This window comes from Streptomyces sp. NPDC048002 (assembly GCF_040653275.1).
GTDB lineage: Bacteria > Actinomycetota > Actinomycetes > Streptomycetales > Streptomycetaceae > Streptomyces.
In genome coordinates, this window is the sequence record NZ_JBEZNL010000025.1 from 56,586 (window position 1) to 112,900 (window position 56,315).

The 56,315-nt window shown below is 70.9% G+C and carries 55 protein-coding genes and 1 tRNA gene (2 of these 56 cut by a window edge); 21 read left to right on the top strand and 35 right to left on the bottom strand.

Annotated elements, in window-relative coordinates; all coding sequences use genetic code 11:
• The 6 genes from scy to AB0E07_RS26675 all read left to right on the top strand — a co-directional run.
• Positions 1–298, top strand: the 3' portion of a protein-coding gene (scy, locus tag AB0E07_RS26650; RefSeq protein ID WP_362257167.1) for a polarized growth protein Scy. The gene continues 3,551 nt to the left of window position 1, outside the view; 298 of the gene's 3,849 nt are visible here — the last part of the coding sequence; its start codon lies off the left edge, out of view; its stop codon occupies positions 296–298.
• 183 nt (positions 299–481) lie between these two features.
• Positions 482–1,417 (top strand): cellulose-binding protein, encoded by a 936-nt coding sequence (locus tag AB0E07_RS26655; protein WP_362257170.1) that lies wholly within the window; start codon positions 482–484, stop codon positions 1,415–1,417.
• Positions 1,418–1,502: 85 nt separating this feature from the next.
• Positions 1,503–2,462 (top strand): ABC transporter ATP-binding protein, encoded by a 960-nt coding sequence (locus tag AB0E07_RS26660; protein WP_362257173.1) that lies wholly within the window; start codon positions 1,503–1,505, stop codon positions 2,460–2,462.
• 3 nt (positions 2,463–2,465) lie between these two features.
• The gene (locus AB0E07_RS26665; RefSeq protein WP_362257177.1) at positions 2,466–3,236 is read left to right on the top strand and encodes an ABC transporter permease; all 771 of its coding nucleotides are present in this window, start codon (positions 2,466–2,468) and stop codon (positions 3,234–3,236) included.
• 111 nt (positions 3,237–3,347) lie between these two features.
• Positions 3,348–4,586: an ABC transporter ATP-binding protein gene (locus tag AB0E07_RS26670; RefSeq protein ID WP_362257180.1), complete on the top strand. Its 1,239-nt coding sequence runs from the start codon at positions 3,348–3,350 to the stop codon at positions 4,584–4,586.
• Positions 4,583–5,455 carry an ABC transporter permease gene (locus AB0E07_RS26675; protein WP_362257183.1) on the top strand — a complete coding sequence of 291 codons (873 nt, stop codon included), beginning with the start codon at positions 4,583–4,585 and terminating at the stop codon, positions 5,453–5,455. Before AB0E07_RS26670 ends, AB0E07_RS26675 begins: the two co-directional genes overlap by 4 nt.
• 3 nt (positions 5,456–5,458) lie before the next feature.
• On the opposite strand, the gene AB0E07_RS26680 is transcribed toward AB0E07_RS26675, so the two are convergent.
• Positions 5,459–5,800: an ATP/GTP-binding protein gene (locus AB0E07_RS26680; RefSeq protein ID WP_362257186.1), complete on the bottom strand. Its 342-nt coding sequence runs from the start codon at positions 5,798–5,800 to the stop codon at positions 5,459–5,461.
• A gap of 223 nt (positions 5,801–6,023) precedes the next feature.
• On the opposite strand from AB0E07_RS26680, the gene AB0E07_RS26685 reads away from it, so the two are divergent.
• Positions 6,024–7,052: an LLM class flavin-dependent oxidoreductase gene (locus AB0E07_RS26685; protein ID WP_362257189.1), complete on the top strand. Its 1,029-nt coding sequence runs from the start codon at positions 6,024–6,026 to the stop codon at positions 7,050–7,052.
• Between the two features lie 86 nt (positions 7,053–7,138).
• Here AB0E07_RS26685 and AB0E07_RS26690 read toward each other — a convergent pair whose 3' ends face one another.
• Positions 7,139–7,531, bottom strand: coding sequence for an SCO5389 family protein (locus AB0E07_RS26690; protein ID WP_362257191.1), 393 nt, complete (start codon positions 7,529–7,531; stop codon positions 7,139–7,141).
• Positions 7,532–7,830: 299 nt separating this feature from the next.
• On the opposite strand from AB0E07_RS26690, the gene nucS reads away from it, so the two are divergent.
• On the top strand, positions 7,831–8,502 hold the full coding sequence (gene nucS / locus AB0E07_RS26695) for an endonuclease NucS (protein WP_362257194.1): 672 nt from the start codon (positions 7,831–7,833) through the stop codon (positions 8,500–8,502).
• An 82-nt stretch (positions 8,503–8,584) separates the two neighbouring features.
• Here the strand turns inward: nucS and AB0E07_RS26700 are convergent, their stop codons facing one another.
• The 3 genes from AB0E07_RS26700 to AB0E07_RS26710 form a co-directional block, all read right to left on the bottom strand.
• On the bottom strand, positions 8,585–11,122 hold the full coding sequence (locus AB0E07_RS26700; RefSeq protein WP_362257197.1) for an ATP-binding protein: 2,538 nt from the start codon (positions 11,120–11,122) through the stop codon (positions 8,585–8,587).
• Positions 11,123–11,376: 254 nt separating this feature from the next.
• Positions 11,377–11,700, bottom strand: coding sequence for an STAS domain-containing protein (locus tag AB0E07_RS26705; protein WP_030672301.1), 324 nt, complete (start codon positions 11,698–11,700; stop codon positions 11,377–11,379).
• Between the two features lie 161 nt (positions 11,701–11,861).
• Complete coding sequence (locus AB0E07_RS26710) at positions 11,862–12,710, bottom strand: 3-hydroxyacyl-CoA dehydrogenase family protein (RefSeq protein WP_362257201.1); 849 nt, start codon at positions 12,708–12,710, stop codon at positions 11,862–11,864.
• A 286-nt stretch (positions 12,711–12,996) separates the two neighbouring features.
• On the opposite strand from AB0E07_RS26710, the gene AB0E07_RS26715 reads away from it, so the two are divergent.
• The gene (locus AB0E07_RS26715; RefSeq protein ID WP_362257203.1) at positions 12,997–13,569 is read left to right on the top strand and encodes a cob(I)yrinic acid a,c-diamide adenosyltransferase; all 573 of its coding nucleotides are present in this window, start codon (positions 12,997–12,999) and stop codon (positions 13,567–13,569) included.
• Here the strand turns inward: AB0E07_RS26715 and AB0E07_RS26720 are convergent.
• Positions 13,486–14,157, bottom strand: coding sequence for a hypothetical protein (locus AB0E07_RS26720; protein ID WP_362257206.1), 672 nt, complete (start codon positions 14,155–14,157; stop codon positions 13,486–13,488). The genes AB0E07_RS26715 and AB0E07_RS26720 overlap by 84 nt on opposite strands.
• A 150-nt stretch (positions 14,158–14,307) precedes the next feature.
• Between AB0E07_RS26720 and AB0E07_RS26725 the strand changes: the two genes are divergently transcribed.
• The 3 genes from AB0E07_RS26725 to AB0E07_RS26735 all read left to right on the top strand — a co-directional run bounded on the left by AB0E07_RS26725 (position 14,308) and on the right by AB0E07_RS26735 (position 18,090).
• Positions 14,308–15,501 (top strand): histidine kinase, encoded by a 1,194-nt coding sequence (locus tag AB0E07_RS26725; protein ID WP_362257209.1) that lies wholly within the window; start codon positions 14,308–14,310, stop codon positions 15,499–15,501.
• Positions 15,498–16,139, top strand: a complete 642-nt coding sequence (locus AB0E07_RS26730) for a response regulator transcription factor (protein ID WP_362257212.1) — start codon at positions 15,498–15,500, stop codon at positions 16,137–16,139. Before AB0E07_RS26725 ends, AB0E07_RS26730 begins: the two co-directional genes overlap by 4 nt.
• Positions 16,140–16,266: 127 nt before the next feature.
• The gene (locus AB0E07_RS26735; protein WP_362257215.1) at positions 16,267–18,090 is read left to right on the top strand and encodes a glycoside hydrolase family 18 chitinase; all 1,824 of its coding nucleotides are present in this window, start codon (positions 16,267–16,269) and stop codon (positions 18,088–18,090) included.
• Positions 18,091–18,102: 12 nt separating this feature from the next.
• Here the strand turns inward: AB0E07_RS26735 and AB0E07_RS26740 are convergent, their stop codons facing one another.
• The 26 genes from AB0E07_RS26740 to AB0E07_RS26865 all read right to left on the bottom strand — a co-directional run bounded on the left by AB0E07_RS26740 (position 18,103) and on the right by AB0E07_RS26865 (position 46,039).
• Entirely contained in the window at positions 18,103–18,549 is a 447-nt protein-coding gene (locus tag AB0E07_RS26740) for a DUF2550 domain-containing protein (protein ID WP_362257218.1), read from the bottom strand.
• Between the two features lie 181 nt (positions 18,550–18,730).
• Positions 18,731–19,105, bottom strand: coding sequence for a F0F1 ATP synthase subunit epsilon (locus AB0E07_RS26745; protein WP_362257221.1), 375 nt, complete (start codon positions 19,103–19,105; stop codon positions 18,731–18,733).
• Between the two features lie 134 nt (positions 19,106–19,239).
• Positions 19,240–20,676, bottom strand: a complete 1,437-nt coding sequence (atpD, locus tag AB0E07_RS26750; RefSeq protein WP_362257223.1) for a F0F1 ATP synthase subunit beta — start codon at positions 20,674–20,676, stop codon at positions 19,240–19,242.
• Positions 20,676–21,617 carry a F0F1 ATP synthase subunit gamma gene (locus tag AB0E07_RS26755; protein ID WP_362257225.1) on the bottom strand — a complete coding sequence of 314 codons (942 nt, stop codon included), beginning with the start codon at positions 21,615–21,617 and terminating at the stop codon, positions 20,676–20,678. The genes atpD and AB0E07_RS26755 overlap by 1 nt, the downstream gene beginning before the upstream one ends.
• A 21-nt stretch (positions 21,618–21,638) precedes the next feature.
• Entirely contained in the window at positions 21,639–23,228 is a 1,590-nt protein-coding gene (atpA, locus tag AB0E07_RS26760; RefSeq protein ID WP_362257228.1) for a F0F1 ATP synthase subunit alpha, read from the bottom strand.
• Positions 23,229–23,350: 122 nt separating this feature from the next.
• Entirely contained in the window at positions 23,351–24,166 is an 816-nt protein-coding gene (locus AB0E07_RS26765; protein WP_362257231.1) for a F0F1 ATP synthase subunit delta, read from the bottom strand.
• The gene (locus AB0E07_RS26770; protein ID WP_351923067.1) at positions 24,163–24,711 is read right to left on the bottom strand and encodes a F0F1 ATP synthase subunit B; all 549 of its coding nucleotides are present in this window, start codon (positions 24,709–24,711) and stop codon (positions 24,163–24,165) included. Before AB0E07_RS26770 ends, AB0E07_RS26765 begins: the two co-directional genes overlap by 4 nt.
• A gap of 40 nt (positions 24,712–24,751) precedes the next feature.
• The gene (locus AB0E07_RS26775; protein WP_285510094.1) at positions 24,752–24,988 is read right to left on the bottom strand and encodes a F0F1 ATP synthase subunit C; all 237 of its coding nucleotides are present in this window, start codon (positions 24,986–24,988) and stop codon (positions 24,752–24,754) included.
• A gap of 75 nt (positions 24,989–25,063) precedes the next feature.
• Complete coding sequence (gene atpB / locus AB0E07_RS26780) at positions 25,064–25,834, bottom strand: F0F1 ATP synthase subunit A (RefSeq protein WP_362257351.1); 771 nt, start codon at positions 25,832–25,834, stop codon at positions 25,064–25,066.
• A 273-nt stretch (positions 25,835–26,107) separates the two neighbouring features.
• Positions 26,108–26,545 carry a hypothetical protein gene (locus tag AB0E07_RS26785; RefSeq protein ID WP_362257236.1) on the bottom strand — a complete coding sequence of 146 codons (438 nt, stop codon included), beginning with the start codon at positions 26,543–26,545 and terminating at the stop codon, positions 26,108–26,110.
• Between the two features lie 300 nt (positions 26,546–26,845).
• Complete coding sequence (locus AB0E07_RS26790; protein WP_362257239.1) at positions 26,846–28,195, bottom strand: MraY family glycosyltransferase; 1,350 nt, start codon at positions 28,193–28,195, stop codon at positions 26,846–26,848.
• 129 nt (positions 28,196–28,324) lie between these two features.
• A complete protein-coding gene (gene glyA / locus AB0E07_RS26795) occupies positions 28,325–29,566 on the bottom strand; it encodes a serine hydroxymethyltransferase (protein ID WP_362257242.1) in 1,242 nt (413 codons plus the stop codon).
• Between the two features lie 65 nt (positions 29,567–29,631).
• Complete coding sequence (locus tag AB0E07_RS26800; RefSeq protein ID WP_362257245.1) at positions 29,632–30,312, bottom strand: protein-tyrosine-phosphatase; 681 nt, start codon at positions 30,310–30,312, stop codon at positions 29,632–29,634.
• Entirely contained in the window at positions 30,309–30,956 is a 648-nt protein-coding gene (locus tag AB0E07_RS26805; protein WP_362257248.1) for an L-threonylcarbamoyladenylate synthase, read from the bottom strand. The genes AB0E07_RS26800 and AB0E07_RS26805 overlap by 4 nt, the downstream gene beginning before the upstream one ends.
• Positions 30,957–31,008: 52 nt before the next feature.
• Positions 31,009–31,854 carry a peptide chain release factor N(5)-glutamine methyltransferase gene (prmC, locus tag AB0E07_RS26810; RefSeq protein ID WP_362257251.1) on the bottom strand — a complete coding sequence of 282 codons (846 nt, stop codon included), beginning with the start codon at positions 31,852–31,854 and terminating at the stop codon, positions 31,009–31,011.
• A gap of 31 nt (positions 31,855–31,885) precedes the next feature.
• Positions 31,886–32,962: a peptide chain release factor 1 gene (gene prfA / locus AB0E07_RS26815; protein WP_362257254.1), complete on the bottom strand. Its 1,077-nt coding sequence runs from the start codon at positions 32,960–32,962 to the stop codon at positions 31,886–31,888.
• Between the two features lie 109 nt (positions 32,963–33,071).
• Complete coding sequence (gene rpmE, locus AB0E07_RS26820) at positions 33,072–33,293, bottom strand: 50S ribosomal protein L31 (RefSeq protein ID WP_362257257.1); 222 nt, start codon at positions 33,291–33,293, stop codon at positions 33,072–33,074.
• 159 nt (positions 33,294–33,452) lie between these two features.
• Positions 33,453–34,589 (bottom strand): LCP family protein, encoded by a 1,137-nt coding sequence (locus AB0E07_RS26825; RefSeq protein ID WP_362257260.1) that lies wholly within the window; start codon positions 34,587–34,589, stop codon positions 33,453–33,455.
• Between the two features lie 205 nt (positions 34,590–34,794).
• Positions 34,795–36,555 (bottom strand): trypsin-like serine protease, encoded by a 1,761-nt coding sequence (locus AB0E07_RS26830; protein ID WP_362257354.1) that lies wholly within the window; start codon positions 36,553–36,555, stop codon positions 34,795–34,797.
• A gap of 190 nt (positions 36,556–36,745) precedes the next feature.
• A complete protein-coding gene (gene rho, locus AB0E07_RS26835; RefSeq protein ID WP_362257263.1) occupies positions 36,746–38,758 on the bottom strand; it encodes a transcription termination factor Rho in 2,013 nt (670 codons plus the stop codon).
• A 408-nt stretch (positions 38,759–39,166) separates the two neighbouring features.
• Complete coding sequence (thrB, locus tag AB0E07_RS26840) at positions 39,167–40,096, bottom strand: homoserine kinase (protein WP_362257357.1); 930 nt, start codon at positions 40,094–40,096, stop codon at positions 39,167–39,169.
• 228 nt (positions 40,097–40,324) lie between these two features.
• Complete coding sequence (gene thrC / locus AB0E07_RS26845) at positions 40,325–41,383, bottom strand: threonine synthase (protein ID WP_362257265.1); 1,059 nt, start codon at positions 41,381–41,383, stop codon at positions 40,325–40,327.
• 6 nt (positions 41,384–41,389) lie between these two features.
• Positions 41,390–42,682, bottom strand: coding sequence for a homoserine dehydrogenase (locus tag AB0E07_RS26850; RefSeq protein WP_362257268.1), 1,293 nt, complete (start codon positions 42,680–42,682; stop codon positions 41,390–41,392).
• A gap of 158 nt (positions 42,683–42,840) precedes the next feature.
• Positions 42,841–44,232 carry a diaminopimelate decarboxylase gene (gene lysA / locus AB0E07_RS26855; protein WP_362257271.1) on the bottom strand — a complete coding sequence of 464 codons (1,392 nt, stop codon included), beginning with the start codon at positions 44,230–44,232 and terminating at the stop codon, positions 42,841–42,843.
• Positions 44,233–44,248: 16 nt separating this feature from the next.
• Positions 44,249–45,379, bottom strand: a complete 1,131-nt coding sequence (gene nrtL, locus AB0E07_RS26860) for an ArgS-related anticodon-binding protein NrtL (RefSeq protein ID WP_362257274.1) — start codon at positions 45,377–45,379, stop codon at positions 44,249–44,251.
• Between the two features lie 180 nt (positions 45,380–45,559).
• Positions 45,560–46,039 (bottom strand): response regulator, encoded by a 480-nt coding sequence (locus AB0E07_RS26865; RefSeq protein ID WP_362257277.1) that lies wholly within the window; start codon positions 46,037–46,039, stop codon positions 45,560–45,562.
• A gap of 103 nt (positions 46,040–46,142) precedes the next feature.
• Here AB0E07_RS26865 and AB0E07_RS26870 point away from each other — a divergent pair.
• Positions 46,143–46,214, top strand: a tRNA-Arg gene (locus AB0E07_RS26870).
• An 85-nt stretch (positions 46,215–46,299) separates the two neighbouring features.
• Here AB0E07_RS26870 and AB0E07_RS26875 read toward each other — a convergent pair.
• Positions 46,300–47,532, bottom strand: a complete 1,233-nt coding sequence (locus AB0E07_RS26875) for an MFS transporter (protein WP_362257280.1) — start codon at positions 47,530–47,532, stop codon at positions 46,300–46,302.
• A gap of 120 nt (positions 47,533–47,652) precedes the next feature.
• On the opposite strand from AB0E07_RS26875, the gene AB0E07_RS26880 reads away from it, so the two are divergent.
• The gene (locus AB0E07_RS26880; protein WP_362257282.1) at positions 47,653–48,594 is read left to right on the top strand and encodes a LysR family transcriptional regulator; all 942 of its coding nucleotides are present in this window, start codon (positions 47,653–47,655) and stop codon (positions 48,592–48,594) included.
• 45 nt (positions 48,595–48,639) lie between these two features.
• Here AB0E07_RS26880 and AB0E07_RS26885 read toward each other — a convergent pair whose 3' ends face one another.
• Positions 48,640–49,683 (bottom strand): Ku protein, encoded by a 1,044-nt coding sequence (locus AB0E07_RS26885; protein ID WP_362257285.1) that lies wholly within the window; start codon positions 49,681–49,683, stop codon positions 48,640–48,642.
• Positions 49,684–49,745: 62 nt separating this feature from the next.
• On the opposite strand from AB0E07_RS26885, the gene ligD reads away from it, so the two are divergent.
• Positions 49,746–50,633, top strand: a complete 888-nt coding sequence (ligD, locus tag AB0E07_RS26890; RefSeq protein ID WP_362257288.1) for a non-homologous end-joining DNA ligase — start codon at positions 49,746–49,748, stop codon at positions 50,631–50,633.
• Positions 50,634–50,681: 48 nt separating this feature from the next.
• Here the strand turns inward: ligD and AB0E07_RS26895 are convergent, their stop codons facing one another.
• Complete coding sequence (locus tag AB0E07_RS26895; protein WP_362257292.1) at positions 50,682–51,485, bottom strand: nuclease-related domain-containing protein; 804 nt, start codon at positions 51,483–51,485, stop codon at positions 50,682–50,684.
• 177 nt (positions 51,486–51,662) lie between these two features.
• On the opposite strand from AB0E07_RS26895, the gene AB0E07_RS26900 reads away from it, so the two are divergent.
• The 6 genes from AB0E07_RS26900 to AB0E07_RS26925 all read left to right on the top strand — a co-directional run.
• Entirely contained in the window at positions 51,663–52,094 is a 432-nt protein-coding gene (locus AB0E07_RS26900; RefSeq protein ID WP_362257359.1) for a dual specificity protein phosphatase family protein, read from the top strand.
• 89 nt (positions 52,095–52,183) lie between these two features.
• Entirely contained in the window at positions 52,184–52,945 is a 762-nt protein-coding gene (locus tag AB0E07_RS26905) for a hypothetical protein (protein ID WP_362257295.1), read from the top strand.
• The gene (locus AB0E07_RS26910; protein WP_362257298.1) at positions 52,942–54,216 is read left to right on the top strand and encodes an ATP-binding protein; all 1,275 of its coding nucleotides are present in this window, start codon (positions 52,942–52,944) and stop codon (positions 54,214–54,216) included. Before AB0E07_RS26905 ends, AB0E07_RS26910 begins: the two co-directional genes overlap by 4 nt.
• Before the next feature lie 42 nt (positions 54,217–54,258).
• A complete protein-coding gene (locus AB0E07_RS26915) occupies positions 54,259–54,810 on the top strand; it encodes an SH3 domain-containing protein (RefSeq protein ID WP_362257301.1) in 552 nt (183 codons plus the stop codon).
• A 43-nt stretch (positions 54,811–54,853) separates the two neighbouring features.
• Positions 54,854–56,215: an FtsW/RodA/SpoVE family cell cycle protein gene (locus tag AB0E07_RS26920; RefSeq protein ID WP_362257304.1), complete on the top strand. Its 1,362-nt coding sequence runs from the start codon at positions 54,854–54,856 to the stop codon at positions 56,213–56,215.
• On the top strand, positions 56,212–56,315 hold the beginning of the coding sequence (locus tag AB0E07_RS26925) for a penicillin-binding transpeptidase domain-containing protein (protein WP_362257307.1). It continues 1,354 nt past the right edge of the window; the window shows 104 of its 1,458 coding nt (coding positions 1–104); it begins with the start codon at positions 56,212–56,214; its stop codon lies beyond the right edge, outside the window. Before AB0E07_RS26920 ends, AB0E07_RS26925 begins: the two co-directional genes overlap by 4 nt.

The window sequence follows — 56,315 nt, forward strand, 5'->3', positions numbered from 1 at the left end:
GAAGGCCGAGGGGCTGCTCAAGGAAGCCGAGCTGAAGAAGTCCACGCTGGTCAAGGAGGCCGAGGAGCTGCGGGCCGAGGCGATCCGCGAGGCGCGGGCGACGGTGGAGGAGGGCAAGCGCGAGCTGGAGGTGCTGGTCCGGCGGCGCGAGGACATCAACGCCGAGATCTCCCGGGTCCAGGACGTTCTGGAGGCGCTGGAGTCCTTCGAGGCCCCGGCGGGCGGCAAGGACGGCGGCGTCAAGGCAGGCGCCACGGTCGGCGCCCCTCGATCGGGTGGCAAGACCTCGGAGAGCTAGACGGGCGGAGCGATTCCGGTGCCTTCTGGGCCCTTTGCCCGACTTTTTGGCAAGCGTTCCGACACTCAGCCACCCAAAAGGGGTGTCATTCTCCAGATCAAACACGTATCCGCTCGATGACACACCGCTTCGGCCCCTAGGATTCCACCTATCACCTCACCGGTCTCTTTCGACAGGAACCCCATGAGCGACACTTCCCCCTACGGCTTCGAGCTTGTGCGGCGTGGGTACGACCGCGCTCAGGTGGACGAACGGATCTCCAAGCTCGTCTCCGACCGTGACAGCGCTCTCGCCCGCATCACCGCTCTGGAAAAGCGCATCGAGGAGCTCCACCTCGAGACGCAGAACGCCCAGGCCCAGGTCACCGACGCCGAGCCGTCGTACGCCGGTCTCGGCGCGCGCGTCGAGAAGATCCTCCGCCTCGCCGAGGAAGAGGCCAAGGATCTGCGCGAGGAGGCCCGCCGCGCCGCCGAGCAGCACCGCGAGCTCGCCGAGTCGGCGGCCCAGCAGGTGCGCAACGACGCGGAGTCGTTCGCCTCCGAGCGCAAGGCCAAGGCGGAGGACGAGGGCGTCCGGATCGTCGAGAAGGCCAAGAGCGACGCCTCCCAGCTGCGCTCCGAGGCGCAGAAGGACGCGCAGTCCAAGCGCGAGGAGGCGGACGCCCTCTTCGAGGAGACCCGCGCCAAGGCCGCCCAGGCCGCCGCGGACTTCGAGACCAACCTGGCCAAGCGCCGCGAGCAGTCCGAGCGCGACCTGGCCTCGCGTCAGCAGAAGGCCGAGAAGCGTCTCGCGGAGATCGAGCACCGCGCCGAGCAGCTCCGCCTGGAGGCCGAGAAGCTGCGCACGGACGCCGAGCGCCGCGCCCGCCAGACCGTCGAGACCGCGCAGCGTCAGGCCGAGGACATCGTCGCCGACGCCAACGCCAAGGCCGACCGCATCCGTTCGGAATCCGAGCGCGAGCTCGCGGCCCTCACCAACCGCCGCGACTCGATCAACGCCCAGCTCACGAACGTGCGCGAGATGCTGGCGACCCTCACCGGTGCCGCGGTGGCCGCCGCCGGCGCCCCGGCCGAGGACGAGCCGATCTCCCGCGGGGTTCCGGCGCAGCAGTCCCGGTAACACCCCGGCGTACAGCCGCTGAACACCCGCGAAGCCCTCTGCCACTCCGGTGGCAGAGGGCTTTGTGCCGTTTTAGCGTGGCCGCATGATCGAGCTAGAGGGGCTGACCAAGCGGTACGGCGAGAAGGTGGCGGTCAACAATCTCACCTTCACCGTCAGGCCCGGCATCGTCACCGGGTTCCTCGGCCCCAACGGCGCCGGCAAGTCCACCACCATGCGCATGATGCTGGGCCTGGACCGGCCGACGGCGGGCGACGTCCGGATCGACGGCCAACACTACGACCGTCTGAAGGACCCGCTGAAGTACATCGGCGCCCTGCTCGACGCCAAGGCCATGCACGGCGGGCGCAGCGCCTTCAACCATCTGCTCTGCCTCGCGCAGAGCAACGGCATCCCGCGCTCGCGCGTGCACGAGGTCCTGGACACCGTCGGCCTGACCGCGGTGGCGCGGAAGAAGGCCAAGGGCTTCTCGCTCGGCATGGGCCAGCGCCTCGGCATCGCGGGCGCGCTGCTCGGCGATCCCCGGATCCTGATGTTCGACGAGCCGGTCAACGGGCTCGACCCCGAGGGCATCCACTGGATCCGCAACCTGATGAAATCGCTGGCCGAACAGGGCCGGACGGTGTTCGTGTCGAGCCATCTGATGAGCGAGATGGCGCTGACCGCCGACCATCTCGTCGTCATCGGCCAGGGGCGGCTGCTCGCCGACACCTCCATGGCCGACTTCATCGCGCAGAACTCGCGGACCTACATCCGGGTCCGCTCCCCGCACCGGGACCGGCTGCTGGAGGTGCTGCGCCGGGCCGGGATGACGGTGGTGGAGACGGGCAGCGGGACGCTGGAGGTGGACGGCGGGCAGTCGGAGCGGATCGGGGAACTGGCGGCGCAGTACCGGATCGTGCTGCATGAGCTGAGCCCGCAGCAGGCGTCCCTGGAGGAGGCGTTCATGCAGCTGACCGCGGAGTCGGTGGAGTACCACGCGCACACCCAGGCGCCTCCCGAGGAGCGGCGGGCGTGGGGCGACGGCTGGCGGAAGGAGGGCTGAGGGGTGGCGACGACCCAGGTCATCCGTTCGGAGTGGACCAAGATCCGGTCCGTGGCGTCCACGGTGTGGACCCTGTCCCTCGCGGTGGTCGTCACCGTCGCGCTGGGCATGCTGATCTCGCTGCTGTCGAAGAACGAGTTCGACAACATGGACCGCGACGACCGGCTCTCCTTCGACCCGACCTTCATCAGCTTCGCCGGGATGAGCCTCGGCCAGCTCGCGATGATCGTGTTCGGGGTGCTGGTGGTCTCCAACGAGTACAGCACCGGCATGATCCGCACCTCGCTGGCCGCGGTGCCGCAGCGCGGCTCCTTCCTGTTCAGCAAGATCGCGGTGGCCACCGGCCTGGCCCTGGCGGTCGGCCTCGTCACCAGCTTCGTCACCTTCTTCCTGGGCCAGTCGATGCTCGGCGAGCACCAGGCCCACATCGGGGACGACGGCGTGCTGCGGGCGGTCATCGGGGGCGGCCTGTACATGACGCTGATCACGATGTTCTCCATGGGCGTCGCGGCGATGCTGCGGTCGCCGATGCTGTCGCTGGGCATCCTGATGCCGTTCTTCTTCCTGGTCTCCAACATCCTCGGCAACGTCCCCGCCACCGAGAAGATCGGCCGGTATCTGCCCGACCAGGCCGGCAGCAAGATCATGCAGGTGGTCACCCCGGTCGACGACGACACCCCCTACGGCCCCTGGGGCGGGCTGTTCATCATGGTGCTGTGGGTGATCGCCGCGCTCGCGGGCGGATACGTCCTGCTGAAGCGACGCGACGCCTGAGAGCTTCCGTTTTTGCGCGGTCTTGAACGGAACCGTCAGCGCCCGGATATCCTCCTAACCCTTACGGGGGCGTGTGCCCCGCTGTCCTGAACCTTGCGATGGGTGCGGAGCATGATCGAGGCAGTCGGCCTGACGAAGCGCTACGGCGACAAGACCGCTGTGTACAACCTTTCCTTCCAGGTGCGGCCCGGTGCCGTCACCGGCTTCCTCGGGCCCAACGGCTCCGGCAAGTCGACGACGATGCGGATGATCCTCGGCCTGGACAACCCTTCCTCCGGGCAGGTGACGATCGGCGGCTACCCGTACCGGAAGCTGCCCAACGCCCCCCGCCAGGTCGGCGCGCTGCTGGACGCCAAGGCGGTGCACGGCGGCCGGACGGCCCGCAACCACCTGCTCAGCCTGGCCCAGCTGTCGGGCATCCCGGCCCGCCGGGTCGACGAGGTGCTCGGGGTCGTCGGCCTCCAGGACGTGGCGCGCAGGCGCTCCAAGGGGTTCTCGCTCGGTATGGGCCAGCGCCTGGGCATCGCCGCGGCGCTGCTCGGCGACCCGCAGGTGCTTCTCTTCGACGAGCCGGTCAACGGCCTCGACCCCGAGGGCATCCTCTGGGTGCGCAACCTGATGAAGTCGCTCGCCGCCGAGGGCCGTACGGTCTTCGTCTCCTCCCACCTGATGAGCGAGATGGCACTGACCGCCGACCATCTGATCGTCATCGGCCGCGGCCAGCTGCTCGCCGACATGAGCGTGCAGAACTTCATCGCCGCGAACTCCGCCGGTTTCGCCCGGGTGCGGACCCCCGACACCGAGCCGCAGCTGCGCGAGAAGCTGTCCTCGGCGCTGGCCGAGGCGGGCGGCCATGTGCTGTCCGAGCAGGACGGCGCGCTGCGGGTGACCGGGCTGGCCCTGCCCCGGATCAGCGACATCGCGCACGAGACGGACGTACGGCTGTGGGAGCTGTCGCCGCACCAGGCCTCGCTGGAGGAGGCGTACATGCGGATGACGCAGGGCGCCGTCGACTACCGCTCCACGGCCGACCAGAAGGCCGGGCTCCAGCAGCCGGTGCCGGTGGGCGCGCAGCCGCCGATGCCCGTACCGGGCCAGGGTCAGCCGGGCTGGTACGCCCCGCCGCCGCCCCAGCAGGGCGGCCAGCCGTTCGCGATGCCCCAGGGCGCGCCCGCACAGCCGCAGCAGCAGCCGCAGGGCCCCTACGGCGGCCCGCCCGCGCCCGCCGCGGCCCCGAACCCGTACGCGCAGCCCGCGCCCGCCCAGGCGCCGGCCCAGGACCCCGCGCCGCCCCAGGCGCCCGCCCCTGCTCCCGCTGTCGACACGACCAAGCCCGAGGACGCCCGATGAGCACCCCGCAGCCCCCGATGCCGCAGACCGCCGCACCGAACTGGCAGGCGGCGCCCGGCGCCTCGTACCCCGGCTACACCTCGCCGATCCCGGTGAAGCGCACGCACGTCGGTCACGCCCTCGCCTCGGAGTGGACGAAGATCCGGTCGGTCCGCTCCACGATGTGGACGCTCGGCGTCTTCGTCGTCCTGGTGGTCGGCATCGGTCTGGCCACCGCCGCGCTGGTGGCCGCCAACACCACCGAGGGCGACCTGGCGGGCGAGAACCCGCTGTCGTTCGGCTTCTTCGGCCTGCTGCTCGGCATCATGTGCGTCATGACGCTGGGCGTGCTGACCACCGCCTCGGAGTACGGCACCGGCATGATCCGCACCACGATGACCGCCTGCCCCTCGCGCGGCCGGGTGCTCGCGGCCAAGGGCATCGTGTTCTTCGCGGTCGCCTTCACGGTCACGTTCGTCTCGTCCGGGCTGGTCGCGCTGATGGACGTCTCGATGCTGGGCGACGCCCGGGAGCCGTCCGGCTCGGAGTGGCTGAAGGGCACCCTGGGCGTCTCGCTCTACATCGCGCTGCTCGGCCTGCTGTCGCTGGTCGTCGGCTCGATCATCCGGCACTCCGCCGGCGCCATCACGATCATGATCGGCCTGCTGCTGGCGCCGCTGGTGATCGCCCTGTTCATGTTCTCGGAGTCCCTGGAGGACCTGCGCCAGGCCCTGTTCGAGTACTCCATCCCGAACCAGCTCAGCGTCTTCTACGCGCAGTCCCTCACCGAGACGGGCCCGTCCGGCTGGGACCCGCTGTGGATCATGCTCGGGGTGACGGCGGCCGCGTTCGCCGGCGCGTTCGCGCTGCTGGAGAAGCGCGACGTGTGACCCTCAGAACTTCGGCGCGTTGCGGGACCGCTGCACCCGGGTGGTGCGGCGGTCCTTCGCGTTCCAGCACGACTTGTGCCAGTGCCGCCGGTCGTCGACCCCCGAGTGCGCGGGCCAGGCCACCACGTGCGGGACGCCGTCGGGGATCTGCTGGTCGCAGCCGGGGCAGCGGTAGGACTTGCCCTGCGCGCTGGCGCCCGCCACATGCCGTACGTTCCACTCCTCGCCCTGCCAGTCCTCCGAGGACTGCCAGCCGCCGTAGCGTCCGGGGCGGTCGTCCTCGGAGCCCTGGCCGGACGAGGACGACGCACCGCCGGCCTTGGGTCGGTTGCGACGCGGGGACACGGGACACCTCACGGGGCTATACAGGAAGCAGGGGCCGTGTCCAGCCTACGCGGCACGGACAGGGGTACGCGTAGGCCACCAATCCCCACAAGTCCCCTACCGCGGAGCCGCATTCTGCAGACAATCCGCAAATCCCTCCGACAGGCCGTGTCCTCGGCACGTGTCAGACGGTTATGCCGGGTGGGGGAGCTCCGCGTCGGAGCCAAGGAAGCAGGAAAAAGCAATGCGCGTTGGAAGTTTCGTGTTGGCCGCCCAGTTCCCGGGACAGGGCCAGGGGGAGGCGCTGCACCGCGCGGTCCGCTCGGCCGAGGTCGCCGAGGAGGCGGGCCTGGACTCGGTCTGGCTGGCCGAGCACCACTTCGTGCCCTACGGAACCTGCCCGTCGGCGATCACCCTGGCGGCGCTGCTGCTGGGCCGCACGCGCCGGATCCGGGTCGGCACCGCGGTCAGTGTGCTGCCCACCGCCCACCCGGTCGCCCTCGGCGAACAGGCCGCGCTGCTGCACCTGACGAGCGGCGGGCGCTTCTCGCTGGGCGTCGGGCGCGGCGGCCCCTGGGTCGACCTGGAGGTCTTCGGCCCGGGCCTCGCGGCCTACGAGAGCGGGTTCCCGGAATCACTCGATCTGCTGGTGCGCTGGCTGCGCGAGCCGTCGGTGGCGGCCTCCGGGGAGCGCTTCTCGTTTCGCGAAGTGCCCGTCGTACCCAGGCCGTCGGAGGCGCTCTCGGGCGCGCCGGGGCCCGAGGTGGTGGTCGCCTGCACGTCGCCCGGAAGCGTCCGGCTGGCGGCCGAGCGCGGCCTGCCCATGCTGCTCGGCATGCACGTGGGCGACGAGGAGAAGGCGGCGATGGTCGCCCTGTGGCGGGAGCACGCGCGCGCCGCCGGCCGGACCCCGGACGAGATCCGCGCGGCGGGCCATGTCTCGGCCGGTGTCTGCCAGATCGCCGACCGGCGCACGGACGCGGCGGAGACCCTGCTGAAGGCGATGCCGGGTTGGCTGAAGCAGGGCCTGGAGGCCCATGTGACGGTCGACGGGCGGCACCGGGCGATGCGGGACCCGGTGGCGTACACCGAACTCCTCTGCGGGCTGCACCCGGTGGGCACCCCGCGGCTGTGCGCCGACCGGCTGGCGGCGACCGCCGAACGCACCGGCATCTCCCGGTTCGCCCTGCTGGTCGAGGGCTCCGGCGACCTCGCCGCCACCGAGGAGAACGTACGGCGGCTGGGCGCCGAGGTGCTCCCGCAACTCGGCTGAACCGGCCCACCCCGCCGGACGCTTGCCGCCCCGGTACTGAATGCACCTCCCGCGTACGGAGCGGCAAGCAAGGGCTCACACGCGGTTCAGCAGTCCCGGAACTCCGGGGACTGGTTCAGCAGCTGGTTGCGCACCGAGGTGAAGCGGGCGAGCGTCTCGTCGACCGAGGAGTCGGGCGGGAACACCGCCACCCGGTGGCAGTTCTGGAAGGCCAGCCGCACACCGAAGTGCCGTTGCAGCGCGCCGCGAATCGCGTCACTGGCCAGCGCACGCAGCAGCTGACCACGCGCCTGCTCGTCCGGCGGGGGCGTCTGGTTGTCGGCGAACTCTCCGCCGTCGACCTTCAGCTGAGCCACCAGGGAGCTGATCATCTCCCATGCGTAGGGCAGGGAGGTCCGGACGCAGTCGACGAAGGCGGCTTCGTCGACCTCGCCTCGCTCGGCCTGTTCCAGTAGGGCCGGTGAGACGTCGAGCGACATGGGTTCTCCTCTCGCACCCCCGAACAACAGGGGTTGCCGGACAGGGACGGGAGTTCACGACTCGAACACTCTGTGTGCACGCGCCGCGACCTCCCGTTTACTACGGTAGGCAACAGACCGTGACGGCACCAGAAGAATGCGTACATGGACAAGTCCCGGTGGGCACACAATCGGCCACAACCGAACAGGGCCCTTCCGGAATAAAGGGGGCGGCCCCCGGCGGCCCCGGCCGGGCCCGGCGACGGGAGTCCGGTGGGCGAATCGCGTGCACCCCGGCCCGTCGAGTAGCGTTGCCGACCATGCGTCTCGTCATCGCCCGATGCTCCGTGGACTACGCGGGCCGGCTCACCGCCCACCTTCCGTCCGCTCCCCGCCTGATCCTGGTCAAGGCGGACGGCAGTGTGTCCATCCACGCGGACGACCGGGCCTACAAGCCCCTGAACTGGATGTCCCCGCCGTGCTCGTTGAAGGAGGGCACCGGTGACGAGGACGGCGTCTGGACGGTCACCAACAAGGCGGGCGAGAAGCTCATCATCACGATGGAGGAGGTCCTCCACGACTCGTCGCACGAACTCGGCGTCGACCCCGGCCTGATCAAGGACGGCGTGGAAGCGCACCTCCAGGAACTCCTCGCCGACCGCATCGAAACGCTGGGCGAGGGCTACACGTTGATCCGGCGCGAGTACATGACGGCGATCGGCCCGGTGGACATCCTGTGCCGGGACGCCGAGGGCGGCACGGTCGCGGTGGAGATCAAGCGGCGCGGCGAGATCGACGGCGTGGAGCAGCTGACCCGCTATCTGGAACTGCTCAACCGCGACCCCCATCTGGCGCCGGTCCGGGGTGTCTTCGCGGCCCAGGAGATCAAGCCGCAGGCGCGGGTCCTGGCGACGGACCGGGGCATCGGCTGCCAGGTCCTCGACTACGACGCCCTGCGGGGCATCGAGGACGACAAGCTGCGGCTGTTCTGACCGCCGCCGCCACGCGGACGGCATGCGCGAGGGCCGGGTCCTGGGAGAGGACCCGGCCCTCGTGCGTGCGGGCGGTGGAGGCTCAGATCACGTCGGCCGACGTACTGGGGCTCTCGGGGGCGCTCGCGGAACTGCTGCTCGCGGGGGCGCTGGAGGAGACGGGGCCGCTGGCGGAGTCGGAGGTCTCCGGAGACGTCTCCGTCTCCGACGGCGGGTCTGTGGGCGTCTCCGTGTCCGAGGGCGGGTCCGTGGGCGTCTCGGTGTCCGACGGCGGGTCCGTGGGCGTCTGAGACGTCGGCGGCCGCGTCGACGTGCTCGGCTTCGCCGACGAACTCGGCGGCTTGGTCGGGGACTTCGTCGGGCCGCCGGTCGGGCCGTCGGTGCCGCTCGGGTCGTCCGAGGGCTCGGCCGTGTCGGTCGGGGTCGGGTCGTCCGACGTACCGAGGGTGCCGTCCGGGCCGGGGTCCGTGGGGCGGCTGGTCGCCGTACCCGTGTCGCCGGAGCCCTCGCCGTCGTCCGCCCGGTCCGCGCCGAGGCTGTCGTCGCCCAGGCCCTGACTGGCCGACGGGTTGACGCCGACCTGCCCGGAGGGGTTGTCGGCCTCGCCGTCGGAGGTGGCCCCGAGGGTCACCACCGTGCCGAGCACCGCGACCAGCAGCGCGCCCGCGCCGGCCGCCACGAGGTTCCGCTTGGCGAGGCCCTTCAGACCGCCGCGCGCCGCGCGTGACGCGCCGGGGGCCGGGGTGCGGTGGATGACGAGGGCGGGGTCGCCCTCGGGCTGCTGGAGCGTCGGGAACGCGACGGGGGTCCCGCCGGGCGGCGACTGGGACTCCTCGTGGCGCGCGTCGGGCACCTCCTCCCCCGCCGTGGCGCCGAGCCCGGCCAGGAGGCCGACGCCCGGGGTGTCCCCGGTGCGGTCGGCGACCAGCGCCAGCGCGCGGCGGCCCGCGGTGGTGCCCCGCTTGTCGGCGAGGGCGCCGCGCAGCCCGATGGCGGCCTCCAGCTCCGACCGGGCCCGGTCGAACTGTCCCGCGCAGAGCGCGAGGATGCCCAACTCGTGGCGGAAGTAGGCCTGTTCACCCACGTCCCCGGCGAGCCGGGCCGCCTCGGCGCCGGAGCGCAGGGCGCGCTCCCAGGCGCTCCAGTGCAGCCCGGCGGCGAGCGCCGGCGCCGCGGTCCGGGCGAGCAGGACGGCCGGGGACTCCTCGTCCTCGGCGGGCTCGGTGGTGGACGGCACCAGCACGGCCAGCGCGGCGAGCAGGGCGTCCGCCTGCTCGCACACCCGCTCCGGGGTGACCGAGGGGTGCCCGGCCCACCAGGCGTAGTGGCGGCCCGCGGTGAGCGCTTCGGCCGCGATGCCGTCGGTGTACCCGGTGGCCTCCAGCTGGGTGCGTACACCCGCCGCGAGGCGGTAGCGGGTTCCGGCCGGGGAGACCAGTCCGCAGGCGGCCAGTTCGCCGAGGGCGGCGTCCGCGTGGGTGTCGCCGACGAGGGCCGGCAGATGGGCCTGGTGCGGCACCTCACCGCCGAGGGCGACGGCGAAGCGCAGGGTGGCGCGGGCGGAGGCGCTGAGCCGGGAGGCGAGCAGCGGGGCCGGCGCGGCCGCCTCGCCGAGGGCCGGCAGCGGCACCTCCTCGGCGTCCTCCACGTCGAAGGGCTCGTCGGTGGGCAGCTCGTCCTCGAAGACGCCGTACTCGTCGACGGCGCCCGCGCCGGCGCGCACCTGGTCGCGCTGGCGCAGCAGGGCGCCCGCCTGGACGAAGCGCAGGGGCAGGCCCTCGGACTCGAACCAGAGGTCGCCGGCCCAGTTGGCCTCGTCCTCGCTGAGCGCGCGGCCGACGGCCCGCTCCAGCAGGTCCAGGCCCGCGGCGCGCTCCAGGCCGGTGAGGAAGACCTCCTCCAGGGCGGCGTCGGCGGACGGCGCGGGCACGTCGGGTGTGGCGGCGATCAGGAACGCGCACTCGGGGGTGGCGTCGAGCAGTTCGTCGAGGGCGGCGCCGCCGAACTCGATGTCGTCCAGGACGACGACCGCGCCGATCTCACTGACGCAGGCGAGCAGTTCGTCCCGGTCGGGGCGGTGCAGGGGCGCGTCGTAGACGGCGTGGAGGAGGTCGTGGAGCAGGTCGGTGGCCGTGCGGTGGGAACCGTTCAGCCGGACGACGCCGTCGGGGGCGAGGTCGGCGCAGTCGTCCGCGACGACGTCCAGGAGCCGGGTGCGGCCCGATCCCGCGGGGCCGGTCAGGCGGACCGAGCGGCCGCGGGCGAGCAGCCGTACCAGCCGTTCGCGCTCCTCCTGGCGGGCCAGCAGCGGCAGTTCCGGCTGGGCGGGCCCGGGCGGCACCGGCGGCCTCGCGGCGCGGTCGGCCTCGGCGCGGGCGTCCGGGGTGAGCTTGGCGGGCCGGGTCGGGCGTTCGCCGGGCGGGCAGGGTTCGATCTCGCTGCCGTCGACCGGGTTGACCGTGAGCAGGTGGTCGCCCGAGACCAGCTGGACGGTGCGGGCCACCGCGGGCGTGTGCTGTCCGAAGTCGGGCGTGAGGGGGTCCCTGGGCGGGCGCTGACGCGGCGCGTCGGCGCCGTCGTCATGGCCGTGCTCCTCGGTTCCCCGGTTGTTCGGGTCCATAGGTTCAAGCCCCCCAAAAGCGTCGTGTGCTGCAAGCCCCTCCCGGCCGTTGTGCACACCGCGCTGTCGCTTCTGGTCCGGGCCCGCTCGAAGGGTTGTCAGGCGGCGGGCACCGAACCCTAAACCTTCGCACAGTATCTACGACAGGCCGGGGTACCGCGCGGTCCGAGACGTCACAGGTTCGTGAGGATTGCGCGCGACGTGCGGTTCGCAACCGGAACGTCCGGCCCCTCCGCCCCTCCCGTGCCGGGTCGTCACACGCGCGGCAGCGACTCCACGCCGATACCGCCTTCGATGGCGAGGATCCGGTGCAGCCGGGTGGCCACCAGCAGCCGCTGCATCTGCGGCGGCACGCCGCGCAGCACCAGGCGTCTGCCGCAACGGCCGGCCCTCCGGTGCGCGCCCATGATCACTCCCAGGCCGGTGGCGTCCCAGGAGTCCAGCTCGGACAGGTCCAGCACCAGATCGCCGACTCCGTCGTCGACGGCCGAGTGCAGGACCGTACGGGCGTCCGCCGCGCTGCGGACGTCGAGGCGGCCCCCGACGACCAGCTCGGCGTGGTCGCCCCTGATGTACATAGCGCTCCCCTAAGCGTGCGTCTCGTGCTCCGCGATGTGTGTCCGGTGATGCAACCTCTGACGGCCGGAAGCGGTCAGAGGTTGCCGTCTGTAAGCGAACCGATACCGAATTCACCCCGGAGAGTGAAACTCCTGGGGCCTGTGCGGTTCGGGTGCTCCGTTCAGTGCTTGTAGAAGCCCTGCCCGCTCTTGCGGCCGATGTCACCGGCATCAACCATCCGGCGCATCAGCTCCGGCGGGGCGAACTTCTCGTCCTGGGACTCGGTGTAGATGTTGCTGGTGGCGTGCAGCAGGATGTCGACGCCGGTGAGGTCCGCCGTCGCCAGCGGGCCCATGGCGTGGCCGAAGCCCAGCTTGCAGGCGAGGTCGATGTCCTCGGCCGTGGCCACGCCCGACTCGTAGAGCTTGGCGGCCTCGACCACCAGGGCGGAGATCAGCCGGGTGGTGACGAAGCCCGCCACGTCCCGGTTGACCACGATGCAGGTCTTGCCGACCGACTCGGCGAACTCCCGCGTGGTGGCGAGGGTTTCGTCGCTGGTCTTGTAGCCGCGCACCAGCTCGCACAGCTGCATCATCGGCACCGGCGAGAAGAAGTGGGCGCCGACGACCCGCTCCGGGCGCTCGGTGACGGCCGCGATCTTGGTGATCGGGATGGCCGAGGTGTTGGAGGCGAGCACGGTGTCGTCCCGCACGATCTTGTCGAGCGCGCGGAAGATCTCGTGCTTGACCTCCAGCTTCTCGAAGACGGCCTCGACGACGATGTCGGCGTCGGCGACGGCGTCCAGGTCCGTGGTGGCGGTGATCCGGCCGAGGGCGGAGTCGGCGTCGTGCGCCTCCATCCTCCCCTTGGCGACGAACTTGTCGTACGAGGCCTTGATGCCGTCGGTGCCCCGGGTGAGGGCCTCGTCGGTGACATCGCGCAGGACGACGTCCCAGCCCGCCTGAGCGGAGACCTGGGCGATCCCGGAACCCATCAAGCCGGCGCCGATGACGGCAAGCTTCCGTGCCACTGTGCGACTCCCCAATACACGCTGTTTACGGTGGGAACGCCCTCGCGCGAGCGAGCTCCAGCACGGGGGCCTCTCCGGCGGACCCTAGCGTTCGTGAGGCGCTGTGTGACCGGTTAGTAACGCGAGTCACGTCTCATCTGACGGACATCACACCGGCGTGGGTCACTGCGCGCCCCGGACGGCCTAGTTGAGCGCCTACCCGCTCATCGGATCCGCCATGCGGCGGGGTCCGCGTCTGTGGGCACGGCCACGTTCCGGACCACCGCCGCCTCACTACGCTGGCGACATGGTCAATCTGACGCGCATCTACACCAGGACCGGCGACAAGGGCACCACCGCGCTGGGCGACATGAGCCGGGTCGCCAAGACCGATCTGCGGATCTCGGCCTATGCCGACACCAATGAGGCAAATGCCGTGATCGGTACGGCGGTCGCGCTGGGCGGGCTGGACGAGGAGGTCGTCAAGGTCCTCACCCGGGTCCAGAACGACCTGTTCGACGTGGGCGCGGACCTGTCGACGCCGGTCGTGGAGAACCCCGAGTACCCGCCGCTCAGGGTCGAGCAGTTCTACATCGACAGGCTGGAGGCGGACTGCGACCGCTTCAACGAGCGGCTGGAGAAGCTGCGGTCGTTCATCCTGCCGGGCGGCACCGCGGGCGCGGCCCTGCTGCACCAGGCGTGCACGGTGGTGCGGCGGGCCGAGCGGTCGACGTGGGCCGCGATGGAGGTGCACGGCGAGGTGATGAACCCGCTCACCGCGACCTACCTCAACCGGCTATCGGACCTGCTGTTCATCCTGGCCCGCACGGCCAACGGCGCGGCCGGCGACGTGCTCTGGGTCCCGGGCGGGGAGCGCTGAGCCGGGCGCCTTCCCGTAGGCGGGCTCCTGGGCCGAGACGGGCTCCTTCGCCGAGGCGGGCTCCTTCTTGGGCCAGATCGCGTAGGTGAGGGCGATCAGGCCGTGGATGCCGGCCGCCCGCCAGGCGACGTGCATCCAGCTCGTCAGGGAACCGGTGCGGTCGGGGTCGTCGACATACCACAGGGCGATCAGCAGCAGCGCGCTCGCGACCGCGGCGGCGGTGACGCTGCCCAGCCAGACCCTGCCCTCGTGGCGGGCGCGGGCCATGCCGTAGCGGGGCGGGCCGACGGGCGGCGGGGCGCCGCCGAAGCGGTGGGCGGCGTGCCCGTCGAGCCACTTCACCGTGCGGTGGCCGTGGCCGACGGTGTAGCCGATGTACAGCGCGGCCAGACCGTGCTTCCAGCTCGGGTCGGCGCCGTTCTTGAGGTCGACGGCGGTGGCGACCAGGAGCACCACCTCCAGCAGCGGTTCGCACAGCAGCAGCGCCAGTCCGGTGCGCGGCATCCGCAGCAGGTAGCGGAAGGACAGTCCCGCGGCCAGCAGTACCCAGAAGCCGACCTCACAGGCGATGATCAGTCCGACGATCACGGCTCGCTCCTCTCTCTCCCCTCCAGGCTCCCGGCGCCGGACGCGGCTTTCGTCGTCGGCGGTGAGGAAGTGCCGGTACATCGAAAGATGCAGTGCGGGACCCTTCCCGGGCATCAGGCGACGGCGCCGCGCGGCGTGTTGGATGGGTCCATGGCCGTACCGCTCCCCCGCCCGCACCCCCACGACGCGCGCATCGCGCTCGCCGGGCTGCTCGGCGGGCTGCTCATCTGGGGCGTGGGGCTCGGCACCCGCGGCGCCGACGACCCGCTGGTGCTGTGGGAGGGCCGCCTGCCCGTCCTGGTGCCGCTCTTCGCCATGGCCGGCTGCGAGCTGCTGCGCCGCACCCGCCCCCGCACGGGTCTGCTCTTCGGCACCCTCGCGCTGACCGCGGACGGCGTCACCCAGGGCAATCTGGTGACGATCGTGATGTTCACCGACCTGGTCTACGCAGCCGTGGTGTACGGGCCGCCCGCCACCGCCCGCCGGGTGCCGTGGATCACCGGGATGATGACGGTGCTCGGCGCGGTGGTGCCGCTGGCGGTGTGGCGGGTGCCGGAGGCGCTGCTGATCGGGGTGGGCATCGGCATCGTGGCCTTCACGCCCGCCGCCACGGGCTGGATCGTGCGCAACCACCGCGACGCCGCCGAGGCGGCCCGGCTGCACGCCGAGCAGACCGCGCTCCTCGCCGAGCTGGACCGCACCCAGGCGGTCACCGCTGAGCGCGCCCGGATGGCCCGGGAACTGCACGACATGGTCGCCAACCATCTCTCCGCCATCGCCATCCACTCCACCGCCGCGCTCTCCCTGGACGACCCGCGGACCTCCCTGGAGGCGCTGACGGTGATCCGGGAGAACAGCGTCGAGGGGCTCGCCGAGATGCGCCGGCTGATCGGGATCCTGCGCGATTCCAGCGGCGACCTGGAACCGGCCGCCGCGCCCACGCTCGACGGGCTCGGGGCGCTCGTGGAGGGCGCCCGCACCAACGGCCTCGACGTCACCCTCGACACCTCGCACGACAAGCTGCCCGCGCCCGTCGAGCTGGCCGCGTACCGGATCGTCCAGGAGTCCCTGACCAACGCCCTCAAGCACGCCTCCCCCGGCCGGGTCACGGTCACCCTCGCCCAGCGCGACGGTGTCCTCGACGTCCTGGTGACCAGCCCCTACGGCGACCGCGACGGGCCGCGCGCCCCCGGTTCGGGCGCCGGACTGGTCGGGATGCGGGAGCGGGCCGCGCTGCTGGGCGGCCGCTTCGCGGCGGCGGCCGAGGACTCGGCGTGCGGCCGGGTGTGGGCCGTACGCGCCGCTCTTCCCGTGACCGAAGCCCCGCAAGGAGACCTCGCATGATCCGTGTCCTCGTCGCCGAGGACCAGTCCGCCGTACGGGCCGGGCTGGTCCTGATCCTGCGCAGCGCGCCCGACATCGAGGTGGTCGGCGAGGCGGCGGACGGCGAGCAGGCGGTGGCGCTGGCCCGGGAGCTGCGGCCGGACCTGGTGCTGATGGACGTGCAGATGCCGCGTCTTGACGGGGTGTCGGCCACCCGTCAGGTGGTGGCGGAGGGGCTGGCGGACGTACTGGTACTGACCACCTTCGACCTCGACGAGTACGTGTTCGGGGCGCTCAGGGCGGGCGCGTCGGGCTTTCTGCTGAAGAACACCGACGCGCGTGACCTGATGGCGGCCGTGCGTACGGTCGCGGGCGGCGAGGGGGTCGTCGCCCCGGCCGTGACCCGGCGGCTGATCGCGGAGTTCGCCGCACGGCCGGTGCGGGAGTCGCGGGCCGATCCGGAGGTGCTGCGGTCTCTGACCCGGCGCGAACGCGAGGTGCTCTCCTGTCTCGGGGAGGGGCTGTCCAACGCGGAGATCGCGCACCGCCTCCACATGGCGGAGGCGACGGTGAAGACGCACGTCAGCCGGTTGCTGGGCAAGCTGGAACTCCGCAGCCGCGTCCAAGCGGCGGTACTGGCGCAGGAGTTGGGGATCTAGGGAAGTTCTCCGCCGCAGTGGTCTGGACCTATTGACCTATGGTCCAGACCTTTCTATTCTCGCGGCACCGTGGGCGTGAAGGCTCAGCACGCCCTATCACCCCCTTACCCAGACAGGGAGGCGCAGTATGCGCTTCAGACACAGAGCCGCGGCAGGGTTCGCGACCTTGTTGCTCCCCTTCGCCGGCCTGGTCGGCCTCGCCTCTCCCGCTCAGGCGGCCACCGAGGCGACCGCTACCTACACCAAGGCCTCGGACTGGGGAACCGGCTTCGAGGGCAAGTGGACCGTCAAGAACACCGGTACCACGAGCATCAGTTCCTGGACCGTGGAGTGGGACTTCCCCTCCGGCACCTCCGTCACCTCCGCCTGGGACGCCGACGTCACCTCCGCCGGCACCCACTGGACCGCCAAGAACAAGTCCTGGAACGGCACCCTCGCCCCCGGCGCGTCCGTCTCCTTCGGCTTCAACGGCTCCGGCTCCGGCTCCCCCAGCAACTGCAAGCTGAACGGCGGCAGTTGTGACGGCGGACCGACCGTCCCCGGCGACGCGGCACCCTCCGCGCCCGGCACCCCGACCGCCTCCGACCTCACCAACACCTCGGTGAAGCTGTCCTGGAGCGCGGCCACCGACGACAAGGGCGTCAAGAACTACGACGTCCTGCGCGGCGGCGCCAAGGTCGCCACCGTCACCGGCACCACCTACACGGACTCCGGCCTGACCGCCGGCACCGACTACTCCTACACCGTCCAGGCCCGGGACACCGCCGACCAGACCGGCCCGGTCAGCGGCGCCGTCGCGGTCCGCACCACCGGCGGTTCCACCGACCCCGGCCCCGGGTCCAAGGTCAACCTCGGCTACTTCGTCGAGTGGGGCGTCTACGGCCGCAACTACCACGTGAAGAACCTGGTGACCTCGGGCTCCGCCTCGAAGATCACGCACATCAACTACGCGTTCGGCAACGTCAAGAACGGTCAGTGCACCGTCGACGACACCTACGCCGCCTACGACAAGGCGTACACCGCCGACCAGTCCGTCTCCGGTGTCGCCGACACCTGGGACCAGCCGCTGCGCGGCAACTTCAACCAGCTGCGCCAGCTGAAGGCCAAGTACCCGCACATCAAGGTGCTCTACTCCTTCGGCGGCTGGACCTACTCCGGCGGCTTCGGCCAGGCGGCGCAGAACGCGGCCGCGTTCGCCAAGTCCTGCAAGGCCGTCGTGGAGGACCCGCGCTGGGCCGACGTCTTCGACGGCATCGACATCGACTGGGAGTACCCGAACGCCTGCGGTCTCACCTGTGACACCTCCGGCGCCGCGGCCTTCAAGAACCTCTCCCAGGCCCTGCGTGCCGAGTTCGGCCAGGACTACCTGATCACCGCCGCCATCACCGCGGACGGCTCCGAGGGCGGCAAGATCGACGCGGCCGACTACGGCGGCGCCGCGCAGTACCTCGACTGGTACAACGTGATGACGTACGACTACTTCGGCGCCTGGGACAAGACGGGTCCGACGGCCCCGCACTCCCCGCTCACCTCGTACTCGGGCATCCCGAAGGACGGCTTCAACTCCGCGGCCGCCATCGCCAAGCTCAAGGCCAAGGGCGTCCCGGCGAGCAAGCTGCTCCTCGGTATCGGCTTCTACGGCCGCGGCTGGACCGGCGTCACCCAGTCCGCACCCGGCGGCACGGCCACCGGAGCGGCGACCGGCACCTACGAGGCCGGCATCGAGGACTACAAGGTCCTCAAGAACTCCTGCCCCGCCACCGGCACCATCGGCGGCACGGCCTACGCCCACTGCGGCACCAACTGGTGGTCCTACGACACCCCCGCCACCATCGGCACCAAGATGAGCTGGGCCAAGAGCCAGGGCCTGGGCGGTGCCTTCTTCTGGGAGTTCAGCGGCGACACCAGCAACGGTGAGCTGGTGAGCGCCATCAACACCGGACTGAAGTAGTCCGGACCTCACCTAAGCGACATTGACGCGCTGACCGGGCGGGGCTGCCTCAAGCCACGCGAGAAATCCGGTCAGCGCGTCTTCCGTCATGGCCAGCTCAAGCCGGGTGCCCCGGTGCAGACAGGTCAGGACGACGGCGTCGGAGAGCAGCGCCAGTTCCTCCTCGCCCTCGGGCAGCCGGCGTCCGGCGACCTCGATCGCGGCGCGCTCCAGGATGCGGCGCGGGCGGTAGGCGTAGGAGAAGACCCGGTACCACTCAACGCGGTCGCCGTTGTAGCGGGCGACTCCGTAGGACCAGCCCTTGCCGCTGGTGTCGGTCTTCTCCGGGGTGTCCCAGCGCAGACTGCAGTCGAAGGTGCCGCCGGACCGCTGGATGAGCCTGCGGCGCAGCCCGAAGACGAACAGCCCCAGCACCACCAGGGCCACGACGATTCCGCACACAGTCAGAGCGAGGACCATCGACACCGACCTCCTCGTCTCCTAGGTACCTGCGGATCAGGTAACGGAACGGAAAAAACTTCCAGATCTGCCTCAGCCGCGGCCGGCACCGGATCACTCCGGTCCCAGCCGCGGCTGAGTGACATCATCGCGTGGCGCGGCCTTCCCGCGGGGCCTCACGGCCCCGGGAGGCGCCCCCGGGTCAGCGGGACGCCGCGGCGCGCAGCCGGACGTCGGCGCGGCGCTCGGCGGAGGCGTCCGCGTCCGACTTGGCGCGCTCCAGCGCCCGCTCGGCGCGCTGGACGTCGATCTCGTCCGACAGCTCGGCGATCTCGGCCAGCAGCGACAGCTTGTTGTCCGCGAACGAGACGAAACCGCCGTGCACCGCGGCGACGACCGTTCCACCTTCACTCGTACGGATGGTCACCGGGCCCGACTCCAGCACACCGAGCAGCGGCTGGTGACCGGGCATGACGCCGATGTCGCCGGACGTGGTGCGCGCGACGACCAGGGTGGCCTGGCCGGACCAGACCTCACGGTCGGCCGCGACCAGCGCGACGTGCAGCTCAGCAGCCAAGGGTGGCTCCTCGGGTCACCACCCGGCGGTTGTGCCGGGTGTTGGTTACAAGTCTAGTAGGCGTGAAAGAGGGGGCGGGACGTACCCCGCCCCCTCCGATGTGAACCCAGGGGTTCACGGCGAACTCAGGGAGTTCAGGAGACGCCGAGCTCCTTGGCGTTGGCCTTCAGGTCCTCGATGCCACCGCACAGGAAGAACGCCTGCTCCGGGAAGTGGTCGTACTCGCCGTCGCAGATCGCGTTGAAGGCCGCGATCGACTCGTCCAGCGGGACGTCCGACCCGTCGACGCCGGTGAACTGCTTGGCGACGTGGGTGTTCTGGGACAGGAAGCGCTCCACGCGACGGGCACGGTGGACGACGAGCTTGTCCTCCTCGCCGAGCTCGTCGATACCGAGGATCGCGATGATGTCCTGGAGGTCCTTGTACTTCTGCAGGACGTTCTTCACGCGCATCGCGGTGTTGTAGTGGTCCGCCGCGATGTACCGCGGGTCGAGGATGCGGGACGTCGAGTCCAGCGGGTCCACGGCCGGGTAGATGCCCTTCTCGGAGATCGGACGGGAGAGAACCGTCGTCGCGTCGAGGTGGGCGAAGGTGGTGGCCGGGGCCGGGTCGGTCAGGTCGTCCGCGGGGACGTAGATCGCCTGCATCGAGGTGATCGAGTGACCACGGGTCGAGGTGATGCGCTCCTGGAGGAGACCCATCTCGTCGGCCAGGTTCGGCTGGTAACCCACCGCGGAGGGCATCCGGCCGAGCAGGGTCGACACCTCGGAACCGGCCTGCGTGAAGCGGAAGATGTTGTCGATGAAGAACAGCACGTCCTGCTTCTGCACATCGCGGAAGTACTCCGCCATGGTCAGACCGGCGAGGGCCACGCGCAGACGGGTGCCCGGGGGCTCGTCCATCTGACCGAAGACCAGGGCGGTCTTGTCGATGACGCCCGAGTCGGCCATCTCCTCGATGAGGTCGTTGCCCTCACGGGTGCGCTCACCGACACCGGCGAACACGGAGACACCGTCGTGGTTGTTGGCGACGCGGTAGATCATCTCCTGGATGAGCACCGTCTTGCCGACGCCGGCACCACCGAACAGACCGATCTTTCCACCCTTGACGTACGGGGTGAGAAGGTCGATGACCTTGACGCCGGTCTCGAACATCTCGGTCTTCGACTCGAGCTCGTCGAAGTTCGGGGCCTTGCGGTGGATGCCCCAGCGCTCGCCCTCGTACTGCTCGTCGACGTTCAGCACCTCACCGAGGGTGTTGAACACCTTGCCCTTGGTGAAGTCGCCGACGGGGACGGTGATGGAGGCACCGGTGTCGGTGACCGGGGCCTGGCGGACCAGACCGTCGGTGGGCTGCATCGAGATGGTGCGGACCAGGCCGTCACCCAGGTGCTGGGCGACCTCCAGGGTCAGCGTCTTCTTCGCGCCGTCCTGGGCCGGGTCGGCCACCTCGACGTGAAGGGCGTTGTAGATGTCGGGCATGGCGTCGACGGGGAATTCCACGTCGACGACCGGGCCGATGACCCGGGCGACGCGGCCCGTGGCAGCGGCCGTCTCAACTGTCGTCGTCATTACCTGTCACTCCCCGCGGTCGCGTCGGCCAGGGCTGCGGAGCCACCGACGATCTCGCTGATTTCCTGGGTGATTTCGGCCTGGCGGGCCGCGTTGGCAAGACGGGAGAGCGTGGTGATCAGCTCGCCCGCGTTGTCGGTCGCCGACTTCATCGCGCGCCGCGTGGCGGCGTGCTTGGAAGCGGCCGACTGGAGAAGCGCGTTGTAGATGCGGCTCTCCACATAGCGCGGCAGCAGGGCGTCGAGGACGTCCTCCGCCGAGGGCTCGAAGTCGAACAGCGGAAGGATCTCGCCCTTGGGCGCGGCCTCCGCGGCACCCGCGGCGGCAGCCGCTGATGTTACGGCTTCGAGGCTGAGCGGCAGCAGACGGTCGTCGAGCGCCGTCTGCGTCATCATCGAGACGAACTCGGTGAAGACGATGTGGAGTTCGTCCACGCCGCCCTCGACCGTCTCCTTCTCGATGGCCTCGATCAGCGGGGCCGCGACCTGCTTGGCGTCCGCGTACGAGGGCTCGTCGGTGAAGCCCGACCACGACTCCGCGACCTTGCGCTCGCGGAAGTTGTAGTGGGCCAGACCACGGCGGCCGACGATGTACGTGTCGACCTCCTTGCCCTCGGCCTCAAGACGCTCGGTCAGCTTCTCCGCCACCTTGATGGCGTTGGAGTTGAAGGCGCCGGCGAGACCACGGTCGCTCGTCAGGAGCAGCACCGCGGACCGCGTGACCGTCTCGGCCGTCGTGGTCAGCGGGTGCTTCGTGTTCGAGCCGGTACCGACCGCGGTGACCGCGCGGGTCAGCTCGGTCGCGTACGGCGTGGAGGCCGCCACCTTGCGCTGTGCCTTGACGACACGCGAGGCGGCGATCATCTCCATCGCCTTCGTGATCTTCTTGGTCGCGGTGACGGATCGGATGCGACGCTTGTAGACCCGGAGCTGGGCTCCCATGAGTCAGGTCCCTTCCTTACGTCACTTGGCCGCGGCAGGCGCGTCTTCGCCGAGAAGCTTGCCGTCCGAGGTCTCGAACTGCTTCTTGAAGTCGACGATGGCGTCCGCGACGGCGGTCAGCGTGTCGTCCGACATCTTGCCGCCCTCCTTGATGGAGGTCATGAGGCCCTGCTCCTTGCGGTGCAGGTACTCCAGCAGCTCCTTCTCGAAGCGGCGGATGTCGGCGACCGGGACGTCGTCCATCTTGCCGGTGGTCGCGGACCACACGGAGACGACCTGGTCCTCGGTCGGCATCGGCTGGTACTGCGGCTGCTTGAGCAGCTCGACCAGACGCTGACCGCGCTCCAGCTGCGACTTCGACGCGGCGTCCAGGTCGGAACCGAAGGCGGCGAACGCCTCCAGCTCGCGGTACTGGGCCAGGTCGAGGCGGAGACGGCCGGAAACCTGCTTCATCGCCTTGTGCTGCGCGGAACCACCGACTCGGGAGACGGAGATACCGACGTTCAGCGCGGGGCGCTGACCGGCGTTGAAGAGGTCCGACTCCAGGAAGCACTGGCCGTCGGTGATGGAGATGACGTTGGTCGGGATGAACGCCGACACGTCGTTGGCCTTCGTCTCGACGATCGGCAGACCCGTCATCGAACCGGCGCCCAGCTCGTCGGAGAGCTTCGCGCAGCGCTCCAGCAGACGGGAGTGCAGGTAGAAGACGTCACCCGGGTAGGCCTCACGGCCCGGCGGGCGGCGCAGCAGCAGGGACACGGCGCGGTAGGCGTCGGCCTGCTTCGACAGGTCGTCGAAGATGATGAGGACGTGCTTGCCCTCGTACATCCACTGCTGACCGATGGCCGAACCGGTGTACGGCGCCAGGTACTTGAAGCCGGCCGGGTCGGACGCCGGGGCGGCGACGATGGTCGTGTACTCCAGCGCGCCGGCCTCTTCCAGGGCGCCACGCACGGAGGCGATGGTCGAGCCCTTCTGGCCGATGGCGACGTAGACGCAGCGGACCTGCTTCTTCGGGTCGCCCGAGCGCCAGTTGTCGCGCTGGTTGATGATCGTGTCGACGGCCAGGGCGGTCTTGCCGGTCTGACGGTCACCGATGATCAGCTGACGCTGGCCACGGCCGATCGGGGTCATCGCGTCGACGGCCTTGTAGCCGGTCTCCATCGGCTCGTGCACCGACTTACGGGCCATGACGCCGGGAGCCTGAAGCTCCAGGGCGCGGCGGCCGGACGTCTCGATCTCGCCGAGGCCGTCGATCGGGTTGCCGAGCGGGTCGACGACGCGGCCGAGGTAGCCCTCGCCGACAGCCACGGAGAGCACCTCGCCGGTACGCGTGACCGGCTGACCCTCCTCGATGCCGCTGAACTCACCGAGGACGATGGCACCGATCTCGCGCTCCTCGAGGTTGAGGGCGAGGCCGAGGGTGCCGTCCTCGAACTTCAGCAGTTCGTTGGCCATGGCCGAGGGAAGACCCTCGACCTTCGCGATGCCGTCGCCGGCAAGGGTGACCGTACCGACCTCCTCGCGCGAGGCCGCGTCCGGCTTGTACGACTGGACAAAGTTCTCCAGCGCATCCCGGATCTCCTCCGGCCGGATCGTGAGCTCCGCCATCTGGGTTCCCTGCTCTCCTTGTTGGGCCCGAAGTTTCAACTTGGGGGTCTGGGGGCGACCCCCAGGAATCCTCTGCACGGCCCAACCGGGCCGTAAGTACGTACTGCCTATGAAGTTGCTGCTCAGCTCGCCATGCGGCGGCCGGCGTCATCGATGCGGTCCGCGATGGAGCCGTTGATGACCTCGTCACCGACCTGCACCCGGATACCGCCGAGGACCTCGGGGTCCACGTCGATGTTCAGGTGCATCGAGTGGCCGTAGAGCTTCGCCAGGGCGGCGCCCAGACGCTGCTTCTGCCCGTCACTCAGCGGAACCGCCGAGGTGACGACGGCGACCAGCCGGTCCCGGCGCTCCGCGGCCAGCTTGGACAGGGACTCCAGTCCCGACTCCAGGCTACGTCCACGCGGCGCGGTCACCAGACGCGTCACCAGACGCTCGGTGGTGGCGTTGGCGCGACCGCCGAGCAGGCTGCGCAGCAGCTCGCCCTTGGCGGAACCCGCCGCGGCACGGTCCGTGAGCGCGGCACGCAGCTCCGTGTTCGAGGCGACGATCCGGCCGAACCGGAACAGCTCGTCCTCGACGTCGTCGAGCACGCCCGACTGCTGAGCGGCGGTGAGGTCCGCGACGTTCGCCAGCTCCTCCAGCGCGTCCGCCAGGTCGCGCGACTGCGACCAGCGGGTGCGCACCATGCCGGAGACCAGATCGGCGGTCGTCCCGCTCACCTGGCCGCCGAGGAGACGCTCGGCGAGCGCGGCCTTGGCCTCACCGGACTGCGCCGGGTCGGTCAGGACCCGACGCAGCGACACCTCGCGGTCGAGCAGCGCGGTGACGGCGGCCAGCTCGTCGGCGAGCGTGCCGGCGTTCACGGACGTGGAGTCCGTCAGCGCGTCGAGACGCTCACGTGCGGCTGCCAGGGCCTCGCGGCTCGCTCCGTTCATCGCGCGGCCTCGGCCTTCTCCTCGAGCTCGTCGAGGAAGCGGTCGATCACGCGGGACTGGCGGGCGTGGTCCTCCAGGGACTCGCCGACCAGCTTGCCGGCCAGGTCGGTGGCGAGCTTGCCGACGTCCTGACGCAGCGCGGACGAGGCGGCCTTGCGGTCCGCCGCGATCTGGGCGTGACCGGCGGCGACGATCTCCTCGCGCTGGCGCTGACCCTCGGCACGCATCTCGGCGATGAGCGCGGCACCCTGCTCCTGCGCCTCCTGGCGCAGACGCGCGGCTTCGTGCCGGGCCTCGGCGAGCTGGGCCTTGTACTGCTCAAGGACGCTCTGGGCCTCGACCTGAGCGGCCTCGGCCTTCTCGATGCCACCTTCGATCGCCTCGCGACGCTCCTCCAGAACCTTGTTGATGTTCGGGAGCAGCTTCTTCCAGAAGAAGAAGAACACGATGGCGAAGGCGATGGCGCCGACGAGCAGCTCGGGGCCCGGAGGAACGAGCGGGCTCTGCTCCTCCTCGGCCGCCAGCTGTACCAGGTTGGCGATCACATCAGTGCCTTTCGTGGATGTGTGTCAGTAAGGGAAGTGATTACTTACCGAACACGAACGGCATGACGATGCCGATGAGGGCGAGCGCCTCACAGAAGGCGAAGCCGAGGATCTGGTTGGCGCGGATCAGGCCGGCGGCCTCGGGCTGACGGGCCAGGGCCTGGGTGCCGTTACCGAAGATGATGCCGACGCCGACGCCGGGGCCGATCGCGGCCAGACCGTAGCCGATGGAGCCGAGCGAACCGGTGACGGCGGCGAGGGTCTCAGTGGCAGCCATGCTGATTCTTCCTTCTCTTTGCGGACCGGTGGGAGTTGGCCACCGGACGTTCAGGGGGTGTGGGTGGGGCGGGACTCAGTGGTGCTCGGCGAGAGCGCCCTGGATGTACGAGCAGGCGAGGAGCACGAACACGTACGCCTGGACCGCCTGCACGAAGAGCTCGAAGAGGATCATGACGATCGTCATGACGAAGGAGACGCCGGCCGCCGGGATCATCACGCCGTTCAGCAGGTACCAGGAGGCCACGGTGAACATGACCAGCATCAGGTGACCGGCGAACATGTTGGCGAAGAGCCGGACCGCGTGGGTGAAGGGGCGGACGATCAGGTTCGAGAAGAACTCGATGACCATGACCAGCGGCAGCACCGGGCCGAGCGACTTGTCGTAGCCGGTGACGTTCTTGAAGAAGCCGACGAAGCCGTGCCTCTTGAAGGTCAGCGCGACCCAGGTGACGTAGACGATGCCGGCGAGGACGATCGGGTACGCGATGATCGACGACACCGGGAACTGTGCCAGCGGGATCACGGACCAGACGTTCATGATCCAGACGAAGAAGAACAGCGAGACCATGAGGGGGACGTACTTCTCGCCCTCACGCTTGCCGAGCGTCTCGTAGACGATGCCGCGGCGGACGAAGTCGTAGCCGGCCTCGCCGATCATCTGGAGCTTGCCCGGGACGACCTTGGCCTTGCCGAACGCCATCCAGAAGAACGAGACGACGATCAACGTGGTGAGCAGCGCGAGCAGCATCACCTTGTTGAACTCGAACCCGCCCACCGTGGCGATCGGCTTGAACAGGAACGAGTGCAGGCCCGGAGCCGGGAAGCCACAGCCGTTGTCGGACAGGATGCGGCAATCCCACTCAAAGGCGAGCTGGGTCGGGTCAGCACTCACCGCGGGCTCCTTCGGCGTGACGCATGGGTACGGCAACCTCGTTGTGTCGGCGCGGCGCGCAGCCGCGAGTCGGCACCGGACTGGTGATACGGATGTGGGGGCGGCTCTGGGGCATCAAGCCTCGCGATCGAGCAGGCGTCAGCTCGGATGCCCGCGCCCGCGATGCCGCAGTTGGAACCGGACGATAGCAGGAGTTCCCCCGGGCCTTTATCCCGCCCCTACCCCTCACGTCTTCGGCCCCGACTTCTCGGTCTTCTCGCTCTTCTCGGGTTCCGGGTCGATGTAGAAGATCTTGGCCTTCATGTGCGCGCGTGCCTGCGCGGCCATCCACACGACGGTCGCGACGACGAGCGCCACCGCGAACGCCTTCGCGTTGAAGAGAGAGGTGTCCTGGAAGAGGGCTACGAAGATCAGGAGAAGCAGGAGCTGGGCGACGTAGAGCATCAGCCCCATGGCCTGGAACAGCTGCGGGAGCGTTTTTGCCGTCCACTGCAGGACGTACAGGCCGATCCCCATGAAGAGGATCGCGAGCAGCGTACCGATCGTCGCGCCGAGCGCGCCCTTGCCGCCGGCGACCGCAGCGCTGACGGCGACGACGATCGCGCCGACAGCCGCTGTGGGCACAGCGCACTGCAGAAGATTCCGGGCGTCATGGGACGGCATGGCGGCAACTCCGCTTTTCACAGGGGGCAGGGTGTCGTCATGGACGAGCGTAGTCCCGGTCGGAGGGGGTGAAGACCTCACACCGTCGGACCGTCGCACTACGGTCCTTCGACTCTGTCCGGGTTCTCGTGAACGGTATCACAAACTATTTGATGAGGTCTTTACCTGGTTGGTGTGCTCGGTGTCACACATGAGGGTGACAGCGCGCATATGTGCTGGAACGGCGCCCTTATGTCTGGTATTGGGGCGCTTCGCTCCCCCACGGTTTGGCAATGCTCTAGTCAGATTCTTACCTTGCCGTCAGCGGGACGAGCCGGCCTTCCGCCGGTCCAGGAAGCGCGAACGGGCGCCGAGAGCGGTGGCCCCGTTGACGGACCCGTTGACCCCGGCGGCCACCGGAGTGCGCGGTTCCTCCTCCTCGGCCGGAGCGGCCTCGCCGCCCGGCGTCCGCGGAGTGGCCGCCGCCGGCTCCGCCACGGGCCCCCGGCGCCGGTAGCGCGGCGGCACCAGCGCCTGCGCCCACCGCGGGACGCGGGGCGTGAAGCGCGGCAGCAGCAACAGGACCAGCCCGAGTGCGCTGAGGATCACCACGCCGAGCACGATCCACATGGACGCCGAGTTCACCGAGTAGGCCAGGGCACCGAACGCGATCAGCGCCGACCAGAAGTACATGATCAGGACGGCCCGGCTGTGCGAGTGGCCGATCTCCAGCAGGCGGTGGTGCAGATGCCCCCGGTCCGCCGCGAACGGGGACTGGCCCCGCCAGGTGCGCCGCACGATGGCCAGCACCAGGTCGGCGGCCGGGATGGCGATGATGGTCAGCGGCAGCAGCAGCGGGATGTACACCGGCACCGTCTGGTGCACGGCCGCCTTCTCCGACCCCGCGAACAGCTTCAGGGCGTCCGGGTCGACCTGTCCCGTGATGGAGATCGCACCCGCGGCGAGCACCAGGCCGATCAGCATCGACCCGGAGTCGCCCATGAAGATCCGCGCCGGGTGCATGTTGTGCGGCAGGAAGCCCAGGCACATGCCCATCAGGATCGCCGAGAACAGGGTGGCCGGCGCCGCGGCCTCGATGCCGTACGACACCCACACGCGGTAGGCGTAGAGGAAGAACGCCGCCGAGGCGATGCAGACCATGCCCGCCGCGAGACCGTCGAGACCGTCGACGAAGTTGACCGCGTTGATGGTGATGACGACCAGCGCCACCGTCAGCAGGGTCCCCTGCCACTGGGTCAGCGCCACCGAGCCGAAGCCGGGGATCGGCAGCCACAGGATCGTCAGACCCTGCATGACCATGACGCCGGCGGCGATCATCTGGCCGCCCAGCTTGATCAGGGCGTCGATCTCGAACTTGTCGTCCAGGACACCGATCAGCCAGATCAGCGCGGCGCCGGAGAGCAGCGCCCGCGGCTCGTTGGAGTTCTCGAAGACCGTGCTGAGGTTCGCCAGGTGGTCGGCGACCAGCAGTCCCGCGCACAGGCCGAAGAACATGGCGATACCGCCGAGGCGCGGAGTCGGTTCCCGGTGCACGTCACGTGCCCGGATCTCCGGCATCGCCCCGGCCACGATCGCGAACTTCCGCACCGGCCCTGTGAGCAGGTACGTCACCGCGGCCGTGATGCAGAGCGTCAGCAGGTATTCACGCACGGGCTTCCCCACAGGTCTCGCTGGCCATCTCAGCCCCACACCCTAGCGAGGCGCGCATATGGTTGGGGACTTCCGGGTAGCGACGATGGTTGCACGTGTGGCTGTGCACCCGGGTGCGGGTACCCCCGCTCAGCCGGGATACGGGGGAAATCCGGCGGCCAGCTCCCTCACTTCTTCACGCACGCGCACGGCCTCGGCCTCGCCGCGCAGCACCCCCGCCAGCAGGGCCGCGATCCGCGCCATCTCCTTCTCCCCCATGCCCTGGGTGGTCAGCGCCGCCGTGCCCAGGCGCAGGCCCCGGGCGTCGCCGTGCGGCAGGGCGCAGCAGTCCAGGACGATCCCGGCGGCGGCGAGCAGTCCGCGCCCGGTCCGGCCGTCGACGCCGAGGGGGGCGGGGTCGGCGGTGATCAGGTGGGTGTCGGTGCCGCCGGTGGTGACGACGAGGCCCTCCGCGGCGAGTCCCGCGGCCAGGACCCGGGCATTGGCGACCACCTGATGGGCGTACGCGGTGAACGCCGGTGTCGCCGCCTCGCCGAACGCGACGGCCTTGGCGGCGATGGTGTGCATCTGGGCACCGCCCTGGGTGAACGGGAACACCGCCCGGTCCACCCGCTCGGCCAGTTCGTCGCCGCACAGGACCATCCCGCCGCGCGGACCGCGCAGCACCTTGTGGGTGGTGGCGCACACGATGTCGGCGTACGGCACCGGACTGGGCGCCGCTCCCCCGGCGACGAGCCCGATGGGATGGGCGGCGTCGGCGATGAGATACGCGCCGGCCTCGTCGGCGATCTCCCGGAAGAGGGCGTAGTCGATGTGGCGGGGGTAGGCGATCGACCCGCAGACGATGGCCTTCGGCCGGTGCGTGCGGGCGAGGGACCGCACCTGGTCGTGGTCGATCAGCCCGGTCTCGGCGTCCACGCCGTAGGGCACGAAGTCGAACCAGCGGCCGGAGAAGTTGGCGGGCGAACCGTGGGTGAGGTGGCCGCCGTAGGGCAGGCCGAGCGCCAGGACCGTGTCCCCGGGCCGCAGCAGCGCCGCGTACGCGGCCAGGACGGCCGAGGAGCCGGAGTGGGACTGGACGTTGGCGTGCTCGGCGCCGAACAGCGCCCTGGCCCGGTCGACCGCGATCCGCTCGGCGACGTCGACCAGCTCGCAGCCGCCGTGGTGCCGGGCTCCGGGGTAGCCCTCGGCGTACTTGTTGGCGAGCGGGGAGCCGAGCGCGGCCAGCACGGCCGGCGAGGTGAAGTTCTCGGCGGCGATCATCTGGAGCGTCGTCGCCTGCCGGTCCCGTTCCGCGAGCAGGACCTCCGCCAGCTCGGGATCCTGCCGGCGCAGGACATCGGCCTCGACGAGAACAGGGGTGACCGACATGGTGGGCTCCGGGCGTCGACGGTGACGTAAGCCCAATGTAGGCCCGGTGCCGTCGGCCCGCGCGGCTACATCCGCGCGGGTACTCCGGTCAGGGCCGTCACGACGGGATCCAGCGCCTGGTGTATCTCGTCGCCGATGGAGCGGAAGAAGGTGAGCGGGGCGCCGTAGGGGTCGAAGACCTCGTCCGCCTCCGCGGTGGGCGCCAGCAGCCAGCCGCGCAGCGCGGCGGCGGCCCGGACCAGGGCGCGGGCGCGCTCGACGACGCCGTCCTCCAGCGGAGGCAGCGTCGCCGGGTCGATGGCCCGCACCAGGCGGGTGAACTCCTTCAGCGTGAAGGTGCGCAGGCCCGCCGAGTGGCCCATCGAGACCACCTGGGCGCGGTGGTCCCGGGTCGCGGTCAGGACCAGGTCGGCCCGGATCACGTGTTCGTCGAGGAGCTCCCGGCCGACGAACCCGGAGGCGTCCGCGCCGAAGTCGGCCAGCACGGTCTCCGCGTTGGCCTCCATGGGGGCGCCCTCGTGGCCCCAGGTGCCCGCGCTCTCCACGATCAGCGCACCGCCGAGGATGCCGAGCCGCTGCGCCACGAAATGGCGGGTCAGCCGCTCGGTGATCGGCGAGCGGCACACATTGCCGGTGCTGACGTGGAGGATGCGGAAGCTGTCGCGCGGAAGCCCGACGAAAGTGGTCGTGATCTCCGCAGCACGTTCCCCGTTGCCTATGCCACGCCCCGCGTCAGGGGCTGTCAATTCGCCACCTCGAGGTCGGGGACGACCTTGCGCAGCTCGTCCGCCGAGATCGCGCCCGCGCGCAGCAGCAGCGGCACCTCACGGGTGACGTCGACGATCGAGGAGGGGACGTTGCCGGGCGTGGGGCCGCCGTCGAGGTAGACGGAGACGGAGTCGCCGAGCATGCCCTGGGCGGCGTCGCAGTCCTCCGGCGCCGGGTGCCCGGTGAGGTTGGCCGAGGAGACGGCCATCGGGCCGACGTCGGTGAGCAGCTCGATGGCGACCGGGTGCAGCGGCATGCGCACGGCGACCGTGCCCCGGGTGTCGCCGAGGTCCCACTGGAGGGACGGCTGGTGCTTGGCGACCAGGGTCAGCGCGCCCGGCCAGAACGCGTCGACGAGTTCCCAGGCCAGCTCGGAGAAGTCGGTGACCAGTCCGTGCAGGGTGTTCGGGGAGCCGATGAGCACGGGCGTGGGCATGTTGCGGCCCCGGCCCTTGGCGTCGAGCAGGTCGCCCACGGCCTCCTTGGAGAAGGCGTCGGCACCGATGCCGTACACGGTGTCCGTCGGCAGCACCACGAGCTCGCCACGGCGGACGGCGGACGCGGCCTCGCGCAGACCGGTCGTGCGGTCGGTCGCGTCGTTGGTGTCGTAACGCCGTGCCATATCTAGCGGGCCTCCTCGTACACGTACTGCTGCGGGAAAAGAGTCTGGACGGTCACGGCGTCGCCTTGCGGGCGGTGGCGAAGCGCGGCCGCTTGTTGAGGTCGGGGTGGTCGGCCGCGTCGGCCCAGCCCCGCTCCTCGGTGAAGATCCACGGCACCTGGCCGCCCTGGGTGTCGGCGTGCTCGACGACGACCACGCCGCCGGGGCGCAGCAACCGGTGCGCGGTGCGCTCCAGACCGCGGATGAGTTCGAGGCCGTCCTCGCCGGAGAACAGGGCGAGTTCGGGATCGTAGTCGCGTGCCTCGGGGGCCACGTACTCCCACTCGGTGAGCGGGATGTACGGCGGGTTGGAGATGACCAGGTCGACCTGGCCGTCGAGGTCGGGGAAGGCGTCGAGGGCGTTGCCCTGCCGCAGGTCGACCCTGGACCCCTCCATGTTCTTGCGGGTCCAGCGCAGCGCGTCCTCGGACAGCTCGACGGCGTGCACCCGGGAGCGCGGGACCTCCTGGGCGAGGGCGAGCGCGATGGCGCCCGAGCCCGTGCAGAGGTCGACGATGAGCGGCTCGACCACGTCCATCGCGCGTACGGCGTCTATGGCCCAGCCCACCACCGACTCCGTCTCGGGGCGGGGCACGAAGACGCCGGGCCCGACCTGGAGCTCCAGGTACCGGAAGAAGGCGCGGCCGGTGATGTGCTGGAGCGGCTCGCGCTGCTCCCGGCGGGCGATGACCTCCCAGTACCGGGCGTCGAAGTCGGCGTCCTTGACCGAGTGCAGCGCGCCACGCTTCACGCCGTGCACGAACGCGGCGAGTTCCTCCGCGTCGTTGCGCGGCGAGGGCACGCCGGCGTCGGCCAGCCGCTGGGTGGCCTGCGCCACCTCCGCGAGCAGCAGGTTCACGCTCGTCCTCCGGTACTCAAGTCTCCGTGCCTTACGCGGCCGCGAGCTTGGCGGCCGAGTCCGCGTCGACGCATGCCTGGATCACCGCGTCGAGTTCGCCGTCCAGGACCTGGTCCAGGTTGTACGACTTGAAGCCGACCCGGTGGTCCGAGATGCGGTTCTCCGGGAAGTTGTACGTGCGGATCTTCTCGGAGCGGTCGACGGTGCGGACCTGGCTGCGTCGGGCGTCGGCGGCTTCCTTCTCCGCCTCCTCCTGCGCCGCGGCGAGCAGCCTGGAGCGCAGGATACGCAGTGCCTGCTCCTTGTTCTGCAGCTGGCTCTTCTCGTTCTGGCAGGAAGCGACCACTCCGGTGGGCAGGTGCGTGATGCGCACGGCGGAGTCCGTGGTGTTGACGGACTGCCCGCCGGGCCCGGAGGAGCGGTAGACGTCGATGCGCAGATCGTTGGGGTTGATCTCGACCTCGACCTCCTCGGCCTCCGGCGTGACCAGCACACCGGCCGCGGAGGTGTGGATCCGGCCCTGCGACTCGGTCGCGGGCACGCGCTGCACGCGGTGCACCCCGCCCTCGTACTTCAGCCGGGCCCAGACGCCCTGACCGGGCTCCGTGGCACCCTGGCCGCCCTTCGTCTTCACGGCGACCTGGACGTCCTTGTAGCCGCCGAGCTCGGACTCGGTGGCGTCGATGATCTCGGTCTTCCAGCCGACGCGCTCGGCGTAGCGCAGGTACATGCGCAGGAGGTCACCGGCGAACAGGGCGGACTCGTCGCCGCCGGCGCCGGCCTTGATCTCCAGGATGACGTCCTTGTCGTCGCTGGGGTCACGGGGGACCAGCAGCAGCCGGAGCTTCTCGGTGAGCTCCTCGCGCTGCTTGTCCAGCTCCTTGACCTCGGCGGCGAAGTCCGGGTCGTCCGCGGCGAGTTCGCGGGCGGTCTCGATGTCGTCGCCCGTCTGCTTCCAGGAGCGGTAGGTGGCGACGATCGGGGTGAGCTCCGCGTAGCGCTTGTTCAGCCTGCGCGCGTTGGCCTGGTCGGCGTGGACCGACGGGTCGGCGAGGCGCTGCTCCAGATCGGCGTGCTCGGCGACGAGTTCCTCGACGGCCTCGAACATCTTTCGGCTCCTGAAATGCGTACGAAGGGAAGTGGCAGGGCGACCAAAAACGCCGGTCCCGGACGCACCCGGGCGGGGGCGCGGCCGTGGACCGGCGAAATGGGGCTCGCTACTTCTTGGAGCCGGCAGCCTTGCCGAAGCGGGCCTCGAAGCGGGCCACACGGCCACCGGTGTCGAGGATCTTCTGCTTGCCCGTGTAGAACGGGTGGCACTCGGAGCAGACCTCGGCACGGATGGCGCCGCTGGTGATGGTGCTACGAGTCGTGAACGACGCGCCACAGGTGCAGCTGACCTGCGTCTCGACGTACTCGGGGTGGATGTCGCGCTTCAAGGGAGTCTCCTAGTTTCGGGAGGGCACCGGGTCGCAGCCGCGGGGATGCGGAGGCGTGAACCGGGACCGACGTACCAGTCTGCCAGGACTGGGCCCATCCCCCAAAACGAGGGGTGACCGCCGGGTATTCCCGGGGCCGGCGCGGAGGGGCCGCGGGCGCTAGCCGGCGCTGACGACGTCCTCCGCCTGGCCGGTGGCGGTTCCCTCGGTGGCCGACTTCGGGATGGCCTTGTCGGCCTTCAGGGCCTTCCAGACCTGCGCCGCCTTCTCCTCCTCGACCAGGACGCGGTTGCCGTCGGCGGGGTCGTACTGGACCGGCATCGTGACCATCGTCATGTTCTTGGGGCTGATGCCCTTCAGACCGTTGACGAAGGAGAGGAGCTTGTTCACCGAGCCGAGGTCGGAGTCGGTGGTGACGGTCTTGGTCGCGGTGTCGGCCAGGTCGTACAGCTTCTTCGGGCTGGTGAACAGGCCGACGTCCTTGACCTGCGCGATCAGCGCCTTGATGAAGGCCTGCTGGAGCTGGATGCGGCCGAGGTCGGAGCCGTCGCCGACGCCGTGGCGGGTACGGACCAGACCGAGGGCCTGTTCGCCGGTCAGCCGGTGGGTGCCGGCCTTGAGGTCGAGGTGGCTGTCCGAGTCGTTGATGTCCTCGGTGGTGGTGATCTCGACGCCGCCGAGTTCGTCGACCAGCTTCTGGAAGCCGCTGAAGTCGACCTCCAGGTAGTGGTCCATGCGCAGGTCGGTGAGGGACTCGACGGTCTTGACGGCGCAGGTGGCCCCGCCGGTGGAGTACGCGGAGTTGAACATGACGCCGCTCGCCGCGTCATGGGTGGTGCCGTCGGTGTCGGTGCACTCGGGGCGGTCGACGATGGTGTCGCGCGGGATGGAGACCACGCCGGCCTTCTTGTGGCCCTGGTAGACGTGCACGATCATCGCGGTGTCGGAGCGGGCGGTTCCGTCGTCCTTGCCGCCGCCGACCTCGCCGTTGGAGCCGGAGCGGGTGTCGGAGCCGAGGACCAGGATGTTCTCGGAACCGTTGTCGACCTTCGTCGGGCGGTCGGTGCCGAGCGCCTGGTCGATGTCGACGCTGTCGAGGTTGCCGTTGAGCTTGAAGTACACGTACCCGGCTCCGGTACCGCCGAGGACGACGATGCCTGCGGCGGTCCAGGCCATGATCCGCAGGCCCTTGCGCTTCTCGCGGGGCTTGCGGCGGTGCCCCTTGGGGGGACGGCTCGGGCCCTCGGGACCGGAGTCCCCGGGTATGGCAGGCCCCTGTGCGCTCTCGGCAGACATGTGCTCCTCGGCTCTCGTCCGGTCGGTTACCCCCAGCTTTCAGGGTCAGGCGTGGTCGGTTGTCCCTACCGCACCATGGTCGCTCCGCCCGGTCAGACGGCGAAACCCGGGAAAGGGTTGCACAACGCGCTGTGGCCGCCCTGTGAAAGGGCGGCCACAGCGCGTGCTGGGTCATAACGGGCAGAGGCCCCGCTCACCTGCGATGTCAGCCGAAGATGTCGTACTGCTTGAAATCGGTGCCGACCGACACCCTTGTGGCGAAGATCTCGCTGGTGGCCTTGCCGGTGCCCTTGTAGAGGTAGAGCGTGCCGCCGGGTGTACGGGCCAGCAGGTCGGCCTTGCCGTCGCCGGTGATGTCACCGATCGCGGCGAGCTTGTCGTAACCCGTGCTGCTCCAGGTACGCACCTTGGTCCGCGCGGCGAAGGGGGCCGAGGCCGAGCCCGTGCCCTTGTACAGGTAGACGGCGCCGTTGCTGCGGGTCCGCGTGATCAGGTCGTTCTTTCCGTCACCGTTGAAGTCACCGTGGCCGACCACCTGGTCGTACTGCTTCCAGCCGGTGCCCGAACCGACCTGGACACGTCCCGAGAAACCGCCGGTGCCGGTGCCCTTGTAGACCCACATCCGGCCGCTGGAGTCGATGCACATCAGGTCGGGCAGGTAGTCGCCGGTGACGTCACCGGGTGCCACGATGCGGTAGCGGCTCCCCCATCCGTCGCGCAGCTTGGAAGTGGCCCAGGAGCCACTGGAAGGCACCCAGTGCTTCCAGAACACGTCCCCGTCGGAACTGCGGCGGACGATCATGTCCTGGAAGCCGTCGCGGTTGAAGTCGCTCTGGAGGATGACGTTGTGGGGCCACCAGCCCCAGGACTGGCGGGCACCGAAGGACGTGCCCTTGGAGTCCTTCTCGTAGCCGGTCTTGGTGGACGCGTTGCGCACCCACAGGTCGGCCTTGTCGTCGAAGCTCAGGTTGGTGTCGTCCACCCGCGGCCAGGCCGCGCCGACGTAGGTGCTGACCTTGGCGAAGACGCTGTAGGCGCCCTTGGCGACACAGTCCTGCACACCCCAGGAGACGACGCCCACGATGCGGTTGTTCACCACGAGCGGGCCGCCGGAGTCGCCGTTGCAGGCGGAGGTGGTGCCGCTGTCGCTGCCGCTGGCGGGCAGGCCCGCGCAGACCATGTGGCTCTTGACGAAGTCGGGGCCGTAGGCACCGGTGCAGGTCGCGTCGGACTGGATCGGCAGGGTGGCCGTCTTCAGCGTCTCGGAGATGTCCTGCGAGGTGGAGCTGGTGCGGCCCCAGCCGTAGACCTTGGCGCTGGTCCCGGCCGCGTAGGAGGCGGTGTCGGTGGACGTCGTCATCCGGATCGGGGTCGCCTTGACCGGGTTGGCCAGGGTGAGCACCGCGATGTCGTTGTCGATCGTCCGCGCGCTGTAGGACGGGTGGTTCCACTGGCGCAGGACGCCGGTGGCGGTGCCGCCGTTGAGGTCCTCGTCGGGCAGCCGGGTGGCGCCGGTGACGACCGCGCCGTACGCGTTCCAGTTGTAGCCCTGGACGCAGTGCGCTGCGGTGAGGATCTTCGTCGGCGAGACCACCGCGCCGCCGCAGAAGAAGCCGAGGTCCCTGGCCTCGTCGTAGTACCAGAGCTGGGCCATCCACGGCGCGCTGGTGATGCTCGTGGTGGAACCGCCGATGATCTTCGCGTCGACCACGGAGGAGCTGCCGTACGAGGACTTCGCGGAGTCCTCCCCGGCGATGTCGTCGGAGGCGACGGCTCCGGCGATGCGCCGCTCCAGCTCGGCGAGCGTCGGGGACCCGGTGCTCGTCATGGCGGGCGGGCTGGGCTGCGCGGGGGCGGCACCGGCCGACGAGGTCAGCAGGGCCGCGCCGACGGCGGCGACCACACCGGCCGCGGCCACGGGCAGGGCGATCCGTATCCGGCGTCTGTGCCGTCCGCCCCCGGACATGGCTGTACCCACGAATGTCCCCCCTCGGGATCACAAGTTCGAAGAGCGAGATCGTACCCCCGGCCCCGGCAACGCAGAGGGCCGCCCCCTTGAACAGGGGGCGGCCCTTACGCCCCAAGGGGCGCGGGGAACTGCGCGATCAGTCGCGGACGGCCCGCGGCCGACGGACGACCCAGAAGGATCCGGGCGACTAGTCGCCGTTTCCGGGCGTCGGCGTCGTCTTCTGGATCTGCATCAGGAACTCGACGTTCGACTTGGTCTGCTTCATCTTGTCGAGCAGCAGCTCGATCGCCTGCTGCTGGTCGAGCGCGTGCAGCACCCGCCGCAGCTTCCAGACCACCGCGAGCTCCTCGTTGCCGAGCAGGATCTCTTCCTTACGGGTACCGGACGCGTCCACGTCCACCGCCGGGAAGATGCGCTTGTCGGCGAGCTTCCGGTCGAGCTTGAGCTCCATGTTGCCGGTGCCCTTGAACTCCTCGAAGATCACCTCGTCCATGCGGGACCCGGTGTCCACCAGCGCGGTGGCGAGGATGGTCAGCGAACCGCCGTCCTCGATGTTGCGGGCCGCACCGAAGAAGCGCTTCGGCGGGTACAGGGCGGTCGAGTCGACACCACCGGACAGGATGCGGCCGGAGGCCGGCGCCGCCAGGTTGTAGGCGCGGCCCAGGCGGGTGATCGAGTCGAGCAGCACGACGACGTCGTGGCCCAGCTCCACCAGACGCTTGGCGCGCTCGATGGCGAGCTCGGCGACCGTGGTGTGGTCCTCGGCCGGGCGGTCGAAGGTCGAGGAGATGACCTCGCCCTTGACCGACCGCTGCATGTCGGTGACCTCTTCCGGACGCTCGTCGACCAGGACGACCATCAGGTGGCACTCGGGGTTGTTGTGGGTGATCGCGTTGGCGATCGCCTGCATGATCATGGTCTTGCCGGTCTTCGGCGGGGCCACGATCAGACCGCGCTGGCCCTTACCGATCGGCGACACGAGGTCGATGATGCGGGTGGTGAGCACGCCCGGGTCCGTCTCCAGACGGAGGCGGTCCTGCGGGTACAGCGGGGTGAGCTTGTTGAACTCCGGGCGGCCACGGCCGTGTTCGGGCGCCATGCCGTTGACGGAGTCCAGGCGGACCAGCGCGTTGAACTTCTCGCGGCGCTCGCCCTCCTTGGGCTGACGGACCGCGCCGGTGACGTGGTCGCCCTTGCGCAGGCCGTTCTTGCGGACCTGGGCGAGGGAGACGTACACGTCGTTCGGGCCGGGCAGGTAGCCGGAGGTCCGGATGAACGCGTAGTTGTCGAGGATGTCGAGGATGCCCGCGACGGGGATCAGCACGTCGTCGTCGGCGACCTGCGGCTCCTGCACCTCGTCGCGCCCGCGACGGCCACGGCGGTCGCGGTAACGGCCGCGACGGCCACGGCGTCCGCCGTCGAAGTCGTCGTCGTCCTGCGGGCCGGTGTTGCGGTCCTGACGGCCGCCGCCCTGCTGCTGACCCTGCTGCTGGCCGCCGCGCTGGCCGCCCTGCTGGTCGTCGCCCTTGCGACGGTCGCCGCGGTCGCCACCGCGGTCACCGCGGTCACGGTCCCGGCCGCGCTCACGGCGGTCGCGGCGACGGCCCTCGCCGCCCTCGGCGTCGCCCTGCGGCTGCGCCGACGCGTCGGCCTTCGACTGCTCGCCCTTGGCCTCGGCGGCGATCGTCTCCGGCGCCGAGGCGGGGGCGCCGGCGTCGGCGGTGGCCCGACGGCGGCGGCGCTCGGCCGGGGCGTCGTCCGCGCCGGACTCGTCCGCGTTCGCCCGGGAACCGGCGGGCTGGCCGGGAATCTCGATCTGCTGCTGCGCCACGGCCTGCTCGGCGGGCGTCTCGGCCTTCGCCGCCTTCTTGGCGGGGGCCTCGTCACCCGTACGGGCCTTGGAGGTGGCCCGGCGCTTCGGCTTGGTCTCGGTGGCCGCCTCGGCGGTCTTGGCCGGGGCACCGCCTCCGGCCTGCGCCTCCTTGATGACCTCGATCAGCTGGCTCTTGCGCATACGCGCGGTGCCCCTGATGCCGAGGCCGGATGCGACCTGCTGCAGCTCGGCCAGCACCATGCCCTCAAGGCCGGTACCGCGGCGCCGCCGGGAGCCGGCACCGGTGGCAGGCGCGGAGGCGTCCGTGGCGGGCGCGGCAGCGGTCTCCTCGACACGTGCGCCCATCAGATCGGTGGTGTCGCTCACGAAGGGTCCTTCCCTGGAGCGGACGTCGGCCTGTCTGGCTCGGCGACCGGTTGTGCTGTCCGGCCTTGGTCCCTGTCGTGGACCGGCCGGGGCGGTGGTCCGCCAAAGCGGCGGAAGAAATAATCGGTGATGGCGCTTCCCAGAGCAGTGACACCGCTTGTCCGTGTCACGTGGCTCGGTCGCACCGGCTCCGGAGCGTGCCCGGCGAGTCGCTCAGTGCTCGTGTACGAGGTACTGCCCGCGTACGTCGTACGGAACACAGTGCGACTTGGGAGGCTCCCGGAAGAATGTCTGTCCCGGACGGGGACACAAAGCACCTCGCCATGGTGGGGTCGGGTGCAGACTTGAGGTTAACACTACCGGATCCAACAAACATTCCCCCTCTCGAAATCCGGCAACCGGACGTATTCAGATGTCGCCGGAAGGAGCGAGCGGCAGCACGCTCGCTCCGCGTGCGTCGAGTTCCAGCCGGTTCGCGGCCCAGCCCCCGCCCGCCAGATCGGCCACCTTGTCGGCACTGTCGGCATCCGCCAGCGCCAGCACGGTGGGTCCCGCCCCGGAGATGACCGCCGGGATCCCGTCGGCCCGCAGCCGCTCCACCAGCGCGGCGCTCTCCGGCATGGCCGGGGCGCGGTACTCCTGGTGCAGCCGGTCCTCGGTGGCGGGCAGCAGCAGCTCGGGGCGCCTGGTCAGGGCCTCGACGAGCAGGGCGGCACGGCCCGCGTTGGTGGCGGCGTCGACATGCGGGACGGTACGCGGGAGCAGACCGCGCGCGGTCTCGGTGAGGACCGGCTTCCCGGGCACGAAAACCACCGGAACGACGGAATCGGCGGGGTCCATCCTGATCGCCCGCGCGGCGCCGGCCTCCATCCAGGAGAGCGTGAAACCGCCGAGCAGACAGGCCGCGACATTGTCGGGGTGGCCCTCGATCTCGGTGGCGAGCTCCAGCAGCGCCGCGTCGTCGAGCCGGGACTCGCCGCCTATGGTCACGGCACGCGCGGCGACGATGCCCGCGCAGATGGCGGCGGAGGAGGAGCCGAGGCCGCGGCCGTGCGGGATGCGGTTGGCGCAGACGATCTCCAGACCGCGGGGCTGTCCGCCCAGCAGGTCGAAGGCGGTGCGCAGCGAGCGGACCAGCAGATGGCTCTCGTCGCGGGGAAGCGTCTCGCTGCCCTCACCCGCGATGTCGATGTGCAGCCCGGAGTCGGCCACCCGGACGACGACGTCGTCGTAGAGCCCCAGCGACAGGCCCAGGGCGTCGAAACCCGGGCCGAGGTTGGCGCTGGTGGCGGGAACGCGCACCCGGACGGCGGCGGCACGGAAGGCGGGACCGGCCATCTTGCGATGACTCTCCTTGAGCTGCGTGATGTGCGTGATGGTCGAAGACACTCGATACGTACGGAAGGACCCTCGGGCCGTGGAGACGGCGCGGCGCCGGATGCTCGGGCATATGCGGCGGGCGGGTTCGGTACAGCGTATCGAAGGAAGGTTCTGTGGCGACATAGGGCGCACAGGAGGCGCACGATGCGTGTCGTAAGCCCCCCGTGCACCCCTGTGCCGGGGCGGTCAGGCCAGGCCGAGCCGCTCCGCGGCGGTCGCCGCGTCGACGGGGACGGTGACCGGCTGCGGGGCGCCGGCGACGGCCCAGTCCGGGTCCTTCAGACCGTTGCCGGTCACGGTGCAGACGATCCGCTGGCCCGGGTCGACCAGGCCCTGGTCGGCGGCCTTCAGCAGACCGGCGACGGACGCGGCCGACGCCGGCTCCACGAAGACGCCCTCCTGGGCGGCCAACAGCCGGTAGGCGCGCAGGATCTCACGGTCCGTCACCTCGTCGATCCGGCCGCCGGACTCGTCCCGGGCGTTGAGCGCGAACTGCCAGGAGGCGGGGTTGCCGATCCGGATGGCGGTGGCGATGGTCGACGGGTCCTTGACGACCTCGCCGCGCACGATGGGCGCGGAGCCGGAGGCCTGGAAGCCCCACATGCGCGGGGTCCGCTTCGAGACACCGTCGGCCGCGTACTCGGTGTAACCCTTCCAGTACGCGGTGATGTTGCCGGCGTTGCCGACCGGCAGGACGTGGATGTCGGGGGCGTCGCCCAGCATGTCCACGATCTCGAAGGCGGCCGTCTTCTGGCCCTCGATACGTACCGGGTTGACCGAATTGACCAGCGCCACGGGGTAGTTGTCGCTCAGCGAGCGGGCGAGCGTGAGGCAGTCGTCGAAGTTCCCGTCGACCTGGAGGATCTTCGCGCCGTGCACCAGGGCCTGGCCCATCTTGCCGAGCGCGATCTTGCCCTGCGGCACCAGAACGGCCGAAACCATACCCGCGCGTACCGCGTAGGCGGCGGCGGACGCCGAGGTGTTGCCGGTGGAGGCGCAGATGACGGCCTTCGCGCCCTCCTCCTTGGCCCGCGTGATGGCCATGGTCATGCCGCGGTCCTTGAAGGAACCGGTGGGGTTGGCGCCCTCCACCTTGAGGTGGACCTCGCAGCCCGTGCGCTCGGAGAGCACCTGCGCGGGCACGAGCGGCGTACCGCCCTCGCGCAGCGTCACGACCCGCGTGGTCTCCGAAACCGGCAGCCGGTCCCGGTACTCCTCGATGATTCCGCGCCACTGGTGAGTCATTGCTGGTTACTCTCCTTCGACCCGCATGATGCTGGCGACACCACGCACGGTGTCGAGCTTGCGCAGCGCCTCGACGGTGCCGCCGAGGGCCGCGTCGGACGCACGGTGCGTCACTACGACGAGGGACGCCTCGCCGTCCTTGCCCTGCTGCCGGACGGTGTCGATGCTGACCCCGTGCTCGGCGAAGACGGTCGCCACCTGGGCGAGCACACCCGGCTTGTCGGCGACGTCGAGGCTGATGTGGTAGCGCGTGATGACATCGCCCATGCCCGAGACGGGCAGCGCGGCGTAGGCGGACTCGCCGGGTCCGGTGGTGCCGCTGAGCCGGTTGCGGCAGACGGCGACGAGGTCGCCGAGGACGGCGGAGGCGGTCGGGGCGCCGCCCGCGCCGGGACCGTAGAACATGAGCTGGCCGGAGGCGTCGGACTCGACGAACACCGCGTTGTACGCGCCGCGCACGGAGGCGAGGGGGTGGCTCAGCGGGATCATCGCGGGGTGCACGCGCGCGGTGACGGAGGCGCCGTCCCCGGCCCGCTCGCAGATGGCGAGCAGTTTGATGGTGCAGCCCATGCCCTTGGCGGAGGCGAAGTCGGCCGCGGTCACCTCGGTCATGCCCTCGCGGTAGACGTCGTCGAGGCGCACCCGGGTGTGGAAGGCGATGCCGGCGAGGATCGCGGCCTTGGCGGCGGCGTCGAAGCCCTCGACGTCGGCGGTGGGGTCGGCCTCGGCGTACCCGAGGGCGGTGGCCTCGTCGAGGGCCTCCTGGTAGCCGGCGCCCGTGGAGTCCATCTTGTCGAGGATGAAGTTGGTGGTGCCGTTGACGATGCCGAGCACCCGGTTGACCTTGTCCCCGGCGAGGGACTCGCGCAGCGGGCGGATCAGCGGGATGGCGCCGGCGACGGCGGCCTCGTAGTAGAGGTCCTTGCCGTGGGCCTCGGCCACCCCGTGCAGGTTGGCGCCGTCCTGGGCGAGGAGGGCCTTGTTGGCGGAGACGACGGAGGCGCCGTGCTCGAAGGCGGTGGTGATGAGGGAGCGGGCGGGCTCGATCCCGCCGATGACCTCGACGACCACGTCGATGTCGCCGCGTTTGACGAGCGCGGTGGCGTCGGTGGTGATCAGCTCGCGCGGGATGCCCTCGCGCACCTTGTCGGGCCGCCGCACCGCGACGCCGGCCAGCTCCACGGGGGCGCCGATGCGGGCGGCGAGGTCGTCGGCGTGCGTCGTCATGATGCGCGCCACCTCTGAGCCGACCACTCCACAGCCCAGCAGCGCCACCTTCAGCGGACGCGTACGCATCATCCGACCTCGTTTCCTTTACCTTCTGCGGTGGGACCAGTCTCACTCACCGGACCGGAGTTTCTGCCCCCGGTCCGGATCGTGAGATGTCTATTTCATTATGTTGGCAGGCCGGGACGGAAAATCTTCCGCCCGGCCCTCGTCGCCCGGTCGGCCCGGACTCATCCGACGTCGAGACGCAGGAGGTCCTCCTCCGTCTCCCGCCGGACGATCACCCGGGCCTCGCCCTCGTGCACGGCCACCACCGGGGGCCGGAGCACGTGGTTGTAGTTGCTGGCCATCGAACGGCAGTAGGCGCCCGTCGCCGGTACGGCGATCAGGTCGCCCGGTGCCAGGTCGGACGGCAGGAACGCGTCCCGCACCACGATGTCCCCGCTCTCGCAGTGCTTGCCGACGACGCGCGCGAGCATCGGCTCGGCGTCGGAGGTGCGGGAGACCAGGGCCACGCTGTACTCGGCGTCGTAGAGCGCGGTGCGGATGTTGTCGGACATGCCGCCGTCGACGGAGACATAGGTGCGCAGCCCGTCGAGGGGCTTGAGGGTGCCGACCTCGTACAGGGTGAACGCGGTCGGGCCGACGATGGCGCGGCCGGGCTCCACGGAGATCCGGGGCGTGCGCAGCTTCGCCGACTCGCACTCCCTGGTGACGATCTCGGTGAGGGCCTTGGCGATCTCGTGCGGCTCCCGCGGGTCGTCGTCGCTGGTGTAGGCGATGCCGAGCCCGCCGCCGAGATCGATCTCGGGCAGCTCGACCCCGTGCTCGTCCCGGATGTCCTTGAGCAGCCCGACGACCCGGTGGGCGGCGACCTCGAACCCGCTCATGTCGAAGATCTGCGAGCCGATGTGGGAGTGGATGCCGATGAGTTCGAGCCCGTCGAGCTGGAGGGCCCGGCGCACGGCCTCCGCGGCCTGTCCGCCGGCCAGCGGGATGCCGAACTTCTGGTCCTCGTGCGCGGTGGCGATGAACTCGTGGGTGTGGGCCTCGACGCCGACGGTGATCCGGATCTGCACGCGCTGGCGCCGGCCCAGCTCACGGGCGATGTGCGCGACGCGGACGATCTCCTGGAAGGAGTCGAGGACGATCCGCCCGACCCCGGCCCGCACGGCCCGCTCGATCTCCTCGGGCGACTTGTTGTTGCCGTGGAAGGCGATGCGGTCGGCGGGCATCCCGGCGGACAGTGCCGTGGCCAGCTCGCCGCCGGAGCACACGTCCAGGTTGAGCCCCTCCTCGTGCAGCCAGCGCACGACGGCCCGGGACAGGAACGCCTTGCCCGCGTAGAAGACGTCGGCCTCGGTGCCGAAGGCGGAGCGCCAGGCCCGCGCGCGGGCCCGGAAGTCGGCCTCGTCGACGACGTAGGCGGGGGTGCCGAACTCCTCGGCGATCCGGTTCACGTCGATCCCGCCGACGGTGACCACGCCGTCCTCGCCGCGGCCGACGGTCTGGGCCCACACCTTCGCGTCGAGGGCGTTGAGGTCGGCCGGCGGACCGGAGTAGTGCCCCTCGGGGAGGACATCGGCGTGACGGGGCCCGGCGGGGTGTGCGGAACGGCTCATGACTGTGGTGGCTTCCTCAGAGGTGTTCGGGTGCGTCGATGCCGAGCAGGGTCAGGCCACCGGCCAGCACCGCCCCGGCGGCTTCGGCGAGCGCGAGCCGGGCGCGGTGGGCGGCCGAGGGTTTCTCGGCACCGCGCGGCAGCACGGCGGGCAGCAGGACGAGCACGGCATCGGCGACGTCGACGAGGTGCCGGGCCAGCCGGTCGGGAGCGCGGTGCGCGGCGGCGGCCGCGAGGATACGGGGGTGGTCGGCGAGGGCGGTGACGAGGGGGCCGGGGGTGTGCGGGGCGGTGGGCTCCGCCGTGGATCCGAGGTCGGTGGCGTCGCGGGCGCCGTCGTCCGGGCGGTCGGCGCCCCAGTCTCCCGCGTCCCGCGGACCACCGGAGGTGAAGCCGAGGTCGGCGGCGTTGCGGGTGAGGGCGCGGGTGCGGGCGTGGGCGTAGCGGACCCGGAAGAGGGGGTTGGTCTCGCGCTGGACGAGGTGCTCGTCGGTGATACGGGGCCGGTCGTGGGCGGCGGGGTGCAGCAGCGCCCAGCGGCCGGCGTCGCGCCCGAGCGGACACGGATCGGAGGGGGCGGGCACGGGACGTACGTTGACGTCGAGCGGCGCGGGGGCCCCGGGCCGCCCGTAAGCGTCGACGCGCACACCGAGCACGTCCTCCCAGTCGGCCTCCGGCCGCCCCTCACAGCTGCCGCGCACCAGCGCACCCTGGGACCGCAGCAACCGGGCCACGACGTCCATCACCACGACGGCCCGCACCTCGCGCGGACAGTGCAACTGCACGACGTCCCCGCCGGCACCGTCCACATGCCCGTACCGCGGTCCGCGCCGCAGGATCTCCTCCACGAGGGCGCCGGGCGCGCTGCCGAGCAGACTGAAGTTGATGAACCCGGGCCCGGTGACGACGACATCGGCGACGCCGTCCGCCCCGACCAGATGGGGCCGGAGGATCTCGGCGACCCGTCGCGGGGGCTGCCCGGCCGGCCCGGCCAGCTGAAGGGCGACATTGGTGGCGTAGTCACCGCACCCACCAGGCCCCGGCGCGGTCACGACCACCCGCTCCGGCACGGCGACATGCAGTTCCCCGTCGTCGACAGCACGACGCACCGCGCGCAGCACGGTACGGGAGAGCTCGACGGGGGTCACGGGACAAGCGTAGGGGAGAAGGGGGGTGGGTAAGCGAGCGGGTTTGGGCGATGGTCCGGCATATGGACGGTGAGACGAGACACCTCACCGGTAGCGGGGGTCGCCGCTCCGGTAGCGGGGGTCGCCGCTACGGAACCGGCGAGGAAGTGCCTGCGGGGAAGCTCCACCCCCGCCACCGGATCAGCCCCCGCCCCGCCCCGCGTCACCGGCCCCCGCCCGAGCACCGAGAGCGCCCCGACTCCGCCCCATCAGTTCCTTTACGAGGCTGACGAGTTCGGCGGGCTCGAAGGGCTTGGCGAGAAAGGCATCGACGCCGACGTCCACACCACTGTCCACCTCGTACTGCGTACAGGCACTGACGATGGCGAGGGGCAGGTCCCGGGTCCGGGGATCGGCACGGAGCCGCGCCGCGGTGCGCAGCCCGTCCAGCCGGGGCATGACGACATCCAGCGTGACGACGTCCGGACGCACCTGATGAACGACTTCCAGACACTCGGCACCATCGGCCGCGGTCACGACCTCGAGGCCCTCCAGCTCGAGATTGACCCTGATCAACTGCCGGATGACCTTGTTGTCGTCCACAACAAGCACCCGGCCCGATGCACCTGGCACAACTCGAGAGTAGGTCCGGACCGGCCACCGCGTCCGGGTTTTGCCCACTTCCACCCTGTGCGGGCGACCCACCCCCCGTAAACGGGTTCCTGAACACCCCGGCTGAGCTGGTAGGGTTCTACCCGTCGCCGCCAAGCAAGGCAGCGGACACGCCCCCGTAGCTCAGGGGATAGAGCAACGGCCTCCGGAGCCGTGTGCGCAGGTTCGAATCCTGCCGGGGGCACCTTGTAGTAGGTGCCCAAAGACCCCGCCGTCAGCGAGTTCGCTGAGGACGGGGTCTTCGTGTGTTTGGTGCCGTTCGGCAGTGGTCACCCTGTGCGGCGGGGCAGGAGTGCGGGGGTTGTGAGGAGTAGGGCGCCTGCCAGGGCTATTGCTGTGCGGGGGGATGTGAGGGTCGCCAGGGTGCCCCAGGCCGCTGTGAGTAGGGCTGTGGTGGCCTTTGTTGTTACCGACCAGGCTGTGAGGGTGCGGGCGGCCCTGGTCGGGTGGGTGTGTTCCAGGCGGAAGGTCGCGCTGACGGGGTTGAAGAGGGCGCAGTGGAAGACGAGTGCGAACTGGGTGGCGACGACCAGGAGGAGGCCCGTTGTGCCGGGGCCGATGAAGGCCAGGGCCAGGGGCCAGGGGGTGCGTAGGGCTCCGGCCGCGAGCAGGGTTCTGTGCCGGCCGAAGCGGGTCGTCAGGGGGCGGACCAGGCGGGCGCCCAGGAGGCCGCCGGCTGCCGGGGCGGCGAAGGCCAGGCCGTACTGCCAGGGCGTGAAGCCGAGAGGGCCCAGCATCAGGACGGCCAACAGAGGTTGCGTGGCCATGACCAGGCCGTTGAAGAGGGCCGTGTTGAGGAGCAGGGCGCGTAGGGGTGGGGACTGGAAGGTGTGGCGCCAGCCGTCCAGGAGGGTGCGGGGGGCGAGGGTTACGGGGAGCGGGTGTTCGGGGGTTGAGTCGTGGGTGGCCTTGCCTCGGAGGAGCAGGGCCGAGAGGAGGTGGCTGAGGGCGTCCGCCGTTACGGTTGCCACCGGGCCCAGCAGGCCGATCGCCGCTCCGCCCAGGGGTGGGCCGACGAGGGTGGTCGTCCATGTCGTCGATTCGAGGCGGGTGTTGGCCGTCAGTAGGTGCTCGCCTGGTGGGAGCAGGGACTTCAGGTAGGCGCCGGACGCCGCTCGGAAGGTGATGTCCCCCGCCGCCATCGTGATCGCGACCAGGAGGAGTTGGGTGAAGGTGAGTGCCTCCAGGGCGTAGGCCGCGGGGATCGTGAGCAGTGCCGCTGCCCGTGTCAGGTCCATCGTGATCAGTACGCGGCGCTTTCGGCGGAACTCCACCCAGGGGCCCAGCGGGACCGCCACCGCCGCTCCCACCGCGGCGCCGGCCGACGCCAGTGCGGCGACCTCCGCCGGGCCGGAGTGCAGCACCTGGACCGCGATCAGCGGGAACGCCCCGAAGGCCAGCCAGGTGCCGAGCGCGCTCGTGGCGTACGCGGCCCAGAGGCGGCCGAAGCGTGGGCCCAGCGTGCCGCCGAGGAGGTGCCCGAGACGGTCACTGTCCTTCACTGCCTCGCCTCTTCGCCTCGGACATCGCCGTCCAGTCATCAAAGCGGGCTCGTCCCGTTCGGATCAAACAACCCGGGTGGCGGGTGGCACAACCGCTGGTTGTGTTCCTAGGCTGCCGACATGGATCTCGATACCGTCCGGACGTTTGTCGCCGTTGTCGACGCCGGTCGTTTTCAGGAGGCCGCGGACGCGCTCGGGGTCACTCAACAGGCCGTCTCCAAGCGCATTGCCGCCCTGGAGCGTCACCTCGGCGTCCGGCTGTTCACCCGGACCCCGCGTGGCGCCGAACTCACCATCGACGGACAGGCGTTCCTTCCTCACGCCCGGGAGTTGTTGAGTGTCGCCGAGCGGGCGGTCGGGTCGGTGCGGCCCGACCGGCGTCCGCTCCGTGTCGACGTCATCGCCTCACGTGTCGCGCCCTCGGGTCTGATGCGGGACTTCCACCGCACGCACCCCACCGTCGACCTCGATGTCGTCATGCTGGTCGACTTCCGGGACGCCCTCTCCGCGCTCCGGTCCGGTGCCATCGACGCCACCTTCCGCGCGGTCGGAGCGCCGGGGCTGCCCCTCCCCCAGGACATCGAGCACGTCCGGGTGCTCGACGAGCCGCTCCAGCTGCTGACCGGTCCGGCCCACGCGCTGGCGGGCGCGAGGTCGGTGGCTCTCGGGCGGCTCGCCGGGCACCGGATCTGGATGCCGGGCCTCGCCCCCGGTACCGAGTGGACGGCCTACTACGACTCCCTGGGCGCCGACTTCGGGCTGCTCATCGAGGCGACCGGGCCCAACTTCGGCTCCGACGCGCTCCTGGACACCGTCGCCGACACCCCCGCCCTGGCCACCTTCATGGGCGAGCTGACCCGGCTCGTCTGGCCCGCCGGCTACGGGCTGAGGCGCATTCCGGTGACCGGGCCGACGCCCGTCTACCCGCATTCCTTGCTCTGGCACCGCGACAACCCGCACCCCGCGCTGGCCGTTCTTCGTGCCCATCTCGTGGAGAGGGGGGCCGCGCAGGACAGGTCCGGGTCCGGGGCCACCTGGATTCCGGGCTGGGCGCAAGGGTGACGCATCGGTGGTGTGTGCGGCGCGCGCGGCGCCTGCTGTGCGCGCTCAGGCCGTGCGCTTTCGGGTCGACGACGTCTTCTTCGTCGCCGTCTTCTTCGACGCCGCCTTCTTCGCCGTACTCGACTTCTTCGCGGCCGTCTTCTTCGCGGTGCTCTTCGTCGTGGAGGCGTTCTTCGTCGTGGAGGCGGTCTTCTTCGCCGCCGTCTTCCGGGCCGTGGAGGTGGACTTCTTGCCCTGGGTCTCCTTCGGCGTCGCCCGGGACGACGTGCGCTGCCGGAGGCTGGTGACCTCGGCGGGCTCCTCGCCGCGGGACTCCTTCGCGGCCCGGACGCTCTTCTCCAGCGCCGCCATGAGGTCCAGGACCTTGCCGCCGGTGGCGGGTTCGGGGAGTTCCGGCGGGGTCTCGCCGGCCGCCTTCGCCGCGATGACCTCCTCCACCGCCTCCCGGTACTCGTCGTGGAGGTCCTCCAGGTCGACCTCGCCGAGGGTGTCCATCAGGGCGTCGGCCAGGTCGAGTTCCTTGTCGCGGACGGTCACGTCCGTGTCGGGCGCGACACCCTCGGGCGCGCGGACCTCGTCCGGCCAGAGCAGGCCGTGCATGGCGATGGCGTCACCGACCACCCTGAGCATGCCCAGGCGTTCCCTGCCACGGAGGGCGAACTTGGCTATCGCGACCTTGTTGCTGCGCTTGAGTGCCTCGCGGAGCAGGGTGTACGGCTTCGCCGCCGGGGCGCCGCTCGCCGCGAGGTAGTACGCGGCGTCCATCTGGAGCGGGTCGATCCGGTCGGCCGGGACGAAGGCCACGATCTCGATCGTCTTCGCCGTCGGGAGGGGCAGCTGAGCCAGGTCCTCGTCGGTGATCTCGATGATCGTGCCGTCCGCGTCCTCGTAGCCCTTGCCGATCTCGGACTGGGTGACCTCGCGGTCCTCCAGTTCGCAGAACTTCCGGTACCGGATCCGGCCGCCGTCCTCCGCGTGGATCTGACGGAAGGAGATCGAGTGGCTCTCGGTGGCGTTCACCACCTTGATGGGGATGCTGACCAGGCCGAACGAGATGGCGCCGTTCCAGATCGATCGCACGTGCAGCACCCTTTCAGCCGGTCTGCGTGGAACTACATATTTTCGTCCGGGTTCCGTGGGATTCTCATCGTATGACGCCGATCACAGAGGTGGAGGGGCGACGGCTCGCGCTCAGCAACCTGGAGAAGGTGCTGTATCCGGCGACCGGATTCACCAAGGGCGAGGTGCTGCACTACTACGCCACGACCGCCGCGGTCCTGCTGCCCCATCTGCGGGACCGGCCGCTCTCCTTCCTGCGCTACCCCGACGGGCCGGACGGTCAGGTCTTCTTCACCAAGAACGTGCCGCCGGGTACGCCCGACTGGGTCACGACCGCCGAGGTCGCCCGCTCGGAGGGGCCCGCCCGGATGGTGCTCGTGCAGGATCTGCCGAGTCTGATGTGGGCGGCGAACCTGGTGGCGGAGTTCCACACCCACCAGTGGGTGGCGCAGGCGCCCGAGGCCGCCGACCGGCTGGTCCTGGATCTGGACCCCGGCGCGCCCGCGACGGTCGTGGAGTGCTGCGAGGTCGCGCTGTGGCTCCGGGAGCGGCTCGCGGAGGACGGCATCGAGGCGCTGGTGAAGACGTCGGGATCCAAGGGGCTGCATCTCCTGGCCGCGGTGCGGGACTCCTCTCCCGACCAGGTGTCGGAGTACGCCAAGGAGCTGGCGTTGGCGGCCGAGCGGGCGCTGCCACGGCTCGCCCTGCACCGGATGACCCGGAGCCTGCGGCCCGGGAAGGTCTTCGTGGACTGGAGCCAGAACGCGGCCCGCAAGACCACGGCCGCCCCGTACACCCTGCGCGCCCGGCCCGAGCCCTGGGTCTCCGCGCCGGTCACCTGGGCGGAGGTGGAGCGGTGCGGCTCCCCCGGGCAGCTGGCCTTCACCGCGCCGGACCTGGGCGCCCGCATCCAGGAGTACGGCGACCTGCTGGCCCCTCTCCTGGACCCGGACCGGGCGGGCACGCTGCCGTCGCTCTGACCGCGACCGGGGGCCGGCTCGGGACGCGCGTCCCAGCGCCCCAGCGCCCTACACTCGGTCCCAGATCCGGCGGTCCCGTGCCATCGCGTGCAGGGCCTGCACGTCCGCCGGTTTGAGTACGCCGCCCTCCCGGGCCAGTTCGACGAGGTCCGTGTCCTGGAGGACGCGTACCTCGCGGAGCGGTCCGGTGACCGTGACGTCCGCCGGACCGGCCAGGGCCAGCACCGGGCGGACCTCGGCGGTCAGCGCGTAGGACGCGCGGTCGGCGTCGGCACGGACCAGGCGCAGCAGGGGCTGCGGCGCCCGGCGGGCCACCGCGACCATCGGGTCCGCCACCCTGACCCGCTGCTTGCGGGCGTACAGGGCGCGGACCGCGAACAGTCCCGCCGGCCCGATCGCCAGGTGGTGGACACGGGCGCCGCCGGGCAGCGGGACGGAGTGCAGGGTGTGCCAGCCGGCGCCGTCGAGCCGGTCCAGGGCCTCCCCCACCGTCTGCTCGGCGGTGAGCGCCCGGCGCCTGGGGTCGGCGCGCAGGCGGCGGGACGGCGCCGGCTCCCGGTCCAGAGCGATCAGCAGCGCCTCGCCGGGCCGGTTGGGGGCGAGGTCGTCGTCCGGGTGGAGGCTCAGCCGGGCGAGTTCGGCCGGGGTCGGCACCGGCGGCGGGCCGACGGTCACCTGGCCCGTCAGGAAGGGGCGCAGGACCTCCAGCACGTCCTCCCGGCGCTCGTCGCTGAGCAGGTTGACCCGGGCCGCCTCACGGTCGTACCACGCGATGTTCCTGCCGTCCCCGAGGCAGACGTACAGCCGCTCCTGGCCGTGGCGCCGGGTCGGCACGACACGTAGTCCGCTCATGCACCATCACCCCTTTGACCATGGGAACAGGCGGGGTGCTCCAGGGGCAAGAAGTTGGTTACCTTTGAGAGGAGTTGGCCGGGAAGTCGCGGGAGGCGCCCATTGCGTAACCACGGAGATCAGCCCGACGTTCCGGCCCCGGACACTCCGTGGGACGAGATCGCGCCCGGCCTGTGGATGGGTGGTCACGAGTTCCGTACGGTGTCGGGGCGGCTGGAGTTCGCCGTCGTGCGGGACGAGTTCGATCTCGTGCAGACGCTGCTGCGGCTGCCGGGGCACGGTCCGGACCGGCAGGTGGAGCACCAGGTGTGGCCCATCCCGGACGGGCCGCTGGACGGGACCCAGCTCGCGGGCGTCATCCGGCTGGCCGAGGCCGCCGCCGACGCGCTCGACGCGGGCCGCTCGGTGCTGGTGCGCTGCTTCCACGGGTACAACCGCTCGGGTCTGGTCGTGGCCCAGACGCTGGTACGGCGGGGCCACTCGGCGGAGGAGGCGATCCGGCTGATACGGTCCCGGCGCTCACCCTGGGCCCTGCACAATGACCTCTTCGTCGAGTATCTGCGCGCGGGGCTCTCCACCGCGCGCCTGCTGGAGGAGCTCACCGAGTGAGCACTCCGGCCCAACCGGGTGGGCAAAACGGACTTACCCAAGAATAAGGTGTACGGGGCCACCGCTCACCTCTGAACCACAGGAGCACCGTGCCCCGCAGCGTCATCCGTACGGCCGCCGCCGTCGCCCTGGTGCTGGCGGCCGCCGCGGGCTGCGGTGACGCCGGCGGCCTGGAGGGCGCGGGGGCCACGCCCACCGCGGTCAGTCCGGCCAGGCTCTGGCCGGACCTGACCCCTGCCTCCAGCCCGGCCTTCGAGATCGGCGAGGTGACCACCGAGGTCGTCAAGGGCGTCGAGGTGCCCGGCGACGACATCCGGAAGGTGGACCCGGTCGCGGTGGTCCGGGCCGAGATCGCCGAGAACCCCGAGGACTACACGGACGCGAAGGCGCCGTACCGCGAGACGGCCCGGCGGATGGCGGACTGCGGTCCGGGCGGCGACCGGGCCCGCTGCCCGGTGCTCACGCCCTACTACCGGGACCTCAGCGGCGACGGGCAGGAGGATCTGACACTCGGCTTCCGGCTGCTGCCCGACCGGCTGACCGGCATCCGCGTCTACACCGTCCAGAAGCACCGGCTGGTCCGGGTGATGTCCTACGAGGACGCGGTCAGCGCGGTCGAGCTGGCCGGGCGGTCCGTGATCGTCCGCGCGCCCTCGGAGGTCGCGGGGTACGAGTACCGGCTCCAGTGGACCTGGGACGGCCGGGCCAACGCCATGCTGCTCACCCACGACGAGATGCTGCGCACCGGCGAGGGCAGCCACCCGCCGCGGCCGTCGGCGTCACCGTCCTCCTCGGTGTCACCGTCCTCCTCGGCGTCAAGGCGAGCCACCGCCTCCGCGAGCGGCTCATGAGGCTCGCGCTGCCCCGCTGGGCGGGATCGCTCGGCATGAAGACCGCCCTGTTCATCACCGTGATGTGCTGCGCGCTCACGGCGCTGCTCGGGGTGCTGGTACACGTCTCGGTGACCAACCAGACCGTCGGCCGGGCCCGCAGCGAGGCACTGTCGCGGCTGACGGACGCCACGACCGCGTTCGAGACCGGGGACCGTCTGACGCCGGGCGCGGGCGTGGATCCGGCGGGGCTGCCGGGGGCGCTGCGGGAGCTGGCCGTGTCCGGCGACCGGGGCACGATGGTCGCCGAGCACGAGGGCAGGCCGACGATGTGGGCGGCGGGCCCGGCCGACGGCGGCCGGGCGCTGGCGGTCCAGGTCGACTACTCCCAGCAGGCCCGCACGATCGAGGGGCTGGACCGGGCGATCCTGTGGTCCTCGGCGCTTGCCATCGGGGCCACGCTGCTGGTGGGTGCGCTCGCGGTGACCCGGGTGACGCGGCGGCTGCACGCCACCGCCCGGGTGGCCCGGCGGATCAGCGGCGGCGACCTCGACGCACGCGTCGACGATCCCCGTACGAAGGATCCGACGCGCCCTCAGGACGAGGTGGCGGCGGTGGCCGCCGCGCTGGACTCCATGGCCGCCTCCCTCCAGGGCAAGCTCCAGGCCGAGCAGCGGTTCACGGCGGACGTGGCCCATGAACTGCGCACCCCGCTGACCGGCCTGCACGCGGCGGCGGAACTGCTGCCGCCGAGCCGGCCCACGGAGCTGGTGCGGGACCGGGTGGCCGCGCTGCGCACGCTGACCGAGGACCTGCTGGAGATCTCGCGGCTGGACGCCGGGCGGGAACGGCTCGACGTGGACACCGAGCAGCTCGGCGCGCTGGCCGAGCGGGTGGTGCGGGGCGCCGGGCGTGCCACGGAGGTCGTCGTGGTGCGCGACGCCGCGGTGGAGACGGACCGGCGGCGGCTGGAACGCGTCCTGGGGAACCTGGTGGCCAACGCCCACCGGCACGGGCGGGGGCCGGTGTCGGTGACGGTGGACGGGCCCCGGGTGACGGTCCGCGATCACGGGGACGGGTATCCGGAGTACCTCGTGGAGCACGGTCCGCAGCGGTTCCGGACCGAGGGCGGGGCCCGGGGGCACGGGCTCGGGCTGACCATCGCGCTCGGGCAGGCGGAGGTGCTCGGGGCGCGGCTGACGTTCGCCAACGCGGAGGACGGCGGGGCCGTGGCCGTGCTGGTTCTTCCGGATGGCCCAAGCGGAGAGGCGGCTCGCACAGGGCGCTCATAGCGTGGCGGATAGTCAGTTTCCGCCCGTTCGTGGAGGTATCCCATGTCGCTGCGCTCCCGTCTCGCCATATCCGTCGTCGCCGGCGCCCTTGCCGCAGCGGCCGCCGCCACCCCCGCCGTCGCGGGCGACGACTGGCAGTCGTCCTCCGCCGGGAACGGGGACAACCAGAACCAGAGCCAGACGCAGGGGCAGGGGCAGGGGCAGGGGCAGGGACAGACCTGGTCCCAGGGTCAGAACCAGGGCCAGGGCCAGGGTCAGGGTCAGGGTCAGGGCCAGAACCAGAACCAGAACCAGGGCCAGAACCAGGGTCGGCCGCAGAACGCGAGCCAGAACCAGGGCCAGAGTCAAGGCCAGAGCACCCGGTTGTACAAGGGCAGGGTGACCGCGGAAACCCTGCTCCTGCGCAGCGCGCCCAACCGCGGCAGCCAGGTCATCCGAACCGTGCGCCGCGGACAGATCGTCAACATCTACTGCAAGACGGTCGGCCAGAACATCGACGGCAACCCGCTGTGGTACCTCCTCCCGGACGGCACCTGGGCGTGGGGCTCGGCCCGGTACATCGACAACATCGGTGCCGCGCCACGCTGGTGCTGAGCCACAAGGCACACAAGACGCCCTATTTGGGTAAGTTCCGGACATGAGCAAGGCCGGAATCACCGTGGCGCGAGCGGACGCACCCGCTCCCGCCGTCCTCCTCCCCCGGCGCCGTGGCATCGAACTGGCCCTCATCGTCGTCGCCGTCCTGCTCTCCGTGTACGGCTACTGCGCTGTGGGCCTCGCCCGCAACGGCACCGTCCCGCCCGGCGCCGCCGGTTACGGCGCCGGGCTCGGCGTGCTGGCGCTCGTCGCCCATCTGGCGGTGCGGTTCCGGGCCCCGTGCGCGGACCCGCTGCTGCTGCCGATCGGCGTGCTGCTCAACGGCCTCGGCCTGGTCCTGATCTACCGGCTCGACCTGGAGACCCCGGGCGACCGGGCCGCCCCCGCCCAACTCGTCTGGTCGACGCTGGGGGTGGCCTTCTTCATCGTGACCGTCGTCCTCCTGCGCGACCACCGGGTCCTCCAGCGGTACGCGTACGTGTGCGTGGCCGGCGCGCTCGGGCTGCTGGTGCTGCCGATCCTCTTCCCCGCCGTGAACGGCGCCCGGATCTGGATCCGGATCGCCGGGTTCTCCATCCAGCCGGGCGAGTTCGCGAAGGTGCTGCTGGCGGTGTTCTTCGCCGCGTACCTGGCCGCGAACCGGGGCGCGCTGGCCTACGCGGGCCGCCGGGTCTGGCGGCTGCAACTGCCCACCGGGCGGGTGCTCGGGCCGATCGTCGCCATCTGGCTGCTGAGCGTCGGCGTCCTGGTCCTGGAACGGGACCTGGGCACCTCGCTGCTGTTCTTCGGCCTGTTCGTGGTCCTGCTGTACGTCGCCACCGGGCGCACCGGGTGGATCGCGGTGGGGCTGCTGCTGGCCTCGCTGGGCGCGGTCGCCGTGGGCTGGCTGGAGCCGCATGTGCACGGCCGGGTCGAGGACTGGCTGCACCCATTCGCCTCGATCGAGGCGGGCCAGGGGCCGAACCAGCTCTCGCAGTCGCTGTTCGCCTTCGCGGCGGGCGGCATCCTCGGCACCGGCCTGGGGCTCGGCAACTCGGTGCTGATCGGCTTCGCCGCCAAGTCGGACTTCATCCTCGCCACGGCCGGCGAGGAGCTGGGACTGGCGGGGCTGTCCGCGATCTTCCTGCTCTACGGGCTGCTGGTGGAACGCGGCTACCGGGCCGGGCTCGCGCTGCGCGACCCCTTCGGCCAGCTGCTCGCGGTGGGGCTCGCCTCCATCGTGGCGCTCCAGGTGTTCGTGATCGCGGGCGGGGTGACCGGTCTGATCCCGCTGACCGGGATGGCGATGCCGTTCCTCGCCCAGGGCGGCTCGTCGGTCGTCACCAACTGGGCGATCGTGGCGCTGCTGGTCCGGATGAGCGACTCCGCGCGCCGGCCGGTCGGGACGGAGGAGAGCGCGTGAGACGGCACATCAGGTTCGCGGCCGTCTTCTGCGCGCTGCTGCTGGCCGCGCTGCTGGTGAACGCGACCCGGCTCCAGGTCATCGAGGCGGACACCTACGA

Coding starts and splice junctions, on each gene's coding strand:
- AB0E07_RS26655 (WP_362257170.1), top strand. CDS start 482: ATGAGCGACACTTCCCCCTACGGCTTCGAGCTTGTGCGGCGTGGGTAC.
- AB0E07_RS26660 (WP_362257173.1), top strand. CDS start 1,503: ATGATCGAGCTAGAGGGGCTGACCAAGCGGTACGGCGAGAAGGTGGCG.
- AB0E07_RS26670 (WP_362257180.1), top strand. CDS start 3,348: ATGATCGAGGCAGTCGGCCTGACGAAGCGCTACGGCGACAAGACCGCT.
- AB0E07_RS26675 (WP_362257183.1), top strand. CDS start 4,583: ATGAGCACCCCGCAGCCCCCGATGCCGCAGACCGCCGCACCGAACTGG.
- AB0E07_RS26685 (WP_362257189.1), top strand. CDS start 6,024: ATGCGCGTTGGAAGTTTCGTGTTGGCCGCCCAGTTCCCGGGACAGGGC.
- AB0E07_RS26690 (WP_362257191.1), bottom strand. CDS start 7,531: ATGTCGCTCGACGTCTCACCGGCCCTACTGGAACAGGCCGAGCGAGGC.
- nucS (WP_362257194.1), top strand. CDS start 7,831: ATGCGTCTCGTCATCGCCCGATGCTCCGTGGACTACGCGGGCCGGCTC.
- AB0E07_RS26700 (WP_362257197.1), bottom strand. CDS start 11,122: ATGGACCCGAACAACCGGGGAACCGAGGAGCACGGCCATGACGACGGC.
- AB0E07_RS26705 (WP_030672301.1), bottom strand. CDS start 11,700: ATGTACATCAGGGGCGACCACGCCGAGCTGGTCGTCGGGGGCCGCCTC.
- AB0E07_RS26715 (WP_362257203.1), top strand. CDS start 12,997: ATGGTCAATCTGACGCGCATCTACACCAGGACCGGCGACAAGGGCACC.
- AB0E07_RS26725 (WP_362257209.1), top strand. CDS start 14,308: ATGGCCGTACCGCTCCCCCGCCCGCACCCCCACGACGCGCGCATCGCG.
- AB0E07_RS26730 (WP_362257212.1), top strand. CDS start 15,498: ATGATCCGTGTCCTCGTCGCCGAGGACCAGTCCGCCGTACGGGCCGGG.
- AB0E07_RS26735 (WP_362257215.1), top strand. CDS start 16,267: ATGCGCTTCAGACACAGAGCCGCGGCAGGGTTCGCGACCTTGTTGCTC.
- AB0E07_RS26740 (WP_362257218.1), bottom strand. CDS start 18,549: ATGGTCCTCGCTCTGACTGTGTGCGGAATCGTCGTGGCCCTGGTGGTG.
- atpD (WP_362257223.1), bottom strand. CDS start 20,676: ATGACGACGACAGTTGAGACGGCCGCTGCCACGGGCCGCGTCGCCCGG.
- AB0E07_RS26755 (WP_362257225.1), bottom strand. CDS start 21,617: ATGGGAGCCCAGCTCCGGGTCTACAAGCGTCGCATCCGATCCGTCACC.
- atpA (WP_362257228.1), bottom strand. CDS start 23,228: ATGGCGGAGCTCACGATCCGGCCGGAGGAGATCCGGGATGCGCTGGAG.
- AB0E07_RS26765 (WP_362257231.1), bottom strand. CDS start 24,166: ATGAACGGAGCGAGCCGCGAGGCCCTGGCAGCCGCACGTGAGCGTCTC.
- AB0E07_RS26775 (WP_285510094.1), bottom strand. CDS start 24,988: ATGGCTGCCACTGAGACCCTCGCCGCCGTCACCGGTTCGCTCGGCTCC.
- AB0E07_RS26785 (WP_362257236.1), bottom strand. CDS start 26,545: ATGCCGTCCCATGACGCCCGGAATCTTCTGCAGTGCGCTGTGCCCACA.
- glyA (WP_362257242.1), bottom strand. CDS start 29,566: ATGTCGGTCACCCCTGTTCTCGTCGAGGCCGATGTCCTGCGCCGGCAG.
- AB0E07_RS26805 (WP_362257248.1), bottom strand. CDS start 30,956: ATGGCACGGCGTTACGACACCAACGACGCGACCGACCGCACGACCGGT.
- prfA (WP_362257254.1), bottom strand. CDS start 32,962: ATGTTCGAGGCCGTCGAGGAACTCGTCGCCGAGCACGCCGATCTGGAG.
- AB0E07_RS26825 (WP_362257260.1), bottom strand. CDS start 34,589: ATGTCTGCCGAGAGCGCACAGGGGCCTGCCATACCCGGGGACTCCGGT.
- AB0E07_RS26830 (WP_362257354.1), bottom strand. CDS start 36,555: ATGTCCGGGGGCGGACGGCACAGACGCCGGATACGGATCGCCCTGCCC.
- thrB (WP_362257357.1), bottom strand. CDS start 40,096: ATGGCCGGTCCCGCCTTCCGTGCCGCCGCCGTCCGGGTGCGCGTTCCC.
- thrC (WP_362257265.1), bottom strand. CDS start 41,383: ATGACTCACCAGTGGCGCGGAATCATCGAGGAGTACCGGGACCGGCTG.
- AB0E07_RS26850 (WP_362257268.1), bottom strand. CDS start 42,682: ATGATGCGTACGCGTCCGCTGAAGGTGGCGCTGCTGGGCTGTGGAGTG.
- lysA (WP_362257271.1), bottom strand. CDS start 44,232: ATGAGCCGTTCCGCACACCCCGCCGGGCCCCGTCACGCCGATGTCCTC.
- AB0E07_RS26880 (WP_362257282.1), top strand. CDS start 47,653: ATGGATCTCGATACCGTCCGGACGTTTGTCGCCGTTGTCGACGCCGGT.
- ligD (WP_362257288.1), top strand. CDS start 49,746: ATGACGCCGATCACAGAGGTGGAGGGGCGACGGCTCGCGCTCAGCAAC.
- AB0E07_RS26895 (WP_362257292.1), bottom strand. CDS start 51,485: ATGAGCGGACTACGTGTCGTGCCGACCCGGCGCCACGGCCAGGAGCGG.
- AB0E07_RS26900 (WP_362257359.1), top strand. CDS start 51,663: ATGGGTGGTCACGAGTTCCGTACGGTGTCGGGGCGGCTGGAGTTCGCC.
- AB0E07_RS26910 (WP_362257298.1), top strand. CDS start 52,942: ATGAGGCTCGCGCTGCCCCGCTGGGCGGGATCGCTCGGCATGAAGACC.
- AB0E07_RS26915 (WP_362257301.1), top strand. CDS start 54,259: ATGTCGCTGCGCTCCCGTCTCGCCATATCCGTCGTCGCCGGCGCCCTT.
- AB0E07_RS26920 (WP_362257304.1), top strand. CDS start 54,854: ATGAGCAAGGCCGGAATCACCGTGGCGCGAGCGGACGCACCCGCTCCC.